The 57464-nt window shown below is 73.7% G+C and carries 51 protein-coding genes (2 of these 51 running past the window's edge); 20 read left to right on the top strand and 31 right to left on the bottom strand.

What is annotated here, in order from left to right; genetic code table 11:
- The 8 genes in view from AB7F12_RS19425 to AB7F12_RS19460 are tightly spaced (at most 7 nt apart) and all read right to left on the bottom strand, a layout consistent with a single transcriptional unit that may run on beyond the window.
- A protein-coding gene (locus AB7F12_RS19425) for an acetyl/propionyl/methylcrotonyl-CoA carboxylase subunit alpha (protein ID WP_428498363.1) crosses the window boundary here: on the bottom strand, window positions 1–1222 show its 5' portion. Its footprint begins 509 nt before the window's first position; the window shows 1222 of its 1731 coding nt (coding positions 1–1222); its start codon is at window positions 1220–1222; the stop codon falls past the left edge of the window.
- Complete coding sequence (locus AB7F12_RS19430; protein ID WP_428498362.1) at window positions 1219–2010, bottom strand: HpcH/HpaI aldolase/citrate lyase family protein; 792 nt, start codon at window positions 2008–2010, stop codon at window positions 1219–1221. The genes AB7F12_RS19425 and AB7F12_RS19430 overlap by 4 nt, the downstream gene beginning before the upstream one ends.
- Window positions 2007–3533, bottom strand: a complete 1527-nt coding sequence (locus AB7F12_RS19435; RefSeq protein ID WP_428498361.1) for an acyl-CoA carboxylase subunit beta — start codon at window positions 3531–3533, stop codon at window positions 2007–2009. The genes AB7F12_RS19430 and AB7F12_RS19435 overlap by 4 nt, the downstream gene beginning before the upstream one ends.
- Entirely contained in the window at window positions 3530–4027 is a 498-nt protein-coding gene (locus tag AB7F12_RS19440; protein WP_428498360.1) for a MaoC family dehydratase, read from the bottom strand. Before AB7F12_RS19440 ends, AB7F12_RS19435 begins: the two co-directional genes overlap by 4 nt.
- 2 nt (window positions 4028–4029) lie before the next feature.
- Window positions 4030–4812, bottom strand: a complete 783-nt coding sequence (locus AB7F12_RS19445; protein ID WP_428498359.1) for an enoyl-CoA hydratase/isomerase family protein — start codon at window positions 4810–4812, stop codon at window positions 4030–4032.
- Entirely contained in the window at window positions 4809–6404 is a 1596-nt protein-coding gene (locus AB7F12_RS19450) for an AMP-binding protein (RefSeq protein ID WP_428516722.1), read from the bottom strand. The genes AB7F12_RS19445 and AB7F12_RS19450 overlap by 4 nt, the downstream gene beginning before the upstream one ends.
- A gap of 5 nt (window positions 6405–6409) precedes the next feature.
- Window positions 6410–6853 (bottom strand): MaoC/PaaZ C-terminal domain-containing protein, encoded by a 444-nt coding sequence (locus tag AB7F12_RS19455; protein ID WP_428501691.1) that lies wholly within the window; start codon window positions 6851–6853, stop codon window positions 6410–6412.
- Window positions 6854–6860: 7 nt separating this feature from the next.
- Complete coding sequence (locus AB7F12_RS19460; RefSeq protein WP_428501690.1) at window positions 6861–8231, bottom strand: MFS transporter; 1371 nt, start codon at window positions 8229–8231, stop codon at window positions 6861–6863.
- A gap of 203 nt (window positions 8232–8434) precedes the next feature.
- On the opposite strand from AB7F12_RS19460, the gene AB7F12_RS19465 reads away from it, so the two are divergent.
- Together AB7F12_RS19465 and AB7F12_RS19470 are read left to right on the top strand one after the other, a co-directional pair.
- Entirely contained in the window at window positions 8435–9037 is a 603-nt protein-coding gene (locus AB7F12_RS19465; RefSeq protein WP_428501689.1) for a TetR/AcrR family transcriptional regulator, read from the top strand.
- A gap of 198 nt (window positions 9038–9235) precedes the next feature.
- Complete coding sequence (locus AB7F12_RS19470) at window positions 9236–10054, top strand: alpha/beta fold hydrolase (RefSeq protein WP_428501688.1); 819 nt, start codon at window positions 9236–9238, stop codon at window positions 10052–10054.
- 107 nt (window positions 10055–10161) lie between these two features.
- Here the strand turns inward: AB7F12_RS19470 and AB7F12_RS19475 are convergent, their stop codons facing one another.
- Window positions 10162–11409 (bottom strand): amidohydrolase, encoded by a 1248-nt coding sequence (locus AB7F12_RS19475; protein ID WP_428501687.1) that lies wholly within the window; start codon window positions 11407–11409, stop codon window positions 10162–10164.
- Window positions 11410–11828: 419 nt separating this feature from the next.
- Between AB7F12_RS19475 and AB7F12_RS19480 the strand changes: the two genes are divergently transcribed.
- The 3 genes from AB7F12_RS19480 to AB7F12_RS19490 are packed head-to-tail and all read left to right on the top strand — an operon-like array spanning window position 11829 to window position 16029.
- Window positions 11829–13604: a serine/threonine-protein kinase gene (locus AB7F12_RS19480; RefSeq protein WP_428501686.1), complete on the top strand. Its 1776-nt coding sequence runs from the start codon at window positions 11829–11831 to the stop codon at window positions 13602–13604.
- A gap of 36 nt (window positions 13605–13640) precedes the next feature.
- Window positions 13641–14444: a purine-nucleoside phosphorylase gene (locus AB7F12_RS19485; RefSeq protein WP_428501685.1), complete on the top strand. Its 804-nt coding sequence runs from the start codon at window positions 13641–13643 to the stop codon at window positions 14442–14444.
- A gap of 37 nt (window positions 14445–14481) precedes the next feature.
- Entirely contained in the window at window positions 14482–16029 is a 1548-nt protein-coding gene (locus AB7F12_RS19490; protein ID WP_428501693.1) for a phospho-sugar mutase, read from the top strand.
- Window positions 16030–16053: 24 nt separating this feature from the next.
- On the opposite strand, the gene AB7F12_RS19495 is transcribed toward AB7F12_RS19490, so the two are convergent.
- A complete protein-coding gene (locus tag AB7F12_RS19495; protein ID WP_428501684.1) occupies window positions 16054–16809 on the bottom strand; it encodes a GDSL-type esterase/lipase family protein in 756 nt (251 codons plus the stop codon).
- A 137-nt stretch (window positions 16810–16946) separates the two neighbouring features.
- Between AB7F12_RS19495 and AB7F12_RS19500 the strand changes: the two genes are divergently transcribed.
- A complete protein-coding gene (locus AB7F12_RS19500) occupies window positions 16947–17522 on the top strand; it encodes a TetR/AcrR family transcriptional regulator (RefSeq protein ID WP_428501683.1) in 576 nt (191 codons plus the stop codon).
- 12 nt (window positions 17523–17534) lie between these two features.
- Here the strand turns inward: AB7F12_RS19500 and upp are convergent, their stop codons facing one another.
- Window positions 17535–18158 carry a uracil phosphoribosyltransferase gene (upp, locus tag AB7F12_RS19505; RefSeq protein ID WP_428501682.1) on the bottom strand — a complete coding sequence of 208 codons (624 nt, stop codon included), beginning with the start codon at window positions 18156–18158 and terminating at the stop codon, window positions 17535–17537.
- A gap of 11 nt (window positions 18159–18169) precedes the next feature.
- Window positions 18170–19093 carry a haloalkane dehalogenase gene (locus AB7F12_RS19510; protein WP_428501681.1) on the bottom strand — a complete coding sequence of 308 codons (924 nt, stop codon included), beginning with the start codon at window positions 19091–19093 and terminating at the stop codon, window positions 18170–18172.
- A 463-nt stretch (window positions 19094–19556) separates the two neighbouring features.
- Between AB7F12_RS19510 and AB7F12_RS19515 the strand changes: the two genes are divergently transcribed.
- The 3 genes from AB7F12_RS19515 (at window position 19557) to AB7F12_RS19525 (ending at window position 22411) form a co-directional block, all read left to right on the top strand.
- Complete coding sequence (locus AB7F12_RS19515; RefSeq protein ID WP_141279019.1) at window positions 19557–19793, top strand: hypothetical protein; 237 nt, start codon at window positions 19557–19559, stop codon at window positions 19791–19793.
- A gap of 319 nt (window positions 19794–20112) precedes the next feature.
- The gene (locus tag AB7F12_RS19520; RefSeq protein WP_428501680.1) at window positions 20113–21042 is read left to right on the top strand and encodes an alpha/beta hydrolase; all 930 of its coding nucleotides are present in this window, start codon (window positions 20113–20115) and stop codon (window positions 21040–21042) included.
- A gap of 52 nt (window positions 21043–21094) precedes the next feature.
- Window positions 21095–22411: a primosomal protein gene (locus AB7F12_RS19525; protein WP_428501679.1), complete on the top strand. Its 1317-nt coding sequence runs from the start codon at window positions 21095–21097 to the stop codon at window positions 22409–22411.
- 1 nt (window position 22412) lies between these two features.
- On the opposite strand, the gene AB7F12_RS19530 is transcribed toward AB7F12_RS19525, so the two are convergent.
- Entirely contained in the window at window positions 22413–23501 is a 1089-nt protein-coding gene (locus tag AB7F12_RS19530; RefSeq protein ID WP_428516720.1) for an adenosine deaminase, read from the bottom strand.
- A gap of 145 nt (window positions 23502–23646) precedes the next feature.
- On the opposite strand from AB7F12_RS19530, the gene AB7F12_RS19535 reads away from it, so the two are divergent.
- Complete coding sequence (locus AB7F12_RS19535) at window positions 23647–24723, top strand: PA containing protein (RefSeq protein WP_428502769.1); 1077 nt, start codon at window positions 23647–23649, stop codon at window positions 24721–24723.
- A 169-nt stretch (window positions 24724–24892) separates the two neighbouring features.
- Here the strand turns inward: AB7F12_RS19535 and murJ are convergent, their stop codons facing one another.
- Window positions 24893–26968, bottom strand: coding sequence for a murein biosynthesis integral membrane protein MurJ (gene murJ / locus AB7F12_RS19540; protein WP_428502770.1), 2076 nt, complete (start codon window positions 26966–26968; stop codon window positions 24893–24895).
- Window positions 26969–28087: 1119 nt separating this feature from the next.
- Between murJ and AB7F12_RS19545 the strand changes: the two genes are divergently transcribed.
- Together AB7F12_RS19545 and AB7F12_RS19550 are read left to right on the top strand one after the other, a co-directional pair.
- Window positions 28088–28549 (top strand): SRPBCC family protein, encoded by a 462-nt coding sequence (locus tag AB7F12_RS19545; protein ID WP_428496987.1) that lies wholly within the window; start codon window positions 28088–28090, stop codon window positions 28547–28549.
- A 166-nt stretch (window positions 28550–28715) separates the two neighbouring features.
- A complete protein-coding gene (locus AB7F12_RS19550; protein ID WP_428496986.1) occupies window positions 28716–29918 on the top strand; it encodes a D-alanyl-D-alanine carboxypeptidase family protein in 1203 nt (400 codons plus the stop codon).
- 1 nt (window position 29919) lies between these two features.
- Here the strand turns inward: AB7F12_RS19550 and yhjD are convergent, their stop codons facing one another.
- Entirely contained in the window at window positions 29920–31002 is a 1083-nt protein-coding gene (gene yhjD, locus AB7F12_RS19555) for an inner membrane protein YhjD (protein ID WP_428496985.1), read from the bottom strand.
- Between the two features lie 213 nt (window positions 31003–31215).
- Between yhjD and AB7F12_RS19560 the strand changes: the two genes are divergently transcribed.
- Genes AB7F12_RS19560 through AB7F12_RS19570 form a run of 3 tightly spaced genes read left to right on the top strand, consistent with a single transcriptional unit; the run spans window position 31216 to window position 35310 of the window.
- Window positions 31216–32670 (top strand): carotenoid oxygenase family protein, encoded by a 1455-nt coding sequence (locus AB7F12_RS19560; protein ID WP_428496984.1) that lies wholly within the window; start codon window positions 31216–31218, stop codon window positions 32668–32670.
- Window positions 32671–32707: 37 nt separating this feature from the next.
- Complete coding sequence (locus AB7F12_RS19565) at window positions 32708–34339, top strand: class I adenylate-forming enzyme family protein (protein WP_428496983.1); 1632 nt, start codon at window positions 32708–32710, stop codon at window positions 34337–34339.
- A complete protein-coding gene (locus AB7F12_RS19570; RefSeq protein ID WP_428496982.1) occupies window positions 34336–35310 on the top strand; it encodes an LLM class F420-dependent oxidoreductase in 975 nt (324 codons plus the stop codon). Before AB7F12_RS19565 ends, AB7F12_RS19570 begins: the two co-directional genes overlap by 4 nt.
- 21 nt (window positions 35311–35331) lie before the next feature.
- Here the strand turns inward: AB7F12_RS19570 and AB7F12_RS19575 are convergent, their stop codons facing one another.
- From AB7F12_RS19575 to AB7F12_RS19605, 7 genes are all read right to left on the bottom strand, one after another.
- Entirely contained in the window at window positions 35332–35526 is a 195-nt protein-coding gene (locus AB7F12_RS19575) for a hypothetical protein (RefSeq protein WP_428496981.1), read from the bottom strand.
- Window positions 35527–35544: 18 nt separating this feature from the next.
- Window positions 35545–38124, bottom strand: coding sequence for a bifunctional FO biosynthesis protein CofGH (locus tag AB7F12_RS19580; RefSeq protein WP_428496980.1), 2580 nt, complete (start codon window positions 38122–38124; stop codon window positions 35545–35547).
- Window positions 38125–38329: 205 nt separating this feature from the next.
- Window positions 38330–38815: a YbaK/EbsC family protein gene (locus AB7F12_RS19585; RefSeq protein ID WP_428496979.1), complete on the bottom strand. Its 486-nt coding sequence runs from the start codon at window positions 38813–38815 to the stop codon at window positions 38330–38332.
- Entirely contained in the window at window positions 38812–40251 is a 1440-nt protein-coding gene (locus tag AB7F12_RS19590; protein ID WP_428496978.1) for a serine/threonine-protein kinase, read from the bottom strand. Before AB7F12_RS19590 ends, AB7F12_RS19585 begins: the two co-directional genes overlap by 4 nt.
- A complete protein-coding gene (locus AB7F12_RS19595) occupies window positions 40248–41054 on the bottom strand; it encodes an exodeoxyribonuclease III (RefSeq protein ID WP_428496977.1) in 807 nt (268 codons plus the stop codon). The genes AB7F12_RS19590 and AB7F12_RS19595 overlap by 4 nt, the downstream gene beginning before the upstream one ends.
- A 43-nt stretch (window positions 41055–41097) precedes the next feature.
- On the bottom strand, window positions 41098–41439 hold the full coding sequence (locus AB7F12_RS19600; RefSeq protein ID WP_428496976.1) for a hypothetical protein: 342 nt from the start codon (window positions 41437–41439) through the stop codon (window positions 41098–41100).
- Window positions 41440–41573: 134 nt separating this feature from the next.
- On the bottom strand, window positions 41574–42788 hold the full coding sequence (locus tag AB7F12_RS19605; protein WP_147104810.1) for an NADP-dependent isocitrate dehydrogenase: 1215 nt from the start codon (window positions 42786–42788) through the stop codon (window positions 41574–41576).
- 160 nt (window positions 42789–42948) lie between these two features.
- Between AB7F12_RS19605 and AB7F12_RS19610 the strand changes: the two genes are divergently transcribed.
- Both AB7F12_RS19610 and AB7F12_RS19615 read left to right on the top strand, forming a co-directional pair.
- Complete coding sequence (locus AB7F12_RS19610) at window positions 42949–43800, top strand: bifunctional methylenetetrahydrofolate dehydrogenase/methenyltetrahydrofolate cyclohydrolase (protein ID WP_428496975.1); 852 nt, start codon at window positions 42949–42951, stop codon at window positions 43798–43800.
- Complete coding sequence (locus AB7F12_RS19615) at window positions 43797–44108, top strand: DUF3017 domain-containing protein (RefSeq protein WP_428496974.1); 312 nt, start codon at window positions 43797–43799, stop codon at window positions 44106–44108. The genes AB7F12_RS19610 and AB7F12_RS19615 overlap by 4 nt, the downstream gene beginning before the upstream one ends.
- A 115-nt stretch (window positions 44109–44223) precedes the next feature.
- Here the strand turns inward: AB7F12_RS19615 and AB7F12_RS19620 are convergent, their stop codons facing one another.
- Both AB7F12_RS19620 and AB7F12_RS19625 read right to left on the bottom strand, forming a co-directional pair.
- On the bottom strand, window positions 44224–45132 hold the full coding sequence (locus tag AB7F12_RS19620; RefSeq protein ID WP_428496973.1) for an MBL fold metallo-hydrolase: 909 nt from the start codon (window positions 45130–45132) through the stop codon (window positions 44224–44226).
- On the bottom strand, window positions 45129–46055 hold the full coding sequence (locus tag AB7F12_RS19625; RefSeq protein ID WP_428496972.1) for an NAD(P)H-binding protein: 927 nt from the start codon (window positions 46053–46055) through the stop codon (window positions 45129–45131). The genes AB7F12_RS19620 and AB7F12_RS19625 overlap by 4 nt, the downstream gene beginning before the upstream one ends.
- 543 nt (window positions 46056–46598) lie before the next feature.
- Between AB7F12_RS19625 and AB7F12_RS19630 the strand changes: the two genes are divergently transcribed.
- Window positions 46599–47240 carry an acetate uptake transporter family protein gene (locus tag AB7F12_RS19630; RefSeq protein WP_428496971.1) on the top strand — a complete coding sequence of 214 codons (642 nt, stop codon included), beginning with the start codon at window positions 46599–46601 and terminating at the stop codon, window positions 47238–47240.
- A 77-nt stretch (window positions 47241–47317) separates the two neighbouring features.
- On the opposite strand, the gene AB7F12_RS19635 is transcribed toward AB7F12_RS19630, so the two are convergent.
- The 6 genes from AB7F12_RS19635 to AB7F12_RS19660 form a co-directional block, all read right to left on the bottom strand.
- On the bottom strand, window positions 47318–50758 hold the full coding sequence (locus AB7F12_RS19635) for an error-prone DNA polymerase (protein WP_428496970.1): 3441 nt from the start codon (window positions 50756–50758) through the stop codon (window positions 47318–47320).
- Window positions 50759–50850: 92 nt separating this feature from the next.
- Window positions 50851–51198: a thioredoxin family protein gene (locus tag AB7F12_RS19640; protein ID WP_428496969.1), complete on the bottom strand. Its 348-nt coding sequence runs from the start codon at window positions 51196–51198 to the stop codon at window positions 50851–50853.
- Window positions 51199–51259: 61 nt separating this feature from the next.
- A complete protein-coding gene (locus tag AB7F12_RS19645) occupies window positions 51260–51640 on the bottom strand; it encodes a MerR family transcriptional regulator (RefSeq protein WP_428496968.1) in 381 nt (126 codons plus the stop codon).
- Between the two features lie 80 nt (window positions 51641–51720).
- Complete coding sequence (locus AB7F12_RS19650) at window positions 51721–52941, bottom strand: alpha-hydroxy acid oxidase (protein WP_428496967.1); 1221 nt, start codon at window positions 52939–52941, stop codon at window positions 51721–51723.
- Window positions 52942–53144: 203 nt separating this feature from the next.
- Entirely contained in the window at window positions 53145–54962 is a 1818-nt protein-coding gene (locus tag AB7F12_RS19655; protein ID WP_428496966.1) for a DNA polymerase Y family protein, read from the bottom strand.
- Complete coding sequence (locus AB7F12_RS19660) at window positions 54959–55732, bottom strand: hypothetical protein (RefSeq protein WP_428516718.1); 774 nt, start codon at window positions 55730–55732, stop codon at window positions 54959–54961. The genes AB7F12_RS19655 and AB7F12_RS19660 overlap by 4 nt, the downstream gene beginning before the upstream one ends.
- Window positions 55733–55955: 223 nt before the next feature.
- Here AB7F12_RS19660 and AB7F12_RS19665 point away from each other — a divergent pair, with 223 nt between their 5' ends.
- Window positions 55956–57128, top strand: coding sequence for a glycosyltransferase family 2 protein (locus AB7F12_RS19665; RefSeq protein WP_428496964.1), 1173 nt, complete (start codon window positions 55956–55958; stop codon window positions 57126–57128).
- A 4-nt stretch (window positions 57129–57132) separates the two neighbouring features.
- Window positions 57133–57315, top strand: a complete 183-nt coding sequence (locus AB7F12_RS19670; protein WP_428496963.1) for a hypothetical protein — start codon at window positions 57133–57135, stop codon at window positions 57313–57315.
- A 4-nt stretch (window positions 57316–57319) separates the two neighbouring features.
- Here AB7F12_RS19670 and purH read toward each other — a convergent pair whose 3' ends face one another.
- A protein-coding gene (gene purH, locus AB7F12_RS19675) for a bifunctional phosphoribosylaminoimidazolecarboxamide formyltransferase/IMP cyclohydrolase (protein ID WP_428496962.1) crosses the window boundary here: on the bottom strand, window positions 57320–57464 show its 3' end. The gene runs 1415 nt beyond the window's last position; 145 of the gene's 1560 nt are visible here — the last part of the coding sequence; its start codon lies off the right edge, out of view; it ends in the stop codon at window positions 57320–57322.

Here is a 57464-nt window from a genome sequence, read left to right on the forward strand (position 1 = left end):
CGTCGACACGGGTCTCGGCGAGCACCCGCCGGGCGCGGGCGAGGGCCTCGGAGCGATCCGCGCCGGTGACGATCACCTTGGCCAGCAGCGAGTCGTACTCGGCGCCGACCCGTCCACCTGCGGCGATGCCGGCGTCCACGCGCACCCCCGGCCCGGAGGGCACGTCGAACCGGGTGACGGTGCCCGGAGCGGGGGCGAACCCGCGGGAGGCGTCCTCGGCGTTGATCCGGAACTCGACGGCGTGCCCGGAGACGGGGACGTCGGCGGGCAGGTCGAGGCGTCCCCCGGCGGCGATGCGGAGCTGGGCGCCGACGATGTCGACCCCGGTGACCGCCTCCGTGACCGGGTGCTCGACCTGCAGCCGCGTGTTGACCTCCAGGAACGTCGTGGTGCCGTCGGCGCCGACGAGGAACTCGACGGTCCCGGCGCTCGTGTAGCCGGCCTCGCGGCAGATGGCCGTCGCCGACTCGTGGAGGGTGGCGCGCAGCGCGTCGGGCAGGAACGGCGCGGGCGCCTCCTCGACGAGCTTCTGGTTGCGCCGTTGCACGGTGCAGTCGCGGGTGCCGAGCACCGAGACCGCACCGTGGGTGTCGGCGAGGACCTGCACCTCGACGTGGCGGGCCTGCGGCAGGAACCGCTCGACGAAGCACTCGCCGCGCCCGAACGCGGCCGTGGCCTCGCGGACGGCGGACTCGAAGGCGCCCGCGACCTCGCCTTCGGTGTGCACCACCTTCAGGCCCCGGCCCCCGCCCCCGAACGCCGCCTTGATCGCGACGGGGAAGCCGTGCTGGGCGGCGAAGGCCTCGACCTCGGTCGCCCCCGACACCGGCGACGTCGTCCCCGGGGCCATCGGGGCGCCGGCGCGGCGGGCGATCGCGCGGGCGGACACCTTGTCCCCCAATGCCCGCATCGCCGCGGGCGTGGGCCCGACCCAGGTCAGCCCGGCGTCGACCACCGCCTGCGCGAAGTCCGCGTCCTCGGACAGGAAGCCGTAGCCGGGGTGCACCGCGTCGGCGCCGGACACCGCCGCAGCCTCCAGGATCGAGGACGCGGACAGGTAGCCGCCGTCCGCCAGCGCGACGGCCTCGTCGGCCAGCAGTGTGTGCGGCGCGCCGGCGTCGTGCTCCGAGTACACGGCGACGGCGCGCAGACCGGCGTCGTGACACCCCCGCACGATGCGGACGGCGATCTCCCCGCGGTTGGCGACGAGCACGGTCCTCATGCGTTCTCCCCCGCTCGCGCCAGCACCTGGCGCGCCAGTTTCAGGTGCACGGCGTCGACCATCTCCCCGTCGACGACCGCGACCCCGGCCGACTCGGCCGCCAGCACCCGCCGCGCGCGTTCGATCTCCGGGACCGACGGCGTGAACACCTCGTGCGCCAACGCCACCTGCGACGGGTGGATGCAGATCTTCCCGGCGTAGCCGAGGTCGCGGCCGTCGGCGGCGTCGGCGCGGAACGCCTCGGCGTCGCCGATCGCGGTGACCACCTGGTCGAGCAGCGGGATCCCGGCCAGCCGCCCCGCGAGCACGGTCCGGCTGCGCGCGTAGAGGACCTCCAGGCTGCCCGGGCTGCGACGGCCGCCGAGATCGGCGATGTAGTCCTCGGCACCGAAGAACCCGGTGTCGGCGTGGGCGAACAGCTCACGGGCGTTCACGACGCCGAGCGCGGACTCGATGCCCGCCATCAGGATCCGGCCCCGCGTCCGTTCCCGGACCTGCGCGAGGACGGCCGGATCCTCGGCCTTGGGGACGATCACCCCGGCGGCGCCGCTGCTCAGGGCGGCGTCGAGGTCGTCGTCGAACCAGGGGGTTCCGGGGGCGTTGACCCGCACGAGGACGGTGGCGCCGCCCGCGTCGAGCGGCTGGTTCGCCAGGCCGGCGCGGGCGGCGTCCTTGCCGGGCACGGCGACGGCGTCCTCCAGGTCGACCGCCACGGCGTCGGGCGCCCAGCGCGGGACCTTGGCGAGCAGGTCGAGCTTGTCGGCCGGGACGAACAGCAGGCTCCTCATACCGGGCTCACCACATGGTGGCGCGTCCCCGACGACCGCTGCCAGCCCTCGGCCGCCGCGACCCGCGCGATCAGCTCGGCCCGCAGGTCACCGGGGTCCACGACCGCGTCGACGACGAGGTCGCTGCCCATCCGCAGCAGGTTCACCTCGGCCTCCTGCTCCGCGACCCGGCGCGCCACGAACGCGGCCCGCTCCCCCTCGTCCTCGATCTGGGCGATCCTGTTGGCGTACATCGCGTTCGCCGACGCCTCCGGGGCCATCGTGCCGATCGTGGCCGTCGGCAGGGCGAGCGTCGCGCGCGGTTCGAAGCCGGGCGCGCACATCGCGTAGTAGCCCGCCGCGTACGCCTTGCGCAGCACCACGGTGAACCGCGGCACCTCCGCCGACGCCATCGCCACCAGCATCTTCGCGCCGTGGCGGATGATCCCCTGCCGCTCGACGGCCACCCCGACCATGAACCCCGGGACGTCCTGCAGGAACAGGATCGGCACGTTGAAGGCGTCGCACAGCGTGATGAAGCGGGCGGCCTTGTCGGCGGAGTCGACGAAGATCGCGCCGCTGCGCACCGACGGCTGGTTGGCGACGATCCCGACGACCTTGCCGTCGAGGCGCCCCAGCCCGCACACCAGCTCCGTCGCCCAGCCCGACTTGATCTCGAAGAACGAGTCCGCGTCGACGATGCGGTCGATGACGTCGTTGACGTCGTAGGGCTGGTTGGGGTCGGTGGGGACGAGGTCGTCGGGCCAGTGGCCGGTCCCCGGGGGCCGCGCCTGCGTGACCGGCGGGCGCTGTTCGAACGACGACGGCAGGTACGTCATCAGCAGCCGGGCCGCGGCGATCGCCTCGCCGTCGCTGCCGAAGACCTCGTCGCCGCAGCCGGAGACGGTGGCGTGCATGCGCGCGCCGCCCATCTCGTCGAGCGTCGTGATCTCGCCGGTGACCTTCTCCGCCACGCGCGGCGACGCCAGGTACATCGACGCGTTGCCCTCGACCATCCCGACCCAGTCGGTGAACGCCGGCATGTACGCCCCGCCCGCGGCCGACGGCCCGAGCAGGCAGCAGATCTGCGGCACCCGGCCCGAGAGCCGGACCTGCAGGTGGAAGATCCGCGACGCGCCGCGGCGGTTGGGGAAGAAGCCCATCTGGTCGTTGAGCCGTCCGCCCGCGGAGTCGACGAGGTAGACCACGGGCAGCAGGTCGCGGTCGGCGCGTTCGAGGATGCGGATCTGCTTCTCGCAGCCCAGCTCGCCCCACGAGCCGGCCTTGACGGTGAAGTCGTGCGCGATGACGGCGACGAGCCGCCCCTCGATCCGGCCCACCCCGGTGATCACACCGTCGGCGGGCAGGCCGTCGCTGCGCGCGTTGGCGAGCAGCCCGTCCTCGACGAACGAGTCCGGGTCGAACAGCAGCGTCAGCCGGTCGCGGACGGGGAGCTTCGCCGGCCAGCGGGAACTGTCGAGCCCGGCGAGCGCGGTCTCGCGGGCGGCGGCGACGTCGTCCTTGTGGGCCTCGACCGCGGTCACGACGCGTCCGGGGAACGACGGACGAGCCCGGTGCGCCGGGCCTTGCACACCAGCTCGTCGCGCTGGTTGTGGGCGCGGTGCTCGAACACGACGATGCCCTGTGTCGGCCGGGACTTCGACGCCCGCGCGCTGACCACCTCGGACTCGACGCGGATGGTGTCGCCGACGAACACCGGCTTCGGGAACGTGACGTCGTCCATGCCGAGCTGGGCGAGGATCGTGCCGTGGGTCAGCTCCGGCACCGACAGCCCGACGACGAGCGCCACGGTGAACATGCTGTTGACCAGCACCTGCCCGAACTCGGTGCCCGCGGAGTAGTCGGCGTCGAGGTGGGCGGCGGCCGGGTTCATCGTCATCGTCGTGAACAGGACGTTGTCGGTCTCGGTGACGGTGCGCCGGATCGCGTGCTCGACGACGAGCCCCTCGGTGAGCTCCTCGAACCAGAGCCCCGAGACGACGCGGCCCTCGGCGTCGCGCTTCTGCTGGAATGCCACGTTCAGACTCCCTGGAAGTTCGGTGCGCGCTTCCCGGCGAACGCCGCGAGGCCCTCGCGGGCGTCGGGGTTGCCGGTGAGGTGCTCGACGACCGTGCGCTGTTCCGCCGCGAGCGCGTCGCGGTAGGGCACGGCCAGGCCGTCGAGGTACATGCGCTTCATGCCGACGAGCGCGGACGGGCTGTGCCGCAGAAGCCGTGCGACGATCCCGCCGACGGTCGGCTCCAGCTCGTCGGGCGCCACGCACCAGCCGACCAGCCCCATCGCGGCCGCGGTCGCGCCGTCGACGATCTCACCGGTGTAGAGCAGCCGCCGTGCCAGCGCCGCGGGCAGCACCCGCGGCAGCCGCACGGACCCACCCGCCCCGGGGACCATCCCGTACTCCATGTGCCGGTCGCCGATCTTCGCCTCGGTGGAGGCGACGACGAGGTCGCACGCCAGCATCAGCTCGCACCCGCCGGCGACGCCGTAGCCGTCGACGATGCAGATCGACACGAACGGAGCCGCCTCGATCGCGTCGAGCGCCGCGCCGATCTGCGCGATGTAGCCGGCGACGGCGTCACGGTCGTCACCAAGCCCCAGCAGGTACGGCAGGTCGGCGCCCGCGGACAGGGCCCTGCCGCGGCCGCGGACCGTCGCGACCCGGCAGCCCGCGTCGGTCACCGCTGTCACCGCCTCGTGCAGTCCGTCGAGAAGCGAAGGGCTCATCGCGTTGTGCGCCTTCTCCCGGGTCAGCGTGATCGCGGCGGCGCCACCGTCGATCACCACCTCCACCGGGGCACTCATGCGTTCCTCCGCACCGTGATGCCCGCCTTCTCGCGGTCCCACAACTCGTCCCTGCCGTCCACCGCCGCCGCCTTCAACTTGAACTTCTCCACCTTCTGGCTGGGGGTCTTGGGCAGCTCGTCGATCAGCTGCCAGTACCGGGGCACCATGAAGTACGCCATGTTGTCGACGCAGTAGCCGACGAGCTCGGCGAAGTCGGGCGACGCCCCGTCGGCCGGCACGACGTAGACCATGACGTCGTCCTCCGACAGGTCCGACGGCACCGCGACGGCCGCCGCCTCGTGCACGTCGGGGTGCTTGCACAGGATGGTCTCCAGCTCGTAGGCGGAGATGTTCTCCCCGCGCCGGCGGATGACCTCCTTCTTGCGCTCCGAGAAGTACAGGTAGCCGTCCTCGTCGAGGCGGCCCCGGTCGCCGGTGAGGAACCACAGGTCGCGGATGGCGCCGACCGTGGCCTCGGGCATGTCGTGGTAGCCGAGCATGATCATGCCGGGACCGTTGGGGCGGATGCAGATCTCGCCGACCTCGCCGACGGGCAGGGGGACGCCGTCGTCGTCGGCGATCTGGACGGCCACGTGGTCGCGCACCCGCCCCGCCGACGCCGCCTTCTCCGGCGGGTCGTGCGGGCCCAGCACCGTCACCGCGCAGTTCTCCGTCATCGCGAACACCGAGGTGACGGTGATGCCGTAGCGCTGCCTGAAGCCGTCGACGAGCGGGCGCGTCGTCGGCACCACCATCGCGGTGCGGACCCGGTGGTCGCGGTCGGCCGGGCTCTCGGGGAGCTGCCAGATGATGTTGGCCATGGCGCCCAACGCGTTGAACTCCGTGGCCCCCGACTCCCGGATGTCGCGCCAGAACGAGCGCGCCGAGAAGCGCGGGGCCAGCGCGATGCACGAGTCGCCCCACAGCGCCGCGTACACCGAGTACCAGATCGCGTTGCCGTGGAAGAGCGGCAGACACGTGTAGAGCACGTCGTCGGGGCCGTACTCGCAGTGGCGCGCCATCACCTCGCCGACGGCGTGGCCCTGCGAGTGCGGCGAGACCACGCCCTTCGACGGGCCCGTCGTCCCGGAGGTGTACATGATCAGCATCGGGTCCGACGGCATGATCTCGACGTCCGGCAGCTCGCCTCCGGTGGCGGCGACGTCGGCGAGCGCGTGGTCTCCCCCGTGACCCTGCACGATCGTCCGCGCTCCGGTCTCCTTCAGGGCACGTTCGAGCGTCGGCAGGAAGCCCTCCTCGGCGACGACCCACTCCGAGCCCGACTGCCGCAGGTAGTACTCCAGCTGGTCGCCCTTCGCCGCGGTGTTGAGCGGCACCGCGACCGCGCCCAGCTTGCCCAGCCCCCAGCACGTCCAGAGGAACTCCGGGCAGTTGCCGACCATCACCGCCACCGTCGTGCCCTTGCCGATGCCGAGCGCGGCGAACCCGCGCGCGTAGTCGTCGGTGAGCCGATGGGCGTCGGCGTAGCTGGTGTCGGCCCACTCGCCGTCATCGCCACGGACCCGCAGGAACGGACGGTCCCCGACGCGCTGCGCCTTCTCCGCCAGCACCTGCCCGATCGTGCGTTCCTCGCGTGCATAGACGTGCATCCCGCTCAGCCCTCCGGCTTCCGGGCCACCAGGGCCTTCAGGTCGGCGACGAGGCGCGGCTCGTCGCGGTGGTTGAGCACCACGAACCGGTACGTGACGACGCCGTCGCCGTCGGGGCGCGCCGCCACGTCGAGCACCTCGGTCTCGACGCGGACGGTGTCGCCGATGACGGTCGGTGCCACGAACCGCAGCGTGTCCAGCCCGTAGAAGGCCTTCATCGCCGGCGGCCAGAACTCGACCAGACCCAGCCCGAACGAGATGACCAGGGCGCCGTGCGCGATGCGCTGACCGAACCGCGGGTCCGCCGCCGCGTACTCCTTGTCGGTGTGGATCGGGTGCCAGTCACCGGTGATCATCGCGAACTGCACGAGATCGGTCTCGGTGATCGTCCGGCTCCGCGACACCGAGGTGTCGCCGACACGGATGTCGTCCAGGTAGGTCGTGATCACTCGGCTCTCATCCCTGCTGTTTCTCGAGGTCGGTCACGACGACCGACGCGTCGTCCAGGTCGGCGCTGCCGCGGGCGATGGTCTTCGCGCTGATCGCCCACACACAGACCAGGGAGATCAGCGACATCACGCAGACGTAGACGGCCACCGAGATCACCGTGCCCGTGGCCCTCACCAGCGCCGCGGCGATGATCGGCGCCAGCGCACCACCGAGGAGCACACCGATCTGGAAGCTCGTCGACGCCGCGCTGAAGCGGACCCGGGCATCGAACATCTCGACGATGTAGGTGGCCTGCGGGCCGTAGGAGATGCTGAAGAAGACCGCACCCACCAGGTACGCCGCGATCAGCAGCCCCAGGTTGCCGCTGTCGACGGCGAGCATCGTCGGATAGATCCAGATCGCCATCGCGGCCAGGCCGGTCAGGATCATCCGCTTGCGGCCGAAGCGCTCCGACATCGCCCCGAACACCGGCAGCGCCGCCGCCGCGACCCCCGCGGAGATGAGGATCGCGACCAGCATCTCGTTGCGCGAGAACGTCTTCGCCGAAGGCCCGTAGCTCAGCGCGTAGGTGTTGACGACGTAGAAGTACGAGCCCGTGCTGACGATCGAGCCGATGGCCAGCAGGATCTGCAGCGGATACGCCTTGATCGCGAGCCACAGCGGCACCCGCGCCGCCGAGCGCGTCTCGCGGACCTTCTCGAACACCGGCGTCTCGGTGAGCTTGAGCCGGATGAACAGCCCGATGCCGACGAGCACGATGCTGATCAGGAACGGGATCCGCCAGCCCCAGCTGCGGAACTGCTCGTCGGGCAGGCCGCTGACCGCGAGGAACGCGAGCGTCGAGAGCAACAGGCCGGCCGGGACGCCGATCTGCGGGAGGCTGCCGTAGAGCCCGCGTCGGCCCTTCGACGAGTACTCGACGGCCGTCAGCACCGCGCCGCCCCACTCGCCACCGACGCCGAAGCCCTGGAACAGCCGCAGCACCACCAGCAGGATCGGCGCCCAGATGCCGATGGACGCGTACGTCGGCAGCAGGCCGATCAGGAACGTCGCGACGCCCATCATCGTCAGCGACATCACCAGCACCTTCTTGCGGCCGATCCGGTCGCCGAAGTGCCCGAAGATGATGCCGCCCAACGGGCGTGCACCGAACCCGATCGCGAACGTCGAGAACGCGAGCAGTGTGCCCGCGAGGGGGTCGACGTTCGGGAAGTACAGCGGCGCGAAGACCAGGGCGGCCGCCGCGCCGTAGAGCTGGAAGTCGTACCACTCGATCGTCGTGCCGATGAGCACCGACGCCGCGACCCGGCGCATCGGTGGCCGCTGCTGTGTCCTTGCCGGTGTCCCCGGCGGTGTCGGTGCTGCAGGCGTCGCCATGTCGTCTCCTCGTCGGACCTCGCGTCCGCCTGGTGGGGCGGCCGCGGACTTCGTCGTCGTCGTCCTCGGTTCGGGACCGGCGCGGGGGCCACATGGCAGGAGCGGCCCCTCGCGGGCCCGGCGACTGGCCTCGCCGCAGGGCCTCGTGCTGCTCGCCCTGAATTAACGTTCATTCAGGGACGGATTCACGATAATGTGAGCGTGTGACGCGGTCAACGCCCGTCTCGTCGCAGACGGTCCAGCACGCGGCGCGCGACCTGTTCGCCGCCCAGGGTTACCGCGGCACGTCCATGAAGGACATCGCGCAGGTCCTCGGCGTCTCCGCACCCAACCTCTACAACCACGTCCCGTCGAAGCAGGACCTGCTGTTCTCGATCATGGACGTCGCGATGGACCGCGCCCTCGACGCGCTCGCCGCCGCCCTCACCGGCGTCACCGACGTCGCCGACCAGCTCCGCGCCGCCGCTGCCGCCACTGTCCTCGACTTCCTGGAGAACCCGGCCGAGGTCACGGTCTGCAACACCGAGATCCGTAGCCTCGTCGAGCCCTACCGCACCACGATCATCGGCAAGCGCGACGCCTACGGCGCCCGCATCCGCGGGATCGTCGAACGCGGCTGCGCCGAAGGCCGCTTCCACGTCGCCGACCCCCGCACCGCCAGCTACCTCATCCTCGAGATGGGTAACAGCGCCAAGGCCTGGTTCCGCCCCGCCGGCACCTACACCGCACGCCAGGTCGCCGACCAGTACGCCGACTACGCCCTCCGGATCGTCGGGTCCGGCAGCGCGACCGCCGTTGACGTGTGACGACGACCACTGCTAGCGTCGTTCGTCTGAATTAACGATCATTCAGCCGCGACGTGCTCCGCCCTGTTCTCGAATGCGGCACGCTCGCCCTCCGGACGCCCTCGCCGGGCGCTCCGCCGGCCTGTACCGGGCACGCCGCCCGCACGACTCGCCGACAGCACGCATCCTCCACCGCCGTCGGCCCGTAGGAGCACCCACATGCCATTCGTCCCTGCCACGGACGGGGTCCTGCTGCACTACAGCAGCACGGGCACCGGCCGCCCGATCGTCCTGATCCACGGATGGACGATGAACGGCCGGTTCTTCGACCGCAACGTCGCGCACCTCGCACGAGACCACCGCGTGGTCACGATCGACATGCGCGGTCACGGACGGTCGGGCCGCGACCTGGTCCACCTGACGATGGAACAGCTCGGCCAGGACGTCGAGACCGTCATGGACCACCTCGACCTGCACGACGTCGTCCTCGGCGGCTGGTCCATGGGAATGGCTGTGGTCTACAACTACCTCGATCTCTTCGGGACGGCCCGGCTCTCCGCGGTCGTCGACATCGACATGACGCCGTACCTGTTCGCCGAGACCGGCTGGGAGCACGGGGTCTTCGGGAACCTCGACCCCGCCGCCTCGCTCGCCGTGCAACGGCAGATGGTCAAGGACCGGATCGGCCTGTGCGAGACGCTGATCCCCGCGATGTTCGCCGACGGCGCCGAGATCGACCCCACGACGCTGCAGTGGTGGAAGGACGAGTCGACGACGGTCCCCGACCTCACCGCGCTCGCGCTGTGGGTGTCGTTCTCCAGCCAGGACTGGCGGCCACTGCTGCCCCGCATCGACGTCCCCGTGCTGCTCGCACACGGTGCCCGCAGCCAGATCTACCCGACGAAGGTCTGGGAAGCGCTCGCCGCCGCGATTCCGACGACGTCGACCGTGATCTTCGAGAACAGCGGACACTCGCCGTTCTGGGAGGAACCCGACCGGTTCAACAGCGAACTCGCGGCCTTCGTCGGGAGGCTCTGAGTCCCGGGACCGGGCCGCACATGAAGCCGCCCGGGGCTCCTGCGGGGGAGCCGCCGGGCGGCGGTGCGGGGCCGTCGGGGGCCGGCCCTCTGTGGTCTGCCGGGCGGTCAGGCGGGCGGGACCTCGAAGGCCGCGAGCACCGACTGCACCAGGACCCGGACGCCGACGGGCAGGGCACGCTCGTCGAGGTCGAAGGTGGGCTGGTGGATGTCGCGCATCGGGCCGTGGCCGGGCCACACGCCGAGCCGGGCCATGGACCCCGGCGCCTCTTCGAGGTACCAGGCGAAGTCTTCGCCACCGGAGGACTGCTCGGTGGTGGCCGCCGCCTCCGGGCCTACGGCCGCGATCGCGGCCCCGCGCAGGATGCCGGCACTCACGGCCTCGTTGACCACCGGCGGGACGCCGCGGATGTGATCGAGGACGTAGCCGACACCGGTGGGGGCCAGCACCGACGCGACGAGCGTGCGCAGCTTGGCCTCGACCTCGTTCCACGTGGCGTGGTCGGCGGTGCGCAGGGTGCCACGCAGCACTCCGCTGCGGGGGATGGCGTTGGCGGCGTGGCCGGCCTCGACGGCACCCCACACGAGCACCGTTCCCGAACGCGGATCGACCTGGCGGGTGAGCAGCAGGGGGAGCTGGGTGATGAGCAGGCCCATGGCCTGCACCAGGTCGGCCGTCAGGTGGGGGCGCGCCGTGTGACCGCCGGGCGAGGTCAGCCGGATCTCGATGAGGTCGCACGCCGAGGTGATGGGGCCGACGCGGGTGCCGACCTTGCCGACCTCGAGCTGCGGGTCGCAGTGCAGCGCGAAGATGCGCTCGACGCCTTCCATCGCGCCGTCGGCGACCATGTCGAGCGCGCCGCCGGGCTGGACCTCCTCGGCGTGCTGGAAGATCAGCCGCACCCGGCCGGGCAGCGAGGGCGCGGACGCGAGCGCGAGCCCGGCGCCGAGCACCATCGCGGTGTGCGCGTCGTGTCCGCAGGCGTGCATGGTGCCCGGGACGGTCGACGCGAACGGCAGGCCGGTGTCCTCCTGCAGCGGGAGCGCGTCGAGGTCGGCGCGCAGGGCGACGCAGCGCTCGCCGTAGCCGATGTCGCAGACGAGGCCCGTGCCGCCGGGGAGCGTGCGCGGCTCGAGCCCCGCGGCCATGAGCCTGCGGGCGACCATCTCGGTGGAGCGGCGCTCGGCGCGCCCGAGCTCCGGCAGGGAGTGCAGGGAGCGGCGCCAGGCGACGACGTCGCCGCGGCGCGCGTCGAGCCACGAGTCGAGCCAGTCCGGTCCCGTGCCGGCTCCGAGGTCGGTCACCGGGAGGTCACCGAGCGCCGCGAGTCCGGCGTCCGCCTCCAGCAGCGTCACGCCTCATCACCGTCCCTCGGGTCCGTGTGCGCCCCGTGCGGGGCTGCAGCCGTGTGAACCATCGACTCATAGTCCTCACCCGGTCGGCGGTTCACCAACGACAAGTCGGCACGATGCGGATATGCGCGGCGAGGGGTCGCCGGTCTGCTGCGGACGGGCGAAGGGTCGCCGCTCGGCGACGCGGAAGCCCCGGATCGAGGTGGGCACCCTCACCCACCACTACATCTGCGCCGCTCACCGCGCTGCGACCGCCGCGCTGACAGTTCGTCGCACCACAGTGACCGGCCGACTGTTCGACGACCGGTGCGCCGGACGGATCCTCAGCTGACCGTCAGCCGGCGGTCACCGTCCGTCATCGCCCGCGCGACCGATCGGGGGTTGCCCGTCCGGGGTCGGCGGGGTGCGGCGACAATGGGCGGGTGTCGAGCCCCCGAGACGACGGCGAACGTCGCGTAGGCGGCCGCTACACCTTGTCCGCGCAGCTCGGCAGCGGCGCGATGGGCACCGTGTGGCGCGGCTACGACGAGGTGCTGCGCCGCGCCGTCGCGATCAAGGAGCTCAAGGTCCCGCTCGGCATCCCGGAGCGGGAGGCGCTCGCGATGCGCGAGCGGATGCTGCGCGAGGCGCGCGCCCTGGGCGGGCTGTCGAACCCGCACATCATCACCGTCTACGACGTCGTCGACGTCGACGGTGCCCCGCTCGTCGTGCTGGAGATGCTGCCGTCGCGCAACCTGGCGACGATGATCGGCGACCAGGGCAGGCTCAACGCGCAGCAGGCGGCGGTGGTCGGCTACGCCACGGCGGGCGCGCTGCGGGCGGCGCACCGGGCGGGCATCACGCACCGCGACGTCAAGCCCGGCAACGTGCTGGTCGCCGACGACGGCCGGGTCAAGCTCACCGACTTCGGCATCGCGCGCAACTCCGCGGACGCGCCGATGACCACCGCCGGGCTGGTCCTCGGCTCCCCCGCCTACATCGCGCCGGAGGTGGCCGCGGGTGCGGCCGTCACGCCGGCGGCCGACCTGTGGGGCCTGGGCGCGACGCTGTTCGCCTCCATCGAGGGCCGCCCGCCCTACGACGTGCGGGGCGATCCCGTCTCGACGATCACCGAGGTCGTCGACGGCGACGTGCCGCGGCCGCGCGACGCCGGCCCGGTGTCGGAGGTCATCGCGGCCCTCATGGTCAAGGACCCGTTGCAGCGCATGCCGCTCGACGAGGTCCGCAACCGGTTGCGCCCGCTCATCCCGGACCCGGACGACCCGCTGTACCCGGGTTCGCCCGACTCGCCGACAGTGGCCGCGACGCCCGCGCACATCCGCCCGGAACCGCAGCCGCCCCCACCGGACCCCGCCCCGTCGACGGGGGTGCCGCTGCCGCGCCCACGGGTGTCGGCGTCCGGCCCGATCCCGGCCGGTGGTTCCACGCCGCTCGCCGCGGCGCCCGGCAGCTTCCCCGGCCTGCGGGTGCCGCAGGAGTCGGGCACCTTCACCCGGCAGGGCGCGGTCGACGGGACGGGCCACACCCTTCCCCCTCCCCCTCCCCCGCCGCCCCGGCCGGTCGCGGTCGCCACGACCGGCGCACAGGCATCCCGCAGACAGCCGCCCGCGGTCGCCACCACACGTGAGATGCCGAGCTGGTGGGCGGCGCCGCTGGTCGTCGCCGGCGCGATCGTGGTGCTGCTGGGCGCGGCAGGTGGCTGGGCGGCGACGCGGGCGATCGCGGGCCAGTCACCGATGTCGACGGTGACGGTCACGACGGACCGGGCGCCGATGGTGTCGCACGCCGATCCGCTGGGCTTCTCCGTCGACGTCCCGGAGACGTGGGCGCAGTACCGCTACGACGCGGCCGGGACGACCGGGGTGCGCTTCGTCAGCCCGGACGGCTCGGAGGAGCTGTCGGTGCAGCGCGGCGCATCCGTCGACGCCGCACTGGGCAGGCTCACCGCCGACGGGCTGGGGGTGGACAGCGTGAGCGTCGACCCGGCCGCGCCGGCCGCCGGGGCGACCGCCGGCGCGCAGCAGACGGTGTACCGCACGACGTCGGGCTCGCTGGACCGCACGACGTGGCTGCGGATCGTGCCGGGCGCCGGGGGTGTGTGGGAGCTGCGGCTGACCGTCCCGGGCGACACCGCGGAGCCGAGGTCGGCCGATCTGTTCACGGCCATCGCGCGCGGCTTCACCGTCACCGGCGCCTGACCCCGCGTCGGCGCCGCGCTGATCTACCCTGCCCGCATGAGCACTCCCGGCGACCCCGCCGCCCTGGCCGACGCGGCGGCGGCGGCGCTGCGGGCGGCGACCGGGGCCGACCACCACGACGTCGTGCTCGTCCTCGGGTCGGGCTGGCGGCCCGCGGCCGATCTGATCGGTCCCGCCCGCGCCGAGGTCGCGATGGCCGACCTGCCGGGTTTCGTGCCGCCGACGGCGGCCGGGCACGTCGGGACGATCCGGTCGGTCGACGTCGACGGGCGCCGCGCGCTGGTCGTGCTGGGCCGCACGCACCTGTACGAGGGCCACGGGGTGGACGCCGTCGTGCACGGGGTGCGCACCGCGGTCGCCGCGGGATGCCGCACGGTGCTGCTCACCAACGCGGCGGGCGGCATCCGGGAGGGCCTCGCGGTCGGCGAGGCCGTGATCGTGTCCGACCACCTGAACATGACGGCCCGGTCGCCCCTGGTCGGACCCCGTTTCGTCGACCTGACGACGTTGTACTCCCCGCGGTTGCGCGCGCTGGCCCGGGCGGTGGCACCGGGGGTGAGCGAGGGCGTCTACGCAGGGCTGCCGGGGCCGCACTTCGAGACGCCCGCCGAGATCCGCATGCTCCGCACGATCGGCGCCGACCTCGTCGGGATGTCGACGGTGCTCGAGGCCGTCGCCGCCACCGCGGAGGGGGCGGAGGTCTTCGCGCTATCGCTGGTGACGAACCTGGCCGCGGGGATGACCGGGCAGCCGTTGGACCACGAGGAGGTCCTGGCCGCCGGTGCCGCGGCCGCGCTGCGGACGGGACCGCTGCTGCGCGAGCTGATCGCCCGGTCATGAGCCCGTCGTGACGCCGCGGGCGGTGCGCACCGCGGCGATGCGCTGGATCGCCGACGACCCCGACCCCGCCACCCGCGCCGAGCTGCAGCGGATCGTCGCGGACGCGCTGGCCGGGACACCGGGTGCCGACGACGAGCTGGCCGACCGGATGCGGGCACCGCTGCGGTTCGGCACCGCGGGGCTGCGCGGTCCGGTGCGTGCCGGGCCCGCGGGAATGAACGTGGCCGTCGTCCGCCGGACCACGGCCGCGCTGGCGCAGTGGTTGCGCCGCAACGGGCACGCCGGTGCCACGGTCGTCGTCGGGCGGGACGCGCGGCACGGCTCACCCGCGTTCGCCGCCGCGGCGGCGGGTGTGCTCGGCGCGGCGGGTTTCGACGCGGTCACGCTTCCCGGGGCGAGCCCCACCCCGCTGCTGGCGTTCGCCGTCCGGCACCTGGGCGCCGTGGCCGGGGTGCAGGTGACGGCGTCGCACAACCCGGCGTCGGACAACGGGTACAAGGTCTACCTCGGCGACGGCGCGCAGCTCGTCCCACCCGTCGACGCGGAGATCGAGGACACGGCCGAGCAGGTGGGCGCGGCGGTCGCGATCCCCGCCGACGGCCCGGTCCGGACGGCGGACCCGCTGCCGTCCTATCTCGAACGGGTCGCCGCGCTGCCGCGGGGGCGGTCCCGTGCGCTGCGGATCGCGCTCACGCCGCTGCACGGCGTGGGCGGGGCGGCGGCGGTGCAGGCGTTGGCGCTGGCGGGGTTCACCGACGTGCACGTCGTCTCCGCGCAGGCCGTGCCCGACCCCGACTTCCCCACGGTCTCCTCCCCCAACCCCGAGCACCTGGGCACGACCGACGCCCTCCTCGCGCTGGCCTCCTCGGTGGACGCCGACCTCGCCGTCGCGCTCGACCCGGACGCCGACCGGTGCGCGCTCGGCGTCCCCGGCGCGGACGGCTGGCGGATGCTCACCGGCGACGACACGGGTGTGCTGCTCGGCGACCACCTGCTCCGCGCCGGGACGCACCCGGACCCGCTCGTCGCGACGACCGTCGTGTCGTCGTCGATGCTGCGGGCGGTGGCGGCCTCGCACGGCGCCCGGTCCGCCGAGACGCTCACCGGGTTCAAGTGGATCGTCCGGGCCGGTGCGGGGCTCGTCTACGGCTACGAGGAAGCGTTGGGGTACTGCGTCGACCCGGACGCGGTGCGGGACAAGGACGGGATCGCCGCGGCCGTCGTCGCCGCCGACCTGGCCGCGACGCTGCGCGCGGGCGGGTCGTCGCTGGCCGCCCGCCTCGACGAGCTGGCCGCCGCCCACGGCGTGCACGCCACCGCGCAGCTGACGGTCCCGTTCGACGGCGCCGGCCTGCCCACGGTGTTCGGCGCGCCACCGGCGGGCTGGGACGTCGCGCGGCCCGCACCCGACGTCCTGGTGCTGCGGCGCGACAGCGTGCGCGTCGTCGTGCGGCCCTCGGGGACCGAGCCGATCCTCAAGACCTACCTGGAGGTCGTGGAGCCACCGGACACCGACGTCGCCACGGCCCGGACCCGCGCCGCGCAGCGCATGACGGCGCTGGCCGCCGAGGTTCGTGAGTGGTGACGGCCGCTGTGGCGACCGGGCCGCTCACCGGGGTCGGGCGGCTGCGCGGGTGTCGAGCCACTGCCGGATCTCCCCGTCGAGCAATGCGGCGATCTTGACGTAGCCCGACGTGTTGGGGTGCAGGCCGTCGTAGAGCTGGCCGGGCGCGAGCAGCGTCGAGGTGTCGAGGAAGTCGACCGAGTACCCCTGCATCCGGTACTTCCCCACGATCACCGGCGTCAACGCGGCCAGCTGGTCGCGCGCGACCCGGGCCCTGGGCAGCGGCGCCCACACCCCGGCGACGACGACGTGTGCCTTCGGTGCGGCCGCGAGGATCGTGGCGAGGACGGCATCGAGGCGGCGGGCCGTGACGTCGCCCGCGACCCCGCGGCCGAGGTCGTTGGTCCCCGCGTGCAGGATGACGACGTCGGGCCGCGCGGCCCGCACCCAGCCGTCGACCTTCGGCGCCATCATCGCCAGCGTCCAGCCGGAGTGGCCCTCGTTGTCCCTGTCGGGCAGCGATGCGGGGCCCGAGCGCAGCGAGCCCACGTAGTCGACGTTGACGGCGTCGCGCTGCAGCATCCGGTACAGCGGGCCGCGGTAGCCGGCCGTCGACGGGCTGCCGATGCCCTCGGTGCTCGACGCCCCCAACGGCATCACCCGCAGCGACACGACCGGTTTGGCCGCGGCGACCCGGACCTCGGCGGGTTCGTCGCCGGAACGGTCCGCGGGAAGCACGATCCCCAGCACCAGAACGGCGATGAGCGCGAGCACCAGCCGGACCCTGTTCCTGACCGTCACCGCTTCCCCCGATCGCGGCAGCCGTCGCCCGGCTCCCGCAGGATCTCGTGCCCGGGACCGCCGACGTTACCTGCAGGTCACGGCGGGGTCCACGGCCACGACGAGCGGGGCGAAACGGCGTTGCGTAGCCTGCCTGGATGCCGCGTCCGAAGGTGCACGACGAGGCGCTCCGCGCCCGGCTGCTCGAACAGGCGGGCGAGACCCTGTCGACGCAGGGCCTCGACGCGCTGAGCCTGCGCAAGCTGGCCGCCGACGCGGACACCTCCACCACGGCCGTCTACGCGCTGTTCGGGGGGAAGCCCGCACTGCTCGCGGCGCTCGTCGACGAGGCGTTCCGCCGGCTCGCCGCCCACCTGGAACGGGTGCGCACCACCGACGACCCGGTGGAGGACCTCGTCGCCCTCGGCCTGGCCTACCGCGACAGCGCGCTGGCCGACCCGCACCTGCACGACGTCATGTTCGGCGGTGCGGCCCGCGAGGGCGACCCGCCGGCGGCGGCGTTCGCGCCCCTGCGCCGGGCCGCCGACCGGGCCGCCGCCGAGGGCCGGCTGCGGGCGGGGGTGCGGCCCGAGACCGTGACGCTCGGCGTGTGGGCCACCCTGCACGGCCTCACCGCGGCCGAGCTGCGCGGCGTCGGGCCGGGCTGCGCCGACGACGTGAAGGTCGTCTTCGAGACGGTGCTGCGCGCGACCGTCGCCGCCTGGGCGACCTGACCCGCCCCGGCCTCAGCCCGTCCCGAACTGGCGGTCCCCCGCGTCGCCGAGGCCGGGGACGATGAACGCGTCGTCGTTCAGCTGTTCGTCGACGAAGCCGATGACCAGCCGGATCGACGGGGCCTCGGCCTCGAGCCGGGCCACCCCCTCCGGCGCCGCCAGCACGCAGACGACCGTGACGTCGGTGGCGCCCCGGTCGGCGAGCAGGCCCAGGACGTGGACGAGCGAGCCGCCCGTCGCGAGCATCGGGTCGAGGACCAGGACCGGGGTCCCCGCGAGCGTGTCGGGCAGCGACGTCAGGTACGGCACCGGCTGGTGCGTCGCCTCGTCGCGGGCGACACCGACGTAGCCGGTGGCCGACTCCGGCAGCAACGTCCGCGCGGCCTCGGTCATCCCCAGCCCCGCACGCAGCACCGGCACGATCAACGGCGGCGCCGCGACCGCGTACCCCGTGGTCTGCGTGAGCGGCGTCGACACGGTGCCGGTGCGCAGCGCGACGTCGCGGGTGGCCTCGTAGACGAGCATCAGGGAGAGCTCGTGCAGGGCCGCGCGGAACGCGGCGTCGCCGGTGTCGCGGTCGCGCAGCACGGTGAGCCTGGCGGCGGCCAGCGGATGGTCGACGACCCGGACGTCCATGACCGCGGAGGTTAGCGGTCGAGCGACCGCACGAGATCCACGACGACCTCCGCCAGTGCCGGGCCGGCGTCCTCCTGCAGGAAGTGCCCGGCGCCGGTGATCGTCGGGTGCGCCCGGCCCGCGGCTCCGGGCATCGTCGCGCGCAGCACCGGTTCCATCGACGCGGTGATCGGGTCGCCGTCGCTGAAGGCGCACACGAACGGGACGTCGAGGGTCCGCAGCACGTCCCAGGCGGCGCGGTTCGCCGCGGTCGCGGGGTCGTCGGGCCGGGTGGGGACGATCAGCGGCATCGCCCGCGGCCCGGCGACGAAGGTCTGGTCGGGGAAGGGGGCGTCGTAGCCGGCGCGGACGTCGTCGGTGAACGGGGTGCGGCAGCCCGACTGCACGAGCCGTGCGACGTCGAGGCGCCCGGCCGCGCCCGCCTTCTCCACGGCCCGCCGGAACTGCCACCAGACCTCCGGCATGTCGTGCTCGCCCGTCGGCAGGCCGGTGTTGGCGGCGACGACGCCCGCGAACCGGCCCGGCTGCTCGGCCAGCAGCCGCAGCCCGATCAGGCCGCCCCAGTCCTGGCCGACGAGCGTCACCGCGTGCAGGTCGAGCACGTCGAAGGCCAGCGCGCGGACCCACTCGACGTGGCGGGCGAAGGAGTGGTCACCGATCTCGGTGGGCTTGTCGGAGCGGCCGAACCCGACGAGGTCCGGCGCGACCGCCCGCAGGCCCGCGGCCGCGAGCACCGGGATCATCGTCCGGTACAGGAACGACCAGCTCGGCTCGCCGTGCAGGAGCAGGACGACGGGCCCGTCGGTGGGGCCGTCCTCGACCCACGCCATCCGCAGGGAGCCGCCGTCGCCGGTGGGGACGTCGGCGTAGCGCGGCGGGTACGGGAAGGCGGGCAGGTCGGCGAAGCGGCCGTCGGGGGTGCGGAGGACTCGCATGCCCCGATCCTGCCCCCGCGACGGCGTTCCGGTCGCGCGCACCCGGCCGGTCCTCGACCCGGGCGGACCCGTGCGGGGCCTGCCGCGGACGGGCCGCCGGGCCGCTCCCGTGTCGTGGACGGTTCAAGCACCACGTGCGGTGATCACGAGGGCACCGCGTGGGTGGCGGCACGGTCTCGGCCGTCCCAGTGGCGGCGGGCCGGAGGAGCGCCGGGGGACACGCTCCGTCGCGGCCCGGCACGAGCGGGTCGTGACCGGCGCCACCAACGCGCACCGTGACCGAGTGTGCCGAGGATTTCCGCAGGATCCACCGTCGATTCCGGTTCGTGAGCACTGCGTCCCGAGTTCTGCACGATCCGTGTCCGACGCGGGGAATCACCTGACCCGAACGGGTGGTAAGCCCGGAACGATGTCACGTCCGAGCCTCCGCCGACGCTGTACTAGATGACTAGGAGGTGATCCGGTGCCGGAGAACACGACTTCTGACGAGGCGACGCTGGTCGCTGCGGCGGAGAAGCTCACGCAGTGCGACGGATATGTCGTGCTGGCCGTCGACCCGCAGACCGGCGAGGTCGACGCGCACGGCCCGTTCGACGGGCTGACCGCCACGATCAAGGCCGACCAGCTCCGCCGCGACTTCGACCGCGGCGGGCTCGAGGACGTGACCGTGGGCGTCGTCCGTCTGCACAGCTCGACCTGAGCGGTCCCCCCGACGGCTCGAACGGAGCCGCTGCACCCCGCTCCACCACCGGATCCGCACACGCGGGCCGCTCGGCGCACCACAGCCGCGCCGGGCGGCGGACCACCGGCCCCGTCGGGCCGGCCGTCCTACACTCGCCCGTGTGACCAGCACGGACTCCGCGCGACGGGCCCCGGTCCCGTCGCCGCTCCCGCGGACCGTGCCCCCGTCTCCCCTCCCGCGACACCGCGTCCCGCCGCAGACCCGCACCCGCGGACGGCGGTGACCGGTGCGCGCCGGCGACCCCACGACGACCGCGACGACGCGGCGACGGCGTCGGGTGCCCGTGCCCCGGCGGCTCGGCGCGGTCGTGGCGGGGCTCGGCGCCGTCGGCGTCGCCGCATGGGTGGCCGTGACGCGGTGGACCACCGTCGAGGCGGGCAACCCCGCCTACACGTGGCTGCTCGTCGCGCTCGCCGTCGCCGGCGTCGCGATGCTGGCGTGGTCGACGCGTGCCCGCACGCGCCGTGACCGCGGCGGCTGGAACCGTGCGGTGCGGGCGGTCCCGGCGATCGTGCTCGTCCTCGCGGCGGTCGCGGCCGGCTGGTTGCGCCCGTTCCCGGCGACCGCGCCCGACCCCGCCGCGGGGTCCGGCGCCGACCCGACCGTCACCGACCTGACCGTCACCGACCTGACCTCGACGATCGAGCTGCGCCCGCCGGGCCCGGCGGCGGGCACCGGGTTCGTCTTCTACCCGGGCGCCCGCGTCGATCCGCACGCGTACGTGGCGATCCTGCGGCCCGTCGCGGCGGCAGGGCATCTCGTCGTGATCGTGAAACCGCCGCTGGGGCTCGCGCTGCTGCAGCCGTCCCAGGCCGCGGCGGTCGTGGCGGCGCATCCCGGGATCGGGCGCTGGGTGGTCGGCGGACACTCCATGGGCGGGGTGGCCGCGGCCGGCTACGCCGCGGCGCCCGGGTCGCGTGCGGCCGGGCTCGTGCTGTGGGCGTCCTACCCGTCGGGGGACCTGTCGGGGCGCACCGACCTCGCCGTCACCTCGGTGTCCGGTACCGCCGACGGCCTCACCACCCCCGCCGACGTCGACGCGTCACGGGCGTCGCTGCCGCCGTCGACGCGGTTCGTCGCGGTGCCCGGCGCGGTGCACGCCGACTTCGGCGACTACGGCCCGCAGCCCGGCGACGGCGCCCCGGGCATCGACCACACCCAGGCCCAGGACCGCATCCGGGCCGCCACGCTCGCCGCGCTCGGCTGACGGAAAGGCTCTGATCAGCAGCGCCTCAGCCGTCGCGGCTATCCTCCGGCGCGTGGCAAGCGACATCGTCCCGATCCGGCTGTCCCTGACCGCGGGTGACCTCGTCACGCTGTGGGCCCCGCAATGGCGCGAGGACGGCGAGGAGTGGGAGGCGTTCCTCGGCGACGACGACAACCTCTTCGCGTTCCCGCAGGTCGCGCAGCTCGCCGCGTTCGTGCGCACCGCGCAGGGGCACGACCTCGTCGACCACCCGGCGTGGGGTGTCGTCCCCGAGCTGAGCGTGGCCGAGCTGACCCCCGAGGACACCCACGCCTACGACATCGTCGGCGTGCCGGAGATCGTCGCGCAGGAACCCGACACGTGGACCATCGGCGACCTCGCCGAGACGATCACGATGGTCACCTCGCTCGCCGACGTGTGCGGCCTGGACAAGGTCACCGCCGTCCTCGACTCCACCCCCGGCTTCGCGATGCTCCAGCAGGGCACGCTGCCCTTCACCGGCCGCGAGGGCGACCGGCTGTGGAACAGGCTCGTCGCCACCGTCGCCGACCGCTGGGACGAGGTCATCGACGCGCTCGACGCCCTCGTCGCCACCCCGGACGTCGACGCCGAGGCGCTCGCCGCCGCGACCGTCGAGGCGAAGCGGCTCGCCGAGCGCGAGGCCGAGGCGGTCGCGACGGTCCGCGCCGAGCACCCCGACGCGTCCGAGGACGACGAGGAGGAGCGCGAGCTCGAGGACGACGCCGTCGAGGACGCCGTCGAGGAGCAGGTCGCCGAGGACGAGGCCGAGCAGGACGACGAGCGGGAACCGACGTTCTGGGAGAGCGTGGGCATCGACCCGATCCGGATCGTCCTGGCCGACGCCGAGTACGTGACGCTGCGGTGCTACCTCGGCGACGAACCGGTGTTCCTCGGCACCGACGGGAAGATCGACGTATTCACGAGCGAACGGGCACTGGCCCGCCACCTCGCCGACGCCGACCGCGCCACCGACGGCAACGACCTCACCGCCGCCTCCACGTGGGACGAGGTCCTCGACAAGGCGTCCGTCGGCGAACTCGAGGTCACCGTCGACGAGCTCAACACCTACGTCCTGGCCGGGCTCGCCGACGACATCGCCGACGGCACCCTCACCGTCGACCCCACCCAGCTCGACCTGGCCGTGGAGCTGATGGTCGACATCGGCGACTGGGCGGGCGACGAGGTGCCGCGCGAGGAGCTCGCCGAGTCGGAGAGCCTCGGCTGGCTGGTGTCGTTCGTGATCCGCCCCGACCCGACACGGCTCGCGCCGAGCCCGCCGTTCGACACCGACGCCGCCACGTTCGCGGCGCTGGTCGAACGGGTGCGGGCGCGGCTGCGACCCGCCTGAGTCACGTCCGGAGGGCGGCGTACGCGGGCTTGACGACGTCGTTGATCAGGGCGAGGCGTTCGTCGAAACCGATGAACGCCGACTTCATGGCGTTGACGGTGAACCACTGCAGGTCCGCCCAGTCGTAGCCGAAGGTCTCCACGAGCGCGGCCAGCTCCGAGGTCATCGTGCACCCCGACATCAGCCGGTTGTCGGTGTTGACGGTGACCCGGAAGCGCAGCTTGGTGAGCAGGCCGATCGGGTGCTCGGCGATCGACTCCGCGGCGCCGGTCTGGATGTTCGACGTCGGGCACATCTCCAGCGGGATGCGCGTGTCCCGGACGAACGCGGCCAGCCGGCCCAGCGCGGGCAGCCCGTCATTGCCCAGCGAGATGTCGTCGACGATGCGCACCCCGTGCCCGAGGCGGTGCGCCCCGCACCACTGGATGGCCTCCCAGATCGACGGCAACCCGAACGCCTCGCCCGCATGGATCGTGACGTGCGCGTTCTGCTGGCGGACGTACTCGAACGCATCGAGGTGGCGGGTGGGCGGGAAGCCCTTCTCGGCGCCTGCGATGTCGAACCCGACCACGCCCGCGTCACGGTGGCGCACCGCGAGCTCGGCGATCTCCCGGGAGCGGGCGGCGTGGCGCATGGCGGTGAGCAGGCAGCCGACCCGGATCGGGCGGCCCGCCGCGGCGGCGCGCGCCGTGCCCGCAGCGAAGCCCTCCAGCACGTGGGTGACCACCTGGTCGAGGTCGAGCCCCCGCTCGGTGTGCAGCTCGGGGGCGAACCGGACCTCCGCGTAGACGACGCCGTCGGCCGCGAGGTCCTCCGCGCACTCGGCCGCGACGCGGTGCAGCGCCTCGGCCGTCTGCATCACCGCGACGGTGTGGCCGAACGTCTCCAGGTAGCGCTCCAACGAGCCGCTGTGAGCGGCGCCCAGGAACCATTCGGCGAGCTCGCCGGGATCGCGTGTCGGCAGCGACCGGTAGCCGACGGCATCGGACATCTCGACGATCGAGGATGGCCGCAAACCGCCATCCAGGTGATCGTGGAGCAGGACCTTGGGGGCGTTGCGGATGTTCTCCGGGCTCAGGGGCGCGGGCACGCGGCCACGCTATACCCCGGGACGCACACCCGGAACGGGAGAAGGGAGGCATCCGAATGGCCTATGGTGACTCCCCGTCGATCGATTCGCGCCTCTCGCTACTCTCTGTTCAGCTCCCCCATCCGGCTCAAAGGAAGCACCATCGATGAGCGATAACTCCACCCTGTCGTTCGACCGGATGCGCGGCATGCTCATGCGTGCTGCCGAGATCCGCGACAGCGAGCAGCAGCAGATCTTCGACTCCCTCGACGAGATCCACGCCCGCCTCACCGCGCTCGACGCGATCGGCACCGTACGCAAGCGCCTCACCGAGCTCCCCGACCGCACCGAGGTCAGCGTGCTGGCCGAACGGCTCGACGAGACCGTCGCCAAGCTCGACGCGCAGGACGCCGCCCTCGCCACCCTGGTCCGGGCGATCGAGTCGCTCCCCGACAAGCTCGCCAAGCCCTTCGCCCAGCTCGACGGCCGCCTCGACGGGATGGCCGGCCGCCTCGAAGGCGTCTCCGGCCGGATGGACGGCCTCGACGACCGCCTCGGCGGCCTGCACAAGCGCCTCGACGACCTCGACAACCGGCTCGACCGGCACGAGATGCGCCTCGACGCGATGCCCAACGCCGTCGCCACCCCGATCAAGGAGCGCGTCGACGGCGTCGAGCGCATGGTGCGCGAGCAGCTCGACGGCGCCCTGCGCTCCGTCGAGGAGAACAACGAGGGCGTCCGCAACCTGCTGGGCGACACCAGCGTCGGCCTGCACCGCCGCCTGGAGGACCTCGCCTCGCGGCCCCAGGTCGACCACACCCCGGCCCTCGACGGGCTCACCGCCCGCCTGGAGACCCTCGCGGAGCGCCTCGATGCCGTCGCCACCCGGATCGACACCGTCGAGGACGGGCTGACCGGCGCGCTCACCACGCTGGGCAGCGGCGTCGACGACAAGCTGGGCGCGCTCGAGTCGGCGCTCGGCGACCGTCCCGACACCGCCGCCGTCACCGAGCTGGTCGTGCACGCCAACAGCGAGTCCGAGCGCCGCAACGCCGGCCAGCTCGACGAGGCCATGGCCACCTTCGCCGAGCTCATCCTCGGCCGCGGCAGCTCCCAGATGCAGACGCCCCCGCCCCCGCCCCGGCCCACCGCCCGGCGCAACAACCACCGGGCCAAGGCCGCGGTGAAGTCGCCCAACGGCGCCTCGGCCGCCGACACGGTGACCGACGACCCGGACGACTGAGTCCCGGCAGCCCGTAACGACGGCCGGCATCCCCGAGGGGGTGCCGGCCGTCGGCGCACCCGGCCCCTCCCGGTGCGGCGCGCACCCGGCCGACGGACCGGGCGCAACCTCACCGCTGCATTCCGCGCCCCCGACGACCGTGAGGTTGCGCGCGGGTGTGCGGCACGGGTCAGGCGCGGATGCGTGAGCGGGAGCCGCCCAGGCGTCGCCAGACCGGTTCGAGCTCGCGCTGACGGAACACCCACAGCATCGCCAGCATCACCGGCGTCGCCACGACCAGCGCCAGCACCAGCTGCACCCAGGCACTGCCCGCACCGGCACCCCAACCGCCGAACAGGTGCCCGATCCCCAGCACCACCCCGTACGCGACGATCGCGCCGACCACCGACGACAGCGTCGTCGTCCCGACCGTCCTCAGCACCTCCCCCGTCGCGACGTGCCCGAGCCGCCGCGACAGCAACCACTGCCCCACGATCGCGCCGATCACGAACGACAGGCTGTTCGCCGCCGCCAGCCCCAGCACCACCTTGTCCGGCGGCAGCAGCACCGGGCACAGCAACAGCATCGGGATCTTCGCGACGACGATGACCAGCTGGATCAACGTCGGCGTCCGGGAGTCGGTCAGCGCGTAGAACACCCGCAGCTGCAGCAGCGTCACCGCGTACGGCAGCAACCCGAACGCCGACACCGCCAGCGCCGCACCCAGCGTCGACGCACCGCCGTCGCGGTCGCCCTGCCCCAGCGAGAACAGCGCCACGCCGACCTCGGTGCCGAACACCGTCAGCAACGCCGAGATCGGCACCAGGAACACCGTCGACAACCGGCTGCCCAGCGACAGGTCGATCACCACGTCGTCGATGCGTCCCTCGGCGGCGGCCTTGCTCATCCGCGGCATCAACGCCGTCAGCAACGACACGCCCAGCACGCCGTAGGGCACCTGCAGCAGCAGCCACGCGTTGCTGTAGATGGCGACGGCACCGCCGTCGGCGGCCGCGGCGACCCGCGTCGTCACGATGTAGCCGGCCTGGCCGATCAGCACGTAGCCGACCACCCACACCGCCAGGCCACCCGCCGAGCGCAGCCGCGGGTCCCAGCCGAACAGCGGCTTGAACGACACCCCGACGCGGCGCATCGCCGGCAGCAGGATCAGCGCCTGGACCACGATGCCCAGCGTCGTGCCGATGCCCAGCACCAACAGCTTCGTGTTGCCCATCTCGACGGGGTTCACGCTGATCTCGCCCGGCACCAGGACGTAGACACCCAGCACCACCAGCACCACGACGTTGTTGAGCACCGGTGCCCACGCGAACGGCCCGAACACGCCCTTGCTGTTGAGCACCGCCCCGAACAGCGCGCCGATGCCGTAGAAGAAGATCTGTGGCAACAACAGCCAGGCGAACGCCGTCGCCAGGTCGGGGTTGGCGGTCGCCGTGGTCTCCCCGCCCAGGTACAGCCTGGTCAGCAGGCCGGCGCTGAGCATGGCGACGATCGTCGCCACCAGCAGCGCCACACCCGCGACCGTGAGCAGCTTGCGGGTGTACGCGGCACCGCCGTCGGCGTCGTCGCGTTGCGCGCGGACCAGCAGCGGGATCATCACGCTGCTCAGCACGCCACCCAGCAGCAGCTCGTAGACGATGTTCGGCAACGTGTTCGCGACGGTGTACGAGCTGTTGACGATGCCCAGCGACAGCACCGCGACCAGCACGATCTGGCGCAGGAAACCCGTCACCCGGCTGACGAGACTCGCGATCGCCATCATCCCGGTCGACCGGCCCAGCGACCGGCCCTTCGCCGGGGCCCCCGCGGGGGCGGGCGCCTCGGGCCGGGGCAGCAGCTCGGTGTCGGCCGTGATCGCGGGGATGAGCTCGGTCGGCGAGTCGCCCAGCCACGAGTAGACCTGCGTACCCGGCTCGGCGCCGGCCCGCAGCGCCGCCCGCACACCCGTACCGCTGACGATGCGCGTCTGCATCGCCGCCTCGTCCTGCGCGGCGGCCGCCCGCAGCTCCGCACCCGAGAACAGCTGGGTGGGCGCCTGGTCGGGCGAGAGGCCGCCGGGCATCGGCTGCGGGCGCAGGGTCGGGAGGTCGGCACCGCGGACGAGCGGAGTCGTGGGCAGGGCGGCGCCCGGCACCGAGCCGGGGCCGCGCTGCCACGGCGGCGGGACCGGGCCGGGGGCGGGCGGGGAGTCGGGGTCGCGGGGGTCGTGCAGGCGTGGGCCGGGGCGCCCGGGACCGGGCCTGGCCACCGATGGTCCGGGGCGCCCGGGGCCCGGGCGACCCGGGCCTTGCTGTCCGGGACCTTGCTGTCCGGGACCTTGCTGTCCGGGACCCTGCTGTCCGGGACCCTGCTGTCCGGGACCCTGCTGCCCGGGACCCTGCTGTCCGGGACCCTGCTGTCCGGGACCCTGCTGCCCGGGACCCTGCTGCCCGGGACCGGGGTGAGGTCCCGGTCGGCCGGGCCCCGGCTGGAACCCCGGCTGTCCGGGGCCACGCTGGGTGGCGGCGGGCCGCGCGGGCCCGGGCTGCCCGTGCGGCTGCTGAGCCGGGCCCTGCGGAACCGGGCCCTGCTGGGCCGGGTCGGGGCGCCCCTGGCCCGGCCCGCCGGGCGCCGGGGGGCCGCCGGGACCGTGCGGTGTGGGGGGTGCCGGCGGCGCGGCGACCGGCGGGCGGCCGGGCGTCGGGTCCGGAGCCTCGGGCCCGCCACGGTCACGGCGCGCCGGCACCGGCTGCCCCGAGCCGCCGGGCCACAACGCGCGCCGCGGGTCGCCGACCGGGTACGGGCCCAGCGGCACGTCGCGACGGTGCTCGTCCGCCGAGGTGGCGCGCCGCCCCGGCTCCCGGGTCTCGCGCTCCTGCCGGCCGGTGGCGCGGGGATCCCCGTCGGGCGGCCGCGGGGACGCGGCGGGGGGTACCGCGGGAAGCCGCGCCGACGACCGGCCCACCTGAGCCTGCGGGTTCAGCGGCGTCGCCCCCGGCGGGGGGCTCTGCGGCGCGGTGGGGCGCGGCTCGTCGGGCACGGTTCCGACGAGTGTCGTCGGCGGTCCGTCGTCACGCAGCGGTTGGCCCGGGTCGCGGAGGACCTGTCCCGGCTCGGCGCGTGGGCCGGGCATCGGGGCTGCGGGGCGGGCGTCGGCGACGTCGGTCGTGGTGGCGAGCGGGTCGTGACGGGGGTGCGCGTCGTCGTCCGCGACGGGGCCGCCGGGAGGGGGCTCGGTCGTGGGAACGGGGCTCGGCTCGTCACGCATCACCGGCAATGGTGCCGGACCGCGGGCCGGGCGGCACCGTCGCCCGACGGTGTGGCGTGTCCGTCACACCGTCGCGGTCGGCTGCGGGTAGGACGTGCGACAGGTGAGAGGAGTGTCCCGGTGGACGAACGCAGCATCGACGTCGCCGCCCCCGCGGGTGTCGTGTGGGACCTGGTGAGCGATGTGACGCGCACCGGCGAGTGGAGTCCGGAGAGCACGGGCGGGCGCTGGCTGGGCGGTGCGACGGGCCCGGCGCCGGGTGCGCGGTTCGTCGGGTTCAACCGGCGCGGGATCATGCGGTGGGTGACGCGCTGCCGGGTCGAGGAGTGCGTGCGCCCGACGGCGTTCGCGTTCCGGGTCGCGGAGAGCCGGATGCGGTGGGGGTGGCGGGTCGAGCCGACGGGCCCGTCGTCGAGCCGGGTGACGCAGTGGCGCGAGCGGTATGCGCAGCCGAACGCGCTGGTCGGGGCGCTGGCCAGGAGTGGGCTCCTCGGGCGGGACCGCGAGCGGACGATGGTCGAGGACATGGGTGCCGCGCTCGCCGCGGTGAAGGCCCGCGCCGAGCGCGACCCGGCCCGCTGAACCCCGCGCGCAACCGCACTGCGCTGCGGCGGGCCCGGGAGCCTGGTCGGGCACGCCGGAGCGCCGCGCGCCGCGTCGCTCCCCCGGGTGACGGGTCCGCCCGGTGTCGGGAGACGCCTGCGCGGCGTGGCCGTCGGCGGGGCGGCGGCGGCTAGTGTCGATCGTCGTGCGGGGGCGGGTGAGGGCGGCGGCCGTCGGGCTGGCCGTCGCGGCGGTGCTGGTGTCGGCCACGGGAACCGCGGGAGCCCAGGCGCCCCCGGTGTGCCACGACCATGCGGCGCCCCCGGGTCCGGCCGCGGTCGAGGAGGGCCCGGTCCCGGTGCCGCCGTTGCCGGTGCAGGACCCGCCCGTGGGCGGGCCCGCGCTCGGTACGTGCGACCTCGCGCTGCCGGTGGGCGCGCCCCCGGTCCCGGCGGGGATCGACGCGGCGGGCTGGGTCGTCGCCGACCTCGACTCCGGTGCCGTCCTCGCCGCCCGCGATCCTCACGGCAGGCAGCGCCCGGCGTCGACGCTCAAGCTGTTGACCACCCTGGTGGTCCTCGACCGGCTCCCGCTCGACCAGGTCGTGACCGGCGAGACGGAGGACGTGCAGGTCGACGGCAGCCGCGCCGGGATCGGGCCGGGCGGGGCGTACACGGTGCAGCAGCTGCTGTCGGGGCTGCTGCTGAACTCCGGCAACGACACCGCGCACGCGCTCGCCCGCACCCTCGGCGGGGTACCGCAGACCCTCGAGCTCATGCAGCAGCGGGCCACTGCGATGGGGGCGCTCGACACCCGCCCGGCAACGCCGTCGGGGCTCGACGGACCGGGGATGTCGTCGTCGGCCTACGACCTGGCGCTGCTGTTGCGGGCGGCGCTGCGCAACCCGACGTTCGCGGAGCTGACGCAGACGCGGCTGGTGCAGTTCCCGGGTTTCGGCGCGCACGCGGGTTTCATGCTGTCCAACGACGACCCGCTGCTGCGCTCCTACGACGGCGCGCTGGGCGGCAAGACGGGCTTCACCGACGCGGCGCGGCACACGTTCGTCGGCGCGGCGCAGCGCGACGGGCGGCGGATCGTGGTGGCCCTGGTGCGTGGGGAGCAGCAGCCGGTGCGGATGGTCGCGCAGGCCACTGCGTTGCTGGACTACGGGTTCGCGATGCCGGCGGGCCTCGCGCCGGTGGGCACGCTGGTCGAGCAGGCCCCGGTCACCGAGACGGCGGCGACGGCGTCCCCCGGGACTCCGGACGGACCCGCGGGGGTGCTGCCGGAGTCGAGCCCGGTGGGTTGGGTCGTCGCCGGGCTGATCCTGGTGGCCGGGCTCGCGACCGGTGTGGTCTACATCGTCAGGCGGGCCCGGGGGACGAAGGACGGCCCCGGCCCCGACTGAGTCAGCGGCGCTTCCCCGACAGGGCACGCAGACCCAGCAGCCCGGTGAGCACGCCCGCGCCGACGAGGCCGACCGCGGCGGCGGGCGAAGGCCCCGACTTCACGACGACCTCCGACCGGATGATCGCCGGCGCCGGCACGTCGGCGGGCTCCTCCTGCTCGTTCTCCTTCGACGTCGCCGCCCAGGCCGTCACGAACAGGATGAACCGCGAGATGAAGAACACGAAGATCAGCAGACCGATGATCGACCCGAACGCGGCGCCCGCGGGTGAGTTGGTCACGGTGCGCAGGTAGATCGTCATGATCTGCTTGAGGATCTCGAACCCGACCGCGCCCAGCACGGCCGCCCGCAGCGCGCTGCCGATGGCGACGGGGGCACGCGGCAGCCGGGCGATCACCCAGAGGAACACCAGCCAGTTGGCGGTCAGGCCGAGCAGCACGCCGACGACGCCGAGCAGGAACACTGCCCAGCCCTGGTCGCCGAGACCGACGAGGTCGAGCATGAACCGCCCCAGCCCGGTGCCGGCGGCCGTCACCGCGAACGAGACGACCAGGGCCAGCCCGAGGCCCAGCAGCGCGAGCAGGTCGAACAGCAGCTTCTTGACGACGTTGGGTGTCTCCGGCGGCTGCGCCCACTGCTCCGAGAGCGCCTCGCGCAGGTTGCTCATCCAGCCGATCCCGGAGTAGAGGGCACCGATCAGGCCGAGGACACCGACGGCACCGGCCTGGTCGATGGACTTCTGGATGATGTCGTTGAGGGTGTCGCCGAGCCCGCCGGGGACGGCGGTGGTGATGCCCGCGCGGAGCTGGTCGAGCAGTTCGGGCTGGGCGCGCAGCACGAACCCGGCGACGGCGAACGCGATCATCAGCAGCGGCACCAGCGCGAGCACGCTGAAGTAGGTGATGGCGGCGGCGTAGTGGTCGCCGTGCCGGTCGGTGTAGCGGGCCCCGGCGCGGACGACGTGGTCGAGCCACGGGTACTTCTCGCGCAGCTGCTCGAACTTGCTCGGCTGGTCGGGGGTGTCGTCGTCGACGACAGCCTTGTCGGCCGTCTGCTGGTCGGTCGGCCTGGCGTCGACGGCCACGGCGGTCACCTCACGTCGTCCTGCGGGGTCCTGATCTTCTCGTGAACCGGCACCGGTGTCGCGGCGCCCTGCCCACGCGTCGGAGTGTTTGTGTCCCACTACCCGTTCCACCGGCCGGACGAACGGTGACCGTCGACCCCGATCGGGTTGTGACCGCCGACACCGGGCCCTAGCGTCGGGGGTGGTCAGCACCGGTCGCACGGGAGGTCAGCGGTGACGACGTTCGAGGAGCCGGCGGCCGTCGCCGTCGAGCAGGGCGGCGACGAGAACCCGTACCTGCTGGGGATCTTCGCGCCCGTCCGCGACGAGATCACGGCCGACGAGCTCGAGGTGATCGGCGAGATCCCGCGCGACCTCAACGGCGTCTACCTGCGCAACGGCCCCAACCGCCGCTTCGACGCCGCCGGCCGCTACCACTGGTTCGACGGCGACGGCATGGTCCACGCGATGTCGTTCGAGGACGGGAGGGCCCGCTACCGCAACCGGTGGGTCCGGACCCGGGCGCTGGCCGCGGAGGAGGCCGCGGGGCACGCGCTGTGGTCGGGGGTCATGGAGTCACCCCGCGGGAACCCTGTCGGCAGCGCGCGGGGGCTGCCGTTCAAGGACTCCGCCAACACCGACCTGATCCACCACCGGGGCCGGGTGCTCGCGACCTGGTACCTGTGCGGGCAGCCGATGAGCATGGACCCGCTGTCGCTGGAGACGCTCGGCGCCGAGGACTTCCTGGGCACGCTGCACGGCGACGTCATGGCACACCCGAAGGTCGACGAACGCACCGGCGAGCTGATGTGGTTCGACTACGGCGCCCGCAGCCCGTTGCTGCGCTACGGCGTGGTGAACGCCGACGGGGCGATCGACCACGAGGTGGAGATCGACCTGCCCGGCCCGCGGCTGCCCCACGACATGGCGATCACCGAGAACTTCTCGATCCTGATGGACCTGCCGCTGACGCAGGACCCCGCAGCCGCCCGGCAGGGCCGCTACAAGATCGGGTTCGACCGGTCGACGCCGTCGCGGTTCGCGGTGATCCCCCGGCGCGGGCAGGCGTCCGACGTGCGGTGGTTCGAGGCCGAGCCCTGCTACATCTACCACGTCGTCAACGCCTGGGAGGACGGCGCGACGATCGTCATGGACGTGTGCCGGGTGACCCGACCCGAGCCCGTCCCCACCCGCCCGGGGCCGCTGGGCAAGCTGCTCGGCTACCTCCGTCTCGACGCCCGGCTGCACCGCTACGTCTTCGACCTCGGCTCCGGCACCACCACCGAGACCCAGCTCGACGACGTCAACACCGAGTTCCCCTCGATCGACGCCCGCGCGTGCGGGCGCCCCACCCGCTACGCCTACAACGTCCACATCGCCGACGCCGAGACCGTCCGCTTCGACGGCCTGCTGCGCTACGACCGCGTCACCGGGGAGCGGCAGCACCACTGGTTCGGGGAAGGGCGCTTCGGCAGCGAGGCCCCCGTCGCGCCGCGCGACGGGAGCACCGGTGAGGACGACGGCTACCTCGTCACCTTCGTGACCGACGAGCGCGACGACCGCTCCGAGGTTCAGGTCCTCGACGCCTCGGACCTGGAGGCGGGCCCGGTGGCGCGGGTCCTGCTCCCCCAGCGCGTCCCCCTGGGGTTCCACGCGACGTGGGTCCGCGCCGACCAACTCCGCCGGTGAGCGGCTCACGACCGCCCGTCGTCGCCCGGAGGTTCGCGTGAGGCTTCATCCGCAGGAGCGGATCGACGAGTTCGTCGCCGCCGGGTGGTGGCGCGACGACCCCGCCTGGACCTGGGACGCGCTGTTCCGGGCGCGGGTGGCCGAGCGTGGGGAGGCGACGGCCGTCGTCGACCCGGCCAACCGGGAGGCGCTGCTCGGCACGCCGCCGCGGCGGCTGAGCTGGACCGAGCTCGACGCGGAGGTCGACCGGTTCGCCGGCGTCCTGCACCGGACCGGGGTGGGGGTCGACGACGTGGTCGGCACGCAGCTGGCCAACACCGTCGAGCTCGTCGTCGCCTACCTGGCGTGTGTGCGGGTGGGCGCGATCGTGTCGCCGTTCCCGATGCAGTACCGCGAGCACGAGCTGTCGACGCTCGCGCCGGTCGCGGGCCTGCGCGCGTTCGTGACGGTGTCGCGGTTCGGTGACCGTCCGCTCTCGGAGGACGCCGGGGCGCTCGGCGGGTTTCCGGTGCTCGCGCTGGACGGGCCGGTGTCCGAGGCTCCCGGCGAGCTGCCGACGGTGGAGCGGCATCCCGCCGACGTCGTGACGCTGTGCTGGACCTCCGGCACCGAGGCCACCCCCAAGGGTGTGCCGCGCTGCGCGAACGGCTGGAACGTCATCGGCGAGGGCTGTGCCGCCGCTCCCGCGCTCACCGCCGACGACGTCATCCTCAGCCCGTTCCCGCTGGTGAACATGGCCGGTTTCGGTGGGGTGCTCGTCCCCTGGCTGCTGACCGGCGCGACGCTGGTGCAGCACCATCCCTTCGACCTGCCGACGTTCCTCGGCCAGATCGCCCGCGAACGCGTCACCTACACACTCGCTCCGCCCGCGCTGCTCACCGGCATGCTGCGCGCCCCGGGGCTGCTCGACTCGGCCGACCTGTCGAGCCTGCGGGTCATCGGCTCGGGGTCGGCGCCGCTGTCGGGCCGGCTGATCCGCGAATGGCGCGACCGTTTCGGAATCGAGGTCACCAACTTCTTCGGCTCCAACGAGGGCGTCCCGCTGATCTCGGACCAGCACACCGTCCCGGACCCCGACGCCCGGGCGGCGTTCTTCCCGTGGTTCGGCGGGCCCGGCCTGACCTGGCCGAACCCGACCAGTGCCGGGGTCAGGACCAGACTTGTCGACGTCGGGTCCGGCGCCGAGGTCACGTCACCGGGCACACCGGGCGAGCTCCGGGTCGCGGGGCCGACGATCTTCTCGGGGTACTGGTCCTCGACGGTCGACCCGTTCGACGAGCAGGGCTTCTACCGCAGCGGCGACGTCTTCGAGATCGCCGCCGAGGACCCGACGATGTTGCGCTACGTCGACCGGGCCCGCGACCTCGTCGTGCGCGGCGGCATGAACATCTCCCCTGCCGAGATCGAGGCCCTGCTCGGCGCGCACCCGGCGGTGGCCGAGGCGGCGGTGGTCGGCTACCCCGACGACGTGTTGGGCGAGCGTGTCGCGGCGGTCGTCGTGCCGTCCGACCCGGACGCGCCGCCGACCCTGTCCGTGCTGGTCGACGCCCTGCGCGCGCAGCGGATCGCCTCCTACAAGCTCCCGGAGCGCGTGGAGATCGTGGAGGCGCTGCCGCGCAACCCCGTCGGCAAGATCCTGAAGCGTGAGCTGCGGGAGCGCCTGCGTTGACCGAGCTGTCCGTGTCGCTCGGGCTGTGGCAGGACCGGCCGTCGATCGAGGCCGTCGACACCGCCCGCGCCGCCGACGAACTCGGCTACGCCCGGCTGTGGGTCGGCGAGATGGCGACCTACGACGCCTTCGCCCTCGCCGCCGCCCTGCCGGGCGCGATCCCGCTGGTCCTGGGACCGTTCGCGGTGGCCGTCCGGACGCCGGTGCAGATCGCGATCGGGGCCGCGACCGTCACCGAGCTGACGGGGCGGACCGTCGAGGTGGCGATCGGGTCGTCGAGCCCCGTCGTGGTGTCGGGGTGGCACGGTCGCGCGGCGCCCGTACCCGCGCGGGCGCTGGCCGAGACCGCGCAGGCGCTGCGGACGCTGCTCGACGGCGGCCGCGCCGACGTCGACGGGAAGGTCGTCCGCACCCGCGGCTACCGGCTGCGCGCCCCTGCGCCCGGTGGGGCGCTGACGATCGCGGCGTTCGGCCCGCAGGCCGTCCGGGTCGCGGGCCGGTACGCCGACCGGATGGTGCTGAACCTGTTGCCGCCCGTCGTCGCTGCGCGACTGGTCGACGCCGTGCGCGCGGCCGCCCGGGACGCCGGCCGGGAGCCGCCGCGCGTCGCGGCCTGGGTGACCGCCGCCGTCGACCCCGACGCCGAGGCGACGGCCCGGCTGGCGCGCGCGGTCGTCGGTTACCTGGGGGCGCCGGGCTACGGGGAGGTGTTCACCGAGGCCGGGTTCGGAGATCTCGTCACGTTCGCGAGAACCCGTCCGCCGCCGCGTGAGCTGCTGGCCGCGGTCCCCGCCTCGCTCGCCGCGACGGTCGGGGCGACCGGGGCGGCCGACGACGTCTCGACGCGGATCGCCGAGTACGCCGCAGCGGGCGTCGACGAGGTGTGCCTGGTCCCGGTCGCGACCGACGCGGACCCGGCGGGCCGCCGCACGCTGAGTGCCCTCCGTCGTGACTGGCAACGGTCGCCGTAGCGACCATCACCGGCCACAGGGTCAGTCGGAGTCGCCGTCGGCGTCCACGCTCTCGATCGCCTCGAATCCGCCCGCCGTCGCATCGCCACCGCGGTGCAGGACGACGGTGTTGGAGTCGAGGTCGATCGGCCCCAGCTGCCACTTCTGGCCGTCGCCTGCCTCGCTGCTCTCGTCGCGGATCTTCGGCCCGGGGAACATCTCACCGAGTACGCCCATACCGCGATGCTACGTCGCTCAGGCCGGCGTCAGGGGCAGGGCGCGGCGGGCGGGCGTGAGGTGCTCGGGGCGGCCGCGGTAGGTCGTCGTCCGCTGCCGGACCGGGCGCCCGGCCGCGGCGGCGATCGCCGTCAGCTCCGTGACCGAGCGGGCCGAGCCGTTCTCCGACCCCGCCATCCGCGAGATGGTCTCCTCCATCAGGGTGCCGCCCATGTCGTCGGCGCCGCCGCGCAGGATCTCCGCGGCCAGGTCGTCGCCGAGCTTCACCCACGAGCACTGGATGTGGTCGATCCGCCCGTGCAGCGCCAGCCGGGCGAAGGCGTGCACCGCGCGGTTGTCGCGCTCCGTCGGGCCCGGGCGGGCGATACCGGCCAGGTAGATCGGGGCGTTGTGGTGCACGAACGGCAGCGGGACGAACTCGGTGAACCCGCCCGTCCGGTCCTGGACCCCGGCCAGGGTGCGCATGTGCCCGAGCCAGTGCGCCGGGGTGTCGACGTGCCCGTACATCATCGTCGAGCTCGACGCGACGCCCAGCTCGTGCGCCGTCGACACCACCTCTACCCACTGTGCCGCAGGCAGTTTGCCCTTCGTGAGCACCCAGCGGACCTCGTCGTCGAGAATCTCGGCCGCGGTGCCGGGGATGGAGCCGAGGCCGGCGTCGCGCAGCTCGGTGATCCACTCCCGGATCGAGACGCCCGCCTTGGCCGCTGCGGACACGATCTCCATGGGCGAGAACGCGTGCACGTGCATCCCCGGCACCGCGGCGTGCACCGAGCGGACCAGGTCGGCATAGAACGTCACGGGCAGCTGCGGGTCGATGCCGCCCTGCATACAGACCTCGGTGGCGCCGTCGGCCGCCGCGTCCGCCGCGCGGGCGGCGACCTCGTCCAGCGACAGCCGGAACGCGTCGGCGTCGCGCTCACGCTGGGCGAACGCGCAGAACCGGCACCCGACGTAGCAGACGTTGGAGAAGTTGATGTTGCGGTTGACGACGTAGGTGACCTCGTCGCCGACCGTGTCGCGGCGGACGTCGTCGGCGAGGCGGGCCAGCTCCTCCAGCGCCGCGCCGTCGGCGGTGAGGACGGCCATCGCCGCGGCCTCGTTCTCGGGGCGCAGCAGCGCGGCGGGGTTGTGGGAGGCGAGCCGCAGGCCCGCGCGGACGTCGGAGTCGAGCCGTTCCGGAGCTGCCACGGTCGACGCGGACACGCTGTCGCGCAACGACTCCCAGTCGCCGTAGACGGAGTCGAAGTCGCCGCGCCGGTCGTCGGTGCGCCCGGTGGTGTCGATCGAGGAGTTGAGGTCGATCCGGCCGGTCGAGGCGAACCCGCCGTCGGGCTCCTGCCACGGCCTGCCCTCGACGACGGCGTCCTCGTTCGCGAGCCCGTCGGGGCCGGACAGCGCGGCGACGTGGGCGTGCAGCCGGGTGTCGATCCACGGCGAACCCGCCTGCACGTAACGCGGGTAGACCGTCAGCCGCTCCCGCAGCGTGAACCCGGCGTCGGCCGACCGGGCGGCCAGCTCGTCGATCGCGGGCCACGGACGCTCGGGGTTGACGTGGTCGGCGGTGACGGGCGAGACGCCACCCCAGTCGTCGATGCCCGCGCGCAGCATCAGCGCGAACTCCTCCCCGACCAGGTTGGGCGGGGCCTGCACGCGCATCTTCGGGCCCAGCACGATCCGGGTGACGGCGATCGTCGCGGCCAGGTCCTCCAGCGAGGCGTCGGGGTCGTCGCGCATCGCGGTGTCGGGCTTGGCGCGGAAGTTCTGGACGATCGTCTCCTGCACGTGCCCGTGGGCCCGCGCCGCCGCCCGGATCGCGAAGATCGACTCGGCGCGCTCGGTCCGGTTCTCCCCGATCCCGATCAGGATGCCCGTGGTGAACGGGACGCCGACCCGGCCCGCGTCGGTCAGGGCGCGCAGCCGGACCGCGGGCTCCTTGTCGGGGCTGCCGTAGTGCGGGCCGGACTTGTCCGACCACAGCCGCGTGGCCGTCGTCTCCAGCATCATGCCCATGCTCGGGGCGACGGGCTTGAGCCGCGTCAGCTCCTCCCACGACATGACACCGGGGTTGAGGTGCGGCAGCAGGCCCGTCTCCTCCAGGACCGCGATCGCGCACGCGCGGACGTAGTCCAACGTGGAGTCGTAGCCGCGGGCGTCCAACCATTCGCGGGCCGCGGGCCAGCGCTCCTCCGGGCGGTCGCCGAGGGTGAACAGGGCTTCCTTGCAGCCGGCCGCCGCGCCCGCCCGCGCGATCTCCAGGACCTCGTCGCGTTCCAGGAACGCCGCCGGCAGCCGGTGCGGGACGGTCGCGAAGGTGCAGTAGTGGCACCGGTCGCGGCACAGCCGGGTCAGCGGGATGAACACCTTGCGCGAGTACGTGACGACACCGGGCCGGCCGGCGTCGGCCAGACCCGCGTCGCGGACCCGGGACGCGACGTCGAGCAGCTCGTCGAGCTGTTCGCCGCGGGCGGCCAGCAGCACCGCGGCCTCGGTGACGTCGAGCGTCGCGCCGTCACGGGCCCGGCGCAACGCCCGCCGCACCGCGGACGGAGAGGGTTCGGGCTCCACGGCGCGGGGACCGGGCAGGACGTCGACCATGGACGCCACCCTAGGTCGCCCCTGCGCGGGGGTCGACCGGCCGGGCGGCCCTGTAGCGCTCTCGTCACACGCCCGGCCGTTCCCGGAACAGAACGGCCCTGCGCCGAGGTTGAACCCCGCCCGCCGCGGCGGCCTGCCCGATTCGCACGCAACCTCACTGCAGCCCCGCGGCCGATCCACGACCGTGAGGTTGCGCGCGGCGGGGTCAGGCCACGTCGGCCGGGGTGCCGCCGGTGACCTCGACGAGCTCGTCGAAGGTCGTCGGGAACACCGCGTGCGGGATGCCGCCCGCCGCCCAGACCTCGTCGTGCGCGGCGAGGGCGCGGTCGACCAGCGTCCGGACCGGCGCCGGATGCCCGACGGGTGCGACCCCGCCGATGGCCTGGCCGGTGGCGGCACGCACGAAATCCGGGGTGGCGCGACCGACCGTGGCGACCCCCAGGGCCGCGGCCACCTTCTCGGTGTCGACGCGGTGCGCACCGGAGGTCAGGACCAGCAGCGGCGAGCCGTCGGCGTCGAACACCAGCGAGTTGGCGATCTGGCCGAGCTCGACGCCGAGCGCCTCCGCGGCGGCCGCGGCGGTACGGACCTCCCCGGGCAGCACCCGCAACCGCGCGACCCTGGCCGGGTCGGCGCCGCCCGCGAGCAGGGCCGCCCGGACGGCGGCCACGTTGGCGTGGTCGGCGGTCACGAGCCCGCAACCCTCGTGCCGGTCAGCTGCGCGCCGTCGGTGCGGCCCAGCACGCAGAGCACGCTCTTCGAGCCGTTGCTGCTGTCGGCGGTGGCGGCGTCGAACGTCTGCTGCGTCGGGACGAGCACGGTGAGGGTCAGGCCCGCCTTGTCGCCGGTCACCCGGGCCGAGTCGAAGATCAGCGAGCAGGTGGCCTGGCCGAAGCGGGTGAAGGCCTCGACGGGCGGGTAGGGCACCTTGACGCTGCTGTCGAACGGCGTCAACACCTCGAAGATCTCCAGGTCGTGGGGGTTGGTGCAGTTGGTCGACGCGTCCGAGGTGACCACCCGGCCCGCGACGAGCTGCGCGGTCAGGCACGTCGGGTAGGAGAAGTCGAACTGTGGGAGCTGCCCGCCCGGGCCGTAGGTGAAGGTGCGGACGTCGGCGCCGGTCGTGGTGCCGCCGCCACTGCCGCCCAGCAGCGTCGCGCCGCCCCAGGCGCCCAGGCCGAGCCCGGCCAGCAGCGCGACGACCGCGGCGACCACGACCGGCACCCTCCGCTTCCGCTGCGGCGCACCGGCGACGCCGAACGGCGCCCCGGGATTGGTCCGGGCCGGGACGTGCGTCGTCAGGGTCGTGCCGGAACCGTCGCGGGGGCGGGTGAGCATGGCCTCGGCCTGCTCGGCGCTGAGCCGCGCCGCCGGGTTGCGGATGAGCAGGCCCGCGATGACCGCGGCGAGCGGCCCGGTGGCGCGCGGCGGCGGCGGGTCGTCGTTCATGACCGCGTAGATCGTCTGCGGGGTCGTCTCCCGGTTGAACGGGCCGGTGCCCTCGACGGCGTAGTAGAGGGTCGCGCCGAGCGCCCAGAGATCGGCGGCCGGGGCGGCGGTGGCGCCTTCGAGCCGCTCGGGCGCCATGTAGCCGGGAGACCCGACGAGCAGGCCGGTCGTGGTCAGGCGGGGGTCGTCGGCGGCGTGGGCGATGCCGAAGTCGGTGAGGGTGACGCGACCGTCGCGGCCGAGCATGACGTTGCTGGGCTTGACGTCGCGGTGCACGACCCCACCCGCGTGGGCGCGGCGCAGCGCGGCCAGCACCTGGCGGGCGACCTCGGTGGCCGAGCGCTCGTCGAGGGGACCGTGGCGCGACACGACGTCGGTCAGCGTGTCGGCCTCGATCAGCTCCATCACGATGTGGTCGACACCCCCGTCGGTGACGACGTCGTGCACCGTGACGATGCCGGGGTGGTTGAGCCGGCCCGCGGTGCGCGCCTCGCGCAGCAACCGGTCACGGAACTGGCGGTGCTCCTCGTCGGACAGGCCGTCGGGCAGCCGCAGCTCCTTCACCGCGACCTGCCTGCCGATCACCCGGTCCTCGGCCCGCCAGACGACGCCCATGCCGCCGCGGCCCAGCTCGCCGAGCACGACGTAGCGCCCGCCGATCACCCTGGTCGGGTTCACGACGCGTACCGGACGGTGACGGGCGCGTGGTCGGACCAGCGTTCCCCGTGGCTCGCGGCCCGCTCGACCACGGCGCTCTGCGCCCGCTCCGCGAGGCCGGCCGTCGCGACGTGCAGGTCGATCCTCCAGCCGGTGTCGTTGTCGAACGCGCGGCCGCGGTAGGACCACCACGAGTACGGGCCGTCGACCCCCGGGTGCAGCCCGCGGACGACGTCGACCCAGCCGGCGCCGTACAGCTCCGTGAGCCAGGCCCGCTCGTGGGGCAGGAACCCCGAGTTCCTGACGTTGCCGCGCCAGTTGCGGATGTCGGCCTCGGTGTGGGCGATGTTCCAGTCGCCGCAGACGAGCACCTCGCGGTCCTCGGCGGCCGACTTCTCCCGCCTCAGCTCCAGGTAGGGCGCGAACGTCGCCAGGAAGCGGTCCTTCTCGTCCTGGCGCGGGGTGCCGACCGTGCCGTTGGGCAGGTACAGCGACGCGACCGTGAGGCCCGGGAGGTCGACCTCGACGTAGCGGCCCGCGTCGGCCCACTCCGCCGCGTCCACCCCGATGCGCACCGCCTCGGGTTCGGTCCTGGTGAGGACGGCGACGCCGGCCCGGCCCCGGGCGGCGTCGCTGGCCGCGAGGGTCAGGTGCCAGCCGTGCTCGGTGAGCGTCGCGAGCAGGGCATCGGGGAGGTCCTCGTGGCGGGCACGCGTCTCCTGGAGACAGACGACGTCGGCGTCGGTAGCGGCCAGCCACGCCGTGAGTCCCTTGGGGCCCGCAGCGCGGACACCATTGACGTTGACGGAGCTGACCGTGAGCACCCGAGGAGACTGGCAGATCGGCCTCGCGGCCCGTGACGGCGGGTCAGCAGCTCGAGCCGGCCTTCGTGGAGAGGCTGGAGTCGAGCGCCCAGCGGTTCTCCCCCGCGAGCTGCCGGTAGCCGTTGACGACGTTGCGCTGCGCGTCGACCTCCTGGCCCTTGGTCAGCGACCCGACCGGCGCCAGCTCGACGCCGGGGTTGCCGCGGACGTTCACGGTGTCGGAGCCGACGACCATCACGCAGCCCGTCGACCCGGTCGCGCTCTTCGAGAACTGGCCGGCGTCGATCAGCGCGAGGATCGTCAGGATGGAGCCGGCCACCAGCACGAACGCCCAGCCCTTGAAGGTGGACGAGTCGAGCTTCGGAACCGTGATCTTGGCAGCCATGAGCGGTCAGCGGCCTTTCGGGTGCGCGGGCTGCGTCCACCGTAGCCGAGGGCGACGCGCCGGTGACCCTGTGAAACGCACACGGCGCGCACCCCGTGCTCGGAGGATGCGCGCCGCGTGGATGGACCGGTGCGTCAGGCGCGGGCCTTCTGCAGGTTCGCGTCCAGCGTCTCGAGGAACTCCTCGGTGGTCTGGTACGGCGCGTCCTTGCTGATGAGCAGCGCAAGGTCCTTCGTCATCTTCCCGCTCTCGACCGTCTTGATGACGACGTCCTCGAGCGCCTCGCTGAAGCCGATCAGCTCCTGGTTGCTGTCGAGCTTGCCGCGGTGGGCCAGGCCCCGGGTCCAGGCGTAGATCGACGCGATCGGGTTCGTCGACGTCGGCTTGCCGGCCTGGTGCTGGCGGTAGTGCCGGGTGACGGTGCCGTGCGCGGCCTCGGCCTCGACGGTCTTGCCGTCCGGGGTGGCCAGGACCGACGTCATGAGACCGAGCGAGCCGAAGCCCTGGGCCACGGTGTCGGACTGCACGTCGCCGTCGTAGTTCTTGGCGGCCCAGACGTAGCCGCCCTCCCACTTGAGCGCCGCGGCGACCATGTCGTCGATGAGGCGGTGCTCGTAGGTGAGACCGGCAGCGTCGAACTTGTCCTTGAACTCGGCCTCGAAGACCTCGGCGAACAGGTCCTTGAAGCGGCCGTCGTAGGCCTTCAGAATCGTGTTCTTGGTCGACAGGTAGACCGGGTAGTTCCGGGCCAGGCCGTAGTTCATCGACGCCCGCGCGAAGTCGCGGATCGAGTCGTCGAGGTTGTACATCGCCATCGCGACACCCGAGCCCGGGGCCTGGAAGACCTCGTGCTGGATCGGCTCGGAGCCGTCGGCCGGGGTGAACGTGACGGTCAGCGTGCCCTCGCCCGGGAACTTGAAGTCCGTGGCACGGTACTGGTCACCGAACGCGTGACGGCCGACGATGATCGGCTTCGTCCAGCCCGGCACCAGGCGCGGGATGTTCGAGATGATGATCGGCTCGCGGAAGATCACGCCGCCGAGGATGTTGCGGATCGTCCCGTTCGGGGACCGCCACATCTTCTTCAGGCCGAACTCCTCGACGCGGGCCTCGTCCGGGGTGATCGTCGCGCACTTGACGCCGACGCCGTGCTTCTTGATGGCGTTGGCCGCGTCGATCGTGATCTGGTCGTCGGTCTTGTCGCGGGCCTCGATACCGAGGTCGTAGTACTCGAGATCGACGTCCAGGTACGGGTGGATCAGCTTGTCCTTGATGAACTGCCAGATGATCCGGGTCATCTCGTCGCCGTCGAGCTCGACGACCTTGCCCTCGACCTTGATCTTCGCCATGTCGGCGGGCTCTCCTCTCGGGACGCGTCTCTTCTCCGGACAAGCGTACTGGTAAAGCTCCGTTCCGCCCGGGTGACCTCCACCGCGCCGCCCCGGGCCGTCCCGGCACCTGCGGACGGGGCCGTGACGTGCGCCGACGGCATTGGGGAGAATGGGCGTCGTGACGGCGACGGTGATGGACGGCAAGGCAACCCTGGCGGAGATGCTCGTTGAGCTCTCGGCACGTGTACAGAAGCTCACGGCGGCAGGAGCGACGCCCGGGCTCGGGACGGTCCTCGTCGGCGACGACCCCGGCTCCCACTCCTACGTCCGGGCCAAGCACCGCGACTGCGAGAAGGTCGGCATCCGCTCGATCCGCCGCGACCTGCCCGCCGACGCCACCCAGGCCGACGTGGAGCGCGTCATCGACGAGCTCAACGCCGACCCGGAGTGCACCGGCTACATCGTGCAGCTGCCCCTTCCCAAGGGCCTCGACTCCGGCGCCGCGCTGGAGCGGATCGACCCCGAGAAGGACGCCGACGGCCTGCACCCCTCCAACCTCGGACGGCTCGTCCTGAACGAGCCCGGCCCGCTGCCCTGCACCCCCCGCGGCATCGTGGAGCTGTGCCGGCGCTACGGCGTCGAGCTCGACGGCGCCCGGGTCGTGGTCGTCGGCCGTGGCGTGACCGTCGGCCGCCCCCTCGGGCTGCTGCTCACCCGGCGCACCGAGAACTCGACCGTCACCCTCTGCCACACCGGAACCCGCGACCTCGCCGCGGAGGTCCGCCGCGCCGACGTCGTCGTCGCCGCCGCGGGCGTGCGCGGGCTCATCACCGCCGACATGGTCGCGCCGGGGGCGACGGTGCTCGACGTCGGCGTGAGCCGGACCGACCTCGGGCTCGTCGGCGACGTGGCCCCCGAGGTCGCCGAGGTCGCCGGCCTCCTCGCGCCGATGCCCGGCGGCGTCGGCCCGATGACCCGCGGCATGCTGCTGACCAACGTCGTCGAAGCTGCCGAGCGAGCCCTCGGATGACCGGAGCCGACGGCACCCGCCGTGGCTGGCGAGCGGTGCTCGCCGACCACGGCGCGCTGCTGCTGGTGCTGGCGATCGCGCTCGCAGGCATGCAGCGGGTGCTGACGGCGCACTGGCGCGAGGGTGCGGTGCTGCTCGGCGGGTCGCTGATCGTCGCGGCCGTGCTGCGTGTGATCCTGCCCCAGGAGCGCGTCGGCCTGCTGGCCATCCGCAGCAAGGTGGTCGACGTGCTGTTCTACTCGAGCTTCGGCCTGGTCATGACGGTGCTCGCCGTGACGATCACACGCGTCCGCCTCTCGGCCCCCTGACGACGCTCGCCGGACCCGGCGCATGCCCCGGTCCCGTCCTGCGCCGGTTCCGGACGCCGGGACGACGGGCGGTGGGTGCCTATCGGACTTTCGTCGTGGCGGCGCCGGTACCAGCTCATCCTTCTGCGACCGGCGGCAGCGGACGGTAGCTCGCAGGGACCCACACGTAGTCCCCGGACCCGCGACGCAACCGGCCGATCCCCGGGAACGGCAGATGCGCCGCGCCGACCCAGCAACGCTGCTCGACGACCCGGTCCAGGACGTCGCGGCGCGTGCGCACCGCCTGTCCCTCGTCGCTGTCGATGGCGATCGAGACCTCGGGCCGGACGAGCTGGACCGAGTGGCTGTGCATCGTGTCGCCCCAGAACAGCACCGCCTCGTCCCCACCACCGAGCAGGTAGCCGGTGTGACCCGGGGTGTGTCCGTGCTGGTCGACGGCGAGGATGCCCGGAACCGGCTCCGTGCCGTACTCGAAGGTGCGAAGCCTGCCGCCGGCGTCGTAGGGGGCGAGCGCCGCGCGGGCCCATTCGTGGATCTGCTTCTGCACGTCGTCGGTCGCCGCCTCGGCGACCGCGGGATCGAGCCAGTGCCGGACGTCGGCCTGCGCGACGTGCACTCGCGCTCGCGGATAGGCCGCACCGCCGTCGGGTCGCAACAGGCCGTGGACGTGGTCGGGGTGCAGATGCGTCAGTAGGACGTCGTCGATCTCCTCGGGGCGGCGACCGGCGGCACGCAGGTTCGTGAGCACGTGCCCGACATCGGGTCCGAGCGAGGTACCCGACCCCGCGTCGACCAGGACCGTCCGGGAGCCGAGGTCGACCAGGAACACCGTCACGGCTGTGTGCAGGTCACCTTCGGCCGGGAGGAACGACCCGGTCAGCAGCGCGGCGATCTCCTCCGCCCCCGCCCCGTGCAGGTCGTCGGCGAAGATCGGGACGAACCCGTCGTAGAGCGCGGTGATCGTCCGCCCGCCGATGGAGAACCGCTGGAATCCGGGGGCCTGCGCGTGCGTCGAGGTGCTCATCGTCGTGCACCGCCGTCGGAGGTCGGTCGCCGTGTCCCGTCCGGAGCACCCGGGTCCGGACGGGCCGCGACGAACTCCTCGAACGTGGTGGGGGTGGCCGTCTGCGGGCCCCGGGGCCGGAGCATGCGGATCCGGCCCTCGGCGACGTCCATGCTCATGTCGGTGACACCCTCGGCCATGTGTGCGGTGAATCCCGCAGCGAGCAGGCCGGCCCGCAGCTGCGCGGCGTCGATGCGCTCGTACCGTGCCTCGGCGATACCCGCACGACGCGCGATCACGGCGGTCGCCTCGGCGAGGGTCAGGTCCGCGGGGCCCTGCAGTTCGAGGGTGTCGACCGGTTCCCGCGCCCCGGTCAGGATGTCGGCGGCAACCTCGCCGATGTCCGAGGTCGCGACCATCGGGAGCGGACGGTCCGGCGGGATCACCCCGCGCGTCACGCCGGTGGCCGTCAGCTCGGTGATCATGGGCAGTGCGTTCTCCATGAACCAACCGGGCCGCAGCGACGTCACCGCGACGCCGCTCTCCGCCACGCGCCCGAGGGCCTGCTCGAACCTGCGCAGGCCCCAGACCGGGCCCCGTGCCCCCGGAAAGTTGGCGGCCCATCCACTGAGGCCCACGACCGTCCGCACGGAGCGGGTGGCCTGCAGCGCCTTCTCCACCGCGGCGATGACCTCGCGCTGGTAGGCAGCGAAGTCCTCGCTCTCCGGGAGGAGACCGGGGGCCAGCATGACGAACGCCGCCGTGGCGCCGTCGAGCGCGGCGGCGAGTCCGGCTGCGTCCCCCGCGGCGACGGGGGCGACCTGCGCGCCCGCAGCCTGGAACCGCGACAACCGGGCTGCGTCCCGCCCGGTGACACGGATCGGTGTTCCGCGCCGGAGCAAGGACTCGGCGACTGCCGCGCCGGTGTTGCTGGAGGCGGACATGACAACGATCACGGAACTGCCTTTCGGGTCGTGGGCCGGCGACGTGCGCAGCGGCCGAGCCGAGCAACGTTCCGTATAGGAAGTACCTGCTCCGACCCTGTGCACAACCGGCTTCCCAGCAACGTCCCAGATTCAGAACGTATACGTACTATCGCCAACGCCGCCATGGACACCCCCATTCCCGACCGACCCGCCGATACACGCCGTCGACCGGACCGCCGGTCCACCGTCGACACCGACAGCCCCGCCCGCCACGTCGCATACCGCGACCGGGTACACACGGCGATCGGCCCGTCCACCCGGACGCACGGCGCCACACCCCCGCCGACCGCCCGACCCCCACAGCCCGGTCCACTAAGTGCCCACCGCATCCGTCATTCGATTCGAACTCGGCGCAAAAAGACTTCCCGTCACCGCCGGTTCACCTGATCCGTTGACGGCTCTGCCCGTTCGCAGGGGTGTCCTACGTACAGCCGCGGGCGCACAATCGGAGCACCGATGACGTCGGACGTCGTCGGTGCCGTCTCGACGAGGAGAGTGGTCATGAGCGTTGAAAGCGACGTGCAGTCCGGGGCCCATGCCGCTGCCGGAACAGCTGCCCCGGCCCCTGTCGGAAATCCCCTCCTGCTCGGTCTGGCGACATTTCTACCGGGCGGCATCACCCTGGCCCTCTGGTTCGTCGGCTACCTCGACACCGCGACGCTCCCCGGCGGGATGATCCCGGCCGTCTCGATCTGCACGGGCGTGTTCATGCTGGTCGCCACGGTCTGGGCCGGCCGGCTCGGGATGAGCACCGTCGCCGCCGTGCTCGGCACGTTCGCCGGCTTCTGGGCCAGCTTCGGCCTGCTGCTGACCGGCCTGACCAGCGGCTGGTGGGGCGTCACGCAGGCTGCCCAGGCGGCGTCGGTGCAGCGGACGTTCCTGCTGGCCTTCCTGATCGTCTTCGTGATCCTGACGGTGGCGACACTGCGCCTCCCGATCATGTACACGCTCGGACTCGTGTTCGTCGACGCGACGTTCGCGCTGGCATTCATCGCGATCAGCGCGGGCAATACCGGCCTGTTCCCGATCGCCGGCATCACGACGTTCGTCTTCTGCGCGATCTTCGCCTACATCCTGGTCGACGGCGTCGGCCAGGATCTCGGTGGGCGCGCCATGCCCATGGGCAACCCGATGGTCAAGTAGATCCGTTTCCGGCCGGACACCCCGCTCTTCGGGCGGGGTGTCCGTTGCTGTCCGAATAATTGCCACGAATTCGCGTGTCACCGGAAGTCCCGCGACGGGACGGCGATCGCCAACGCCAACTTCTGCATGCGATCGGCCACCAGGTTGAGGACGCCTTCCGGGCTGCGTTCCAGCCGCCCCCGCACCAGCAACGCGCTGCTGCCCAGCGCCACCGACCGGTAACGGGCCCACAGCCCCTCCGAACACGTCACGTTGAGCATGCCGGTCTCGTCCTCGAGGTTGATGAACGTGACCCCTCCCGCGGTGGCAGGGCGCTGGCGGTGCGTCACCAGCCCCCCGACCAGCACCCGGGGCGGCCGCACGTCGGGGTCGTAGGGATCGAGGGTCTCGACGACCACGTCGCCCCCCTCCGAGCCCCCGCGGCCGCCGCGGCCCGCCCGCCGCGCGGTCCCGGCCATGGCCCGCCTGCCCACCTCGTCGAGCATGTCGATGCGCACCGCGCCGAGACCGTCGAGCGTCGCGCGCAGGTGCTCGACCGGATGGCTGTCGGGCGAGACCCCGGTGGCCCACACGTCGGAGACGGTGAGCTCGACATCGGTCATCCCCGGCAGGGCGGGTGCCTCCATCCCGACAGTGGCACCCGGCAGATGCTCCGGCCGCACCGCCGCGACCACCCCCGCCGCCCACAACGCCGACCGGCGGTCGATCCCGAAGCAGCCGAACGCCCCCGCCGTGGCCAGCGCCTCGGCCTGCGGCGCGGTGAGCCGGACCCGGCGGGCCAGGTCGGCCAGGTCGCGGTAGCGCCCGTTGCGGACGCGTTCCGCCTCGACCTCCTCCGCCTTGTCGATCCCGACCGACCGCACTTCCCCCATCCCGAGCCGGACCGCGACACCGCCTTCGCTGCGCGCCTCCGGCTCCAGCGTGGCCTCCGCGCCGCCCTCGCAGACGTCGGGGCCGCGGACGAGAACCCCGTGCCTGCGGGCGTCGGCCACCAGCGACTGCGGCGAGTAGAAGCCCATCGGCTGCGAGTTCAGCAGCGCGGCGCAGAAGGCAGCCGGGTAGTACCGCTTGAACCAGGCGCTGTAGTAGACCAGCGACGCGAAGCTGATCGAGTGGCTCTCCGGGAAGCCGAAGTTCGCGAACGCCAGCATCTTGGTGAAGATGCCGTCGGCCACCTCGCCGGTGATCCCGTTGGCCGCCATTCCGTCGAAGAAGCGGCCGCGCAGCCGTTCCATCTTCTCCGTCGAGCGCTTGGAGCCCATCGCACGGCGCAGCTCGTCGGCGTCGGCCGCCGAGAACCCGGCGACGTCGACCGCGACCTGCATGAGCTGCTCCTGGAACAGCGGCACCCCCAGCGTCTTCTGGAGCGCCCCCTCGAGCAGCGGGTGCTCGTGGTGCCAGGTCTCCAGGCCACGGCGGCGGCGGATGTAGGGGTGCACCGAGCCCCCCTGGATCGGCCCCGGCCGGATCAGCGCCACCTCCACCACCAGGTCGTAGAACCGCTCCGGCCGCAGCCGCGGCAGCGTGGCCATCTGGGCGCGCGACTCCACCTGGAACACCCCGACCGAGTCGGCCCGCTGCAGCATCTCGTAGACCTCGGGATCGGTCGGCTGCAGCTCGTGCAGCTCCACGTGCCTTCCGTGGTGCCCGGCCACCAGGTCGATCATGATGTGCAGGGCCGTGAGCATGCCCAGGCCGAGCAGGTCGAACTTCACCAGGCCCGCGGCCGCACAGTCGTCCTTGTCCCACTGCACGACCGTGCGGTCCTGCATCCGCGCCCACTCCACCGGGACGACCTCCGAGACCGGCCGGTCGCAGATGACCATGCCTCCGGAGTGGATGCCCAGGTGGCGGGGGAACCCGAGCAGCTGTTCGGCGAGGGAGAGCACCGCAGGCGGCATCCCGTCGGGCGGGGGCGGACCGTCGGGGCCGCCGATACCGTGCCAGCGCTCGATCTGTCTGCTCCAGGCGTCCTGCTGGCCGGGTGAGAAGCCCAGCGCCTTGGCCATGTCACGCACCGCGGACCGCGGCCGGTAGGTGATGACGTTGGCGACCTGCGCGGCACAGCCCCGGCCGTACTTCTCGTAGACGTACTGGATGACCTCCTCGCGGCGGCCCGACTCGATGTCGAGGTCGATGTCGGGGTACCCGTCGCGTGCCGGGGAGAGGAACCGTTCGAACAGCAGGCCGCTGGCCACCGCGTCGACGTGGGTGATGCCCAGGGCGTAGCAGACCGCCGAGTTGGCCGCCGACCCCCGGCCCTGGCAGAGGATGTCCTGCCCACGGCAGAACTCGACGATGTCGTGGACGATCAGGAAGTACCCGGGGAACTTCTTCTCGACGATGATCGCCATCTCGTGCTCGATCGTCTCGGCGGCCTCGGGGTTCTCCGCCTGGCTGCCGTAGCGGCACATGGCCCCCTTGCGCACCCGCTCCCACAGCAACGACGTCTCGTCGTGTCCCTCGGGGACGTCGAACGGCGGCAGGTCGGGCGCGACGAGGTCGATCGTGAAGGCGCACTCCCTGCCGAGCGCCGCCGCCCGGGCCACCGCACCCGGGTACCGGGCCTCGAAGCGCGCCGCCATCTCCGCACCCGACCGCAGGTGCGCCGTGGCCGCGGGCGGGAGCCAGCCGTCGGCCTCGTCGAGGCTGCGCCGGGCCCGGACCGCGGCCAGCGCCCCGGCCAGCGGGTACCGCCCCGGCGAGGCGTAGTGGGCAGCGGTGGTGGCCACCGTGGGTAGCCCCGTCCGGGCCGCGAGGGCGGCCAGCACGTCGTTGCGTTCGGTGTCGCCCGGCAGCCCGTGCTGCGTGAGCTCCACGACGACGTGGTCCCGGCCGAACCGCTCGACCAGCCACGCGAGCGCCTCCTCCGCCGCTGCGGGCCCGCCCGCCCGCAACGCCTGCTGCACCGCACCCTTGCGACACCCGGTGAGCGCCACGACCCGGCCCGCCGTCTCCGCGACGACGTGCTCCAGGTCGTACACCGGGCGCCCCTTCTCCTCACCCTCGATCTGCGCCTTGCTGATCACCCGGCACAGCGCCCGGTAGCCCTCCGGATCACGGGCCAGCAGCAGCAGGTGACTGCCCTCGGGATCGGGCACCCCGTTCTGCGGCGCGGACAGCCCCAGGCTCAGCTCGGCGCCGAAGACCGTGGCCACCCCCAGCTCCGCCGCCGCCTCCGCGAACCGGACCACCCCGTACATGCCGTCGTGGTCGGTGAGGGCGACCGCGTCGAGCCCCAGCCGGGCCGCCTCCTCGACCAGCTCCTCGGGATGGCTCGCACCGTCGAGGAAACTGAAGTTCGAATGGCAGTGCAGCTCGGCGTAGGGCACCCGCACACCCCCGCCGGCCACGGACGACGGCGGGGCCCGGTAGGGCTCACGCTTGCGCGACCAGGCCGGACTGTCACCCCCGTCGCCCTCGGGAGGACCGCCGGTGAGGCTCGCGCCGTCACGCGGCCGGCCGGAGAGCACCGACTCCAGCTCGGCCCAGCTGACGTCGGGATTGTTGAAACCCACGCGCCGAGCTTAGTCGAACATGCGTTCGAGCGACGAGGGTTGTCCACAGGGTGGACGCCCCGGGACGACCGTGGGTCGGGTGCGGGCCGGGGTCAGGTGCGAGCCGGGGCGGGGAGGTGCTCGTCGAGCATCGCGTCGAGCGCCGACTTCGGCCGCGCCCCCACCACCCGGGCCACCCTCTCCCCGCCGACGTAGAGGTCGAGCGTCGGCATCGCCATGACACCGGTGTCGCGGCAGACCAGCGGATTGACGTCGGCATCGACCGAGACGACGCGCAGCCCGCCCGCCCGCTCCCGCGCGATCTGCGCGAGCACCGGGGCGATCATGCGACACGGCGGGCACCAGGTCGCCCAGAAGTCGACGAGCACCGGCACCTCGGAGCCGACGACCTCGGCGGCGAAGGTGGCGTCGGTGACGGCGGGCAGATCGGGTCCGGACATGGTTCCTCCCGGGAACGTCGTGCGAGAAGGTGTGGTCGACCTGGTGGAGGAGCGTGCGCGGCTAGGGCTCGACGCCGGAGAACTCGCAGCGGGCGCGCGAGGCCTCCCCGAGCTGGCGGGTGAGCTCGCCGCGGACCTCGTGCAGCCGGTCGACGGAGTCGTCGACCTCCGCGATCCTGCGTCGCAGCACGGCGAGCGAGTCGGGGCAGCTCGCGGCCCGTTCGTGGCCCGCCCGCAGGCACTCCACGAACGGGCGCGTGTCCTCCAGCGCGAACCCGAGCCCGACGAGCATCCGGATCTCGCGGATCGTGCGCAGGTCGGTGTCGTCGTAGGCGCGGTAGCCGTTCGCGTCGCGACGCCCGGTGAGCAGGCCCAGCTCGTCGTAGTGGCGCAGCGTCCGCGTGGTCACGTCCGCCAGCCGGGCCAGTTCACCGATCCGCATCGTCGCCCTCCTCGGGTCGAGGACGACGCTAGACCTTCACGCCGACGTGAACGCCAGCCCCGATCCCGCCGGGGCGTGGATCAGCCGACGAGGGAGGAGTCGATGTCGGCGACGGAGGCCGCGCCGAGCTGCGACATCACGCGGACGACCTCGTTGCGCAGCAGGTCGAGCACCCGGTCGACACCGGCCTCGCCCGCCGCCGCGAGCGCGTACATGTAGGGCCGGCCGACGAGCACCGCCCGAGCGCCGAGCGCGACGGCCTTGACGACGTCGGAGCCACGGCGCACGCCGCTGTCGAGGAACACCTCGGCACGGCCCGCGGCGGCGTCGACGACCTCGCCGAGGACGTCGATGGTCGCCGGGGCGCCGTCCATGTTCCGGCCGCCGTGGTTGGACACGACGATGCCGTCGACCCCCAGGTCGACCAGCAGGGGCACCTCGTCGGCGCGCAGGATCCCCTTGACGACGAGTGGGCCGTCCCAGCGCTCGCGCAGCCAGCGGATGTCCTCGGGCGTCACGGACTTCACGTGGCTGATGGCGTCGGCGAGGTTGTCGTAGGCACGCTTGGCGGCCATGACGTCGACCGCGGGACCGCGTTGTGCGTCAGTGGCCGGGGCCGGGGCCGGGGCGCCGCCCCGCCCGGCGCGCGGGTCGAGCTTGGCCGCGACCCGACCGAAGCCGGCGCTGCCGAGCAGGTAGTCGCGTGCCCAGAGCGGGCGGGAGGCACCGGCGAGGACGAGCTGGGGAGAGATCTTGAGCGGGATGCCGACGCGGTTGCGCAGGTCCTTCTCGCGGTACCGCTTGATCGCGCTGTCGACGGTCACGCACAGGACGCGGTAGCCGGCGCCTTCGACGCGGTCGATCAGCTCGACGTTCGCCCGGTGCTCGGGCTTCATGTACAGCTGGTACCAGAGCGGACCGGTGGCGGCCCTCGCGATGACCTCGGGCTTCTCGCTGGCCCCGCCGGCGACGGCGAACGCGGTGCCCAGGCGGCCCGCGGCGCGGGCGACCGCGGGCTCGGACGCGCTGTGGCACATCCGCGCGGAGCTGCACGGGGCCAGCATGAACGGCACCGACACCTGGTCGCCCAGGATCGTGGTGGTGGTGTCGACCTTGGTGACGTCGGCGAGCGCGCGGGGGCGCAGGACGATCCGGTCGAGCGAGTCACGGTTGCGGCGCAACGTCACCTCGTCGCCCGCACCGCCGTCGACGATGTCGAACACGGCCCGGGGCAGGCGTCGGCGTGCCAGGCTGCGCATGTCCTCGACGTTGTGGACGTGCGCGAGTCTTCCCGCCCTCATGACGACTCCTCCCGGACCGGCCGTGATCGGGCCAACGTACTTTCGTCCCGTACCTCGTGAACCGCCGGGGTCCGCGGCAGCGGTGCCGTGCGGTACGGAACGGGCTGACCGCCGCAGGAGCGCGCCGGCCGGCTCGGGCCCTCCGTGCGAGGGTCGGTACGGCCGGAGTCGGCCGGCGCGCTCCCGGTGGTGGTGGCTCGGACCTAGTCGTAGCCGGCGGCGAGCCACCACCTCCCCCGGGCGGCCGTCAGGAGCACGGCCGTGCCGTCGTCGAGCACGACCTGCAGCCGGGCCGTCCCCACCGCGCCGGGCACCCACCAGCGCTGCTGCACCGGCCACGGCCCCGCCCAGCCGACGACAGTGCCCGACGGCCCGCCCGGGACGTCGAGCCGCTCGGGGACGGTGGCCAGCAGGTCGGAGGCCTGGAGCCCGACGGGCCCTCCCGCGGCGTCGAGCAGGACGGCGGGCTGCGGCTCGGGCAGCACCGATGCGGGCGACGGCGCGGGGAGCCTGCCCGGCCACGCGGGCGGGGGCGAGAGCAGGGCGGGGCGGGCGGTCCGGACCGGTTTGGTGCGACGGGTGCCGCGCCGGGCGTTGCGCCGCATGGGCCCGGCGGGTGGGGGCGGCGGTTGGGCCGCCCCGGGGCCGGGCTCGCGCGAGCGTCCCGGCCCCGAACCACCACCGGTACGGCCGGCCCGTGAGCCGGGGCCGTCGGGCGAACAGCCCCCCTCGGGGGCCTGCTCCCCCGACATCGGACCGGCCCGCTCGTCGGAGACGCCGTCGAGCGTGCCGCGGGCGTCGCCCCAGGCGACGAACCGGACCCGTTCGGCGGGATCGCGGCCACCGGTGAGCACCGCCGTGACGACCCCGCCCGGACCCAGCAGCGCCTGCGCCCGGACGAGGGCTCGCCCGGCCCGCTCGTCGGCCACTCCGACCTCGCCCCACAGTCCGAGCTGCAACGCGCCCGCGGTGACCGTCTCCTCGGGCGTCAGCCGCATCCGCACGACGGCGCCCGACCCGCCCCGGGTGAGCCACGCGTCGAGCTGCCAGCGCACCCGGTCGACCGTGCCGGACGGGGTGAGCGGCTCGGCGCAGCGCCAGATCCGCAGCAGCTCCTCGCCCTGTTCCGTGGTGGCCGCGACGCCCAGCCGGGTACAGGACAGCCCGTGTCCGGCGAGCACACCGTGCAGCCGTTCGGCGAGGCCGCGGGCAGCGAACGCGGCGGCATCGACCCGGTCGACCGGCGGGTCGAGCTCCAGCTCCACCGCCAGCTCCTCGGGCGGGCAGCGCCGCACGGGCGGGCGCGGGTCGAGTCCGCGCGCCAGCCGGTGGGCCAGCACGGCGTCGGCGCCGAACCGGGACGCGACGTCGGCCGCGTCGAGCGAGCCGAACGCGCCGAGGCTGCGCAGCCCGAGCCGGCGCAGCAGCCCGACGAGCTCGGACCGGTCGACCTCCGGCTCACGGTCGAGCTCGTCGACGTCCATCGGGGCGAGGAACGCCGGCGTGGCCCCCGCCTCGACGGCGACCCCGCGGCGGGCGGCGAGCACGGCGGCGAACAACCCGTCGGCCACCCCGACCTGGCACTCGACGCCGGTGCGGGCCGCCACCTGGTCGACCAGCCGCTCCGCGGCCCCCAGCTCCCCGCCGAAGAACCCGGCGGGCCCGCGGGCGGGCAGCGCCACCAGGCCCGGCCGGACGACCTCGACCCCCGGCGCCAGCTCCTCCACCGCGACGACGACGGGTTCGAAGAGCCGGGCGTCGCGTTCGGGGTCGCGGCCCAGGACCGCGAGCTCGGGACAGCGGGCCTGGGCCTCGCGGCGGCGCAACCCCCGGCGCACCCCGTGGGCGCGGGCGGTGGCCGAGCAGGCCAGCACCCGGTTGGCGACGACCACCGCCGCGGGCCGGTGCGACGGGACCCCCTCGGCGCGGGCGGCGGCGGTGACCGGCCAGTCGGGCGACCAGAGCGCCAGTACCCGCACCGGTCCGTCGTCAGGATCCGCCCCCGCGCCCACCCTGCTCATACGGCGGCCACCCGCTCCTGGACCGGGGCCGCGTCCACGGACACCGTCTCGGGAGCACCGACCGGCCCGGGCAGCAGCAACGGGACCTCCCGGCCGCCCGGGGCGATCCCCCGCCCGCGCACCCGTACCCCGGCCCGCCGGGCGCGCAACCGCCCGGCACCGCCGCCGACCAGCCCTTCCCACGACGGCCGGGTGCAGGCCAGCTCCAGATCGGCTCCCGCCCACGAGCCCAGCGCGATCAGTACCGTGCCGCGCTGGCGGGCCCGCGCGGCGAGCCGTTGCCGATCGGCCGCCCGGACCCCGGCACGTTCGTGGCCCGCGACGGCCACGAGATCGAGCCCGTCGACCAGGGCGGCGACCACCGCGACGAGGTCGCGCCCCGGCTCGGGGACCAGCGCCAGCCTGTCGAGCCGGATCCCGGCCTCGGCGGCGGCGAGTGCGCCCAGGTCCGGACGGCCGACGACCCCTGCCCAGGCTCCCGCTGCCGACGCCTCGGCGAGCAGCGCGAACAGCAGGGAGGTGGCTCCCGGGGTGGCCGCCACCGCCACCGTGGACCCCCGACGCAGGCCTCCCGCGGGCAGCACCCGGGCGAGCGCAGGGACGACGGGCAGGACCTGCCCGTCGGCACCCGGGGTGGGTGCGACCCTGGCCGGGTCGAGCCGGGCGGGGCGCTCCACCCGCCGCAACAACCCCCGCGCCATCTCGAGCCTGCTCGCCGCATCGGCCCGCGCCACCTCGGCCATCGCCACACCCTCCGACACACCCGTCATTCGAACTTGTGTTCGAATCATAGGGACCGGCGGAGGGCGGCTCAACCGCCCCACGACCGCCTGTGGACAACGTCGGCGAGCCACTCGGAAGGGTCATGGATCTACCGGTTGTCCACAGTCACTCGAACGAGGAGTCCCGTCACCGCCCGCCGTGACTGTACGAATATGCAGCCGGGCCGGTCCCCGACCCGGGTTCTCCCTTCGACTCGTTGGAGCGACACACGTGACGCGGGGTCAGAAACGCCGTACCCAGCTGGCCGGCCTCACCCTAGACCTGCCCCCGGCACCCCTCGACCACACCGCCGGCCTGCCCGGACACCGGCCGCCGCGCGTCCTCGCCCTCGTCCCCGCGCACGACGAGCAGCGGACCCTCCCCGAGGCGATCGCATCGCTGCGCAACCAGACCGTCGCGCTCCACCGCATCGTCGTCGTCGCCGACAACTGCACCGACGACACCGCCCTCGTCGCGCGCAGACACGGGGCGGAGGTCGTCGAGACCCACGACAACCGTGACCGCAAGGCCGGCGCCCTGAACCAGGCACTGGCCCTGCTGCTGCCCACCCTGTCCGACGACGACCTGCTGCTCGTCACCGACGCCGACTCGATGCTGGTCCCCGGGTTCGTCGAGACCGCCGTACTGCGGCTGCACGCCGACCACACCGTGGGCGCCGTCGGCGGTGTCTTCCACGGCGAGGCCGGCGCGGGCCTCGTCGGGGCCCTGCAGCGCAACGAGTACGCCCGCTACGCCCGGGAGATCTCCCGGCGCGGCGACCGCGCGTCGGTGCTCACCGGGACGGCCACCGTGTTCCGGGTCGGGGTGCTGCGGGAGGTCGCGCGCAGCCGCGGCGACAGGCTCCCCGGCCCGGCCGGGCACGTCTACGACCCCGGCGCGCTCACCGAGGACAACGAGATCACCCTGGCCGTGCGCACCCTCGGCGGGCGGACGGTCTCCCCCGCGGCGTGCGGCGTCCTGACCGAGATCATGCCGACGTGGCGCGACCTGTGGCACCAGCGCCTGCGCTGGCAGCGCGGGGCCCTGGAGAACCTGCGCGGCTACGGGCTCACCGCCGTCACCGTGCCCTACCTGGCCCGACAGGTCGGCATGTACCTCGGCATCGTCGCGGTCGCGCTCTTCCTGCTGGCCACCGCACTGTTCGCGACGGCCGGCCTGCTCGGTCCGCCCGCCGGGCTCTGGCTCGCGGTCACGGCGGTGTTCGTCGTCGAACGGGTGTGGACGGTCCGTGCCCGCGGACCCGCCGGCATCGCGCTCGCGCTGCCGATGGTGGTCGAGTTCGGCTACGACCTGTTCCAGCAGGCGGTGTTCCTGCGCGCCGCGTCCGAGACCCTGCGGGGCAGGCGGGCCACCTGGCACCATCTCTCCCCCAGCAGGGCGTGAACCGTTGTACGCCAAGCTGTGCGCCGCCACCGGCGGCGTCGCCGTACCGGTCGGGCTGGCCGGCTACGCGGTCGACGACCTGCCGTGGCCGATGGCGGTGCTGTGGCACGTCGTCGCGGCGACGACGCTGCTCACCGCGGCCCTCGCCCTGCTCCGGATACTGCCGAGAGGGCGGGGCCGCGAGTGAGCGCTCAGTGCGCGAAGTGCCGCGTCCCCGTCAGGTACAGCGGGACACCCGCCGCGGCGGCCGCCTCGGTGACGACGTCGTCGCGGATCGAGCCGCCCGGGTGCACCACCGCGGCGACGCCGGCCTCGAGCAGGATCTCCAGGCCGTCG

Origin of the sequence: Pseudonocardia sp., from assembly GCF_050250275.1 — a bacterium.
Classification (GTDB): Bacteria; Actinomycetota; Actinomycetes; order Mycobacteriales; family Pseudonocardiaceae; genus Pseudonocardia.

Excerpts from the sequence above, each read along its gene's own strand:
- AB7F12_RS19430 (WP_428498362.1), bottom strand. The coding sequence starts at position 2,010 with ATGAGGAGCCTGCTGTTCGTCCCGGCCGACAAGCTCGACCTGCTCGCC.
- AB7F12_RS19445 (WP_428498359.1), bottom strand. The coding sequence starts at position 4,812 with ATGAGTGCCCCGGTGGAGGTGGTGATCGACGGTGGCGCCGCCGCGATC.
- AB7F12_RS19450 (WP_428516722.1), bottom strand. The coding sequence starts at position 6,404 with ATGCACGTCTATGCACGCGAGGAACGCACGATCGGGCAGGTGCTGGCG.
- AB7F12_RS19460 (WP_428501690.1), bottom strand. The coding sequence starts at position 8,231 with ATGGCGACGCCTGCAGCACCGACACCGCCGGGGACACCGGCAAGGACA.
- AB7F12_RS19470 (WP_428501688.1), top strand. The coding sequence starts at position 9,236 with ATGCCATTCGTCCCTGCCACGGACGGGGTCCTGCTGCACTACAGCAGC.
- AB7F12_RS19485 (WP_428501685.1), top strand. The coding sequence starts at position 13,641 with ATGAGCACTCCCGGCGACCCCGCCGCCCTGGCCGACGCGGCGGCGGCG.
- AB7F12_RS19490 (WP_428501693.1), top strand. The coding sequence starts at position 14,482 with ATGCGCTGGATCGCCGACGACCCCGACCCCGCCACCCGCGCCGAGCTG.
- AB7F12_RS19500 (WP_428501683.1), top strand. The coding sequence starts at position 16,947 with ATGCCGCGTCCGAAGGTGCACGACGAGGCGCTCCGCGCCCGGCTGCTC.
- upp (WP_428501682.1), bottom strand. The coding sequence starts at position 18,158 with ATGGACGTCCGGGTCGTCGACCATCCGCTGGCCGCCGCCAGGCTCACC.
- AB7F12_RS19510 (WP_428501681.1), bottom strand. The coding sequence starts at position 19,093 with ATGCGAGTCCTCCGCACCCCCGACGGCCGCTTCGCCGACCTGCCCGCC.
- AB7F12_RS19535 (WP_428502769.1), top strand. The coding sequence starts at position 23,647 with ATGAGCGATAACTCCACCCTGTCGTTCGACCGGATGCGCGGCATGCTC.
- AB7F12_RS19575 (WP_428496981.1), bottom strand. The coding sequence starts at position 35,526 with ATGGGCGTACTCGGTGAGATGTTCCCCGGGCCGAAGATCCGCGACGAG.
- AB7F12_RS19580 (WP_428496980.1), bottom strand. The coding sequence starts at position 38,124 with ATGGTCGACGTCCTGCCCGGTCCCCGCGCCGTGGAGCCCGAACCCTCT.
- AB7F12_RS19600 (WP_428496976.1), bottom strand. The coding sequence starts at position 41,439 with ATGGCTGCCAAGATCACGGTTCCGAAGCTCGACTCGTCCACCTTCAAG.
- AB7F12_RS19605 (WP_147104810.1), bottom strand. The coding sequence starts at position 42,788 with ATGGCGAAGATCAAGGTCGAGGGCAAGGTCGTCGAGCTCGACGGCGAC.
- AB7F12_RS19615 (WP_428496974.1), top strand. The coding sequence starts at position 43,797 with ATGACCGGAGCCGACGGCACCCGCCGTGGCTGGCGAGCGGTGCTCGCC.
- AB7F12_RS19620 (WP_428496973.1), bottom strand. The coding sequence starts at position 45,132 with ATGAGCACCTCGACGCACGCGCAGGCCCCCGGATTCCAGCGGTTCTCC.
- AB7F12_RS19625 (WP_428496972.1), bottom strand. The coding sequence starts at position 46,055 with ATGTCCGCCTCCAGCAACACCGGCGCGGCAGTCGCCGAGTCCTTGCTC.
- AB7F12_RS19630 (WP_428496971.1), top strand. The coding sequence starts at position 46,599 with ATGAGCGTTGAAAGCGACGTGCAGTCCGGGGCCCATGCCGCTGCCGGA.
- AB7F12_RS19640 (WP_428496969.1), bottom strand. The coding sequence starts at position 51,198 with ATGTCCGGACCCGATCTGCCCGCCGTCACCGACGCCACCTTCGCCGCC.
- AB7F12_RS19645 (WP_428496968.1), bottom strand. The coding sequence starts at position 51,640 with ATGCGGATCGGTGAACTGGCCCGGCTGGCGGACGTGACCACGCGGACG.
- AB7F12_RS19650 (WP_428496967.1), bottom strand. The coding sequence starts at position 52,941 with ATGAGGGCGGGAAGACTCGCGCACGTCCACAACGTCGAGGACATGCGC.
- AB7F12_RS19655 (WP_428496966.1), bottom strand. The coding sequence starts at position 54,962 with ATGAGCAGGGTGGGCGCGGGGGCGGATCCTGACGACGGACCGGTGCGG.
- AB7F12_RS19660 (WP_428516718.1), bottom strand. The coding sequence starts at position 55,732 with ATGACGGGTGTGTCGGAGGGTGTGGCGATGGCCGAGGTGGCGCGGGCC.